General features: G+C 72.8%; 40 protein-coding genes (1 of these 40 cut by a window edge). 18 read left to right on the forward strand and 22 right to left on the reverse strand.

What is annotated here, in order from left to right; translation table 11 throughout:
- Together BLS99_RS12020 and BLS99_RS12025 are read left to right on the forward strand one after the other, a co-directional pair.
- Positions 1-660 carry the 3' portion of a GH1 family beta-glucosidase gene (locus BLS99_RS12020; RefSeq protein ID WP_091049290.1) on the forward strand. It extends 765 nt beyond the left edge of the window, so only the last 660 of its 1425 coding nucleotides appear in the window; the start codon falls outside the window, past its left edge; it ends in the stop codon at positions 658-660.
- 31 nt (positions 661-691) lie between these two features.
- Complete coding sequence (locus tag BLS99_RS12025; RefSeq protein ID WP_091049292.1) at positions 692-1765, forward strand: LacI family DNA-binding transcriptional regulator; 1074 nt, start codon at positions 692-694, stop codon at positions 1763-1765.
- A 52-nt stretch (positions 1766-1817) separates the two neighbouring features.
- Here BLS99_RS12025 and BLS99_RS12030 read toward each other — a convergent pair whose 3' ends face one another.
- Positions 1818-5429, reverse strand: a complete 3612-nt coding sequence (locus BLS99_RS12030) for an FG-GAP repeat domain-containing protein (protein WP_091049295.1) — start codon at positions 5427-5429, stop codon at positions 1818-1820.
- 318 nt (positions 5430-5747) lie between these two features.
- On the opposite strand from BLS99_RS12030, the gene BLS99_RS12035 reads away from it, so the two are divergent.
- A complete protein-coding gene (locus BLS99_RS12035; RefSeq protein ID WP_091049299.1) occupies positions 5748-7919 on the forward strand; it encodes a (Fe-S)-binding protein in 2172 nt (723 codons plus the stop codon).
- A 320-nt stretch (positions 7920-8239) separates the two neighbouring features.
- On the opposite strand, the gene BLS99_RS12040 is transcribed toward BLS99_RS12035, so the two are convergent.
- The 6 genes from BLS99_RS12040 to BLS99_RS12070 form a co-directional block, all read right to left on the reverse strand.
- The gene (locus BLS99_RS12040) at positions 8240-8785 is read right to left on the reverse strand and encodes a nucleoside deaminase (RefSeq protein WP_091049302.1); all 546 of its coding nucleotides are present in this window, start codon (positions 8783-8785) and stop codon (positions 8240-8242) included.
- Positions 8786-8790: 5 nt separating this feature from the next.
- The gene (locus BLS99_RS12045) at positions 8791-9297 is read right to left on the reverse strand and encodes a tRNA adenosine deaminase-associated protein (RefSeq protein WP_091049306.1); all 507 of its coding nucleotides are present in this window, start codon (positions 9295-9297) and stop codon (positions 8791-8793) included.
- A gap of 468 nt (positions 9298-9765) precedes the next feature.
- Entirely contained in the window at positions 9766-11139 is a 1374-nt protein-coding gene (locus BLS99_RS12055) for a PrsW family intramembrane metalloprotease (protein WP_091049315.1), read from the reverse strand.
- On the reverse strand, positions 11136-11507 hold the full coding sequence (locus tag BLS99_RS12060) for an STAS domain-containing protein (RefSeq protein ID WP_091049318.1): 372 nt from the start codon (positions 11505-11507) through the stop codon (positions 11136-11138). Before BLS99_RS12060 ends, BLS99_RS12055 begins: the two co-directional genes overlap by 4 nt.
- 422 nt (positions 11508-11929) lie before the next feature.
- Positions 11930-12484, reverse strand: a complete 555-nt coding sequence (locus tag BLS99_RS12065; protein WP_091049321.1) for a response regulator — start codon at positions 12482-12484, stop codon at positions 11930-11932.
- Entirely contained in the window at positions 12481-16908 is a 4428-nt protein-coding gene (locus tag BLS99_RS12070; protein WP_091049326.1) for a HAMP domain-containing protein, read from the reverse strand. The genes BLS99_RS12065 and BLS99_RS12070 overlap by 4 nt, the downstream gene beginning before the upstream one ends.
- Before the next feature lie 249 nt (positions 16909-17157).
- Between BLS99_RS12070 and BLS99_RS12075 the strand changes: the two genes are divergently transcribed.
- Both BLS99_RS12075 and BLS99_RS12080 read left to right on the forward strand, forming a co-directional pair.
- Positions 17158-18129, forward strand: a complete 972-nt coding sequence (locus tag BLS99_RS12075) for an LPXTG cell wall anchor domain-containing protein (RefSeq protein ID WP_091049330.1) — start codon at positions 17158-17160, stop codon at positions 18127-18129.
- A 157-nt stretch (positions 18130-18286) separates the two neighbouring features.
- Positions 18287-20314 (forward strand): SpoIIE family protein phosphatase, encoded by a 2028-nt coding sequence (locus BLS99_RS12080; protein ID WP_091049333.1) that lies wholly within the window; start codon positions 18287-18289, stop codon positions 20312-20314.
- Positions 20315-20375: 61 nt separating this feature from the next.
- Here the strand turns inward: BLS99_RS12080 and BLS99_RS25655 are convergent, their stop codons facing one another.
- Positions 20376-21335, reverse strand: a complete 960-nt coding sequence (locus tag BLS99_RS25655) for a C40 family peptidase (RefSeq protein WP_176953326.1) — start codon at positions 21333-21335, stop codon at positions 20376-20378.
- Between the two features lie 343 nt (positions 21336-21678).
- On the opposite strand from BLS99_RS25655, the gene BLS99_RS12090 reads away from it, so the two are divergent.
- Positions 21679-22251, forward strand: a complete 573-nt coding sequence (locus BLS99_RS12090) for a cysteine dioxygenase (RefSeq protein WP_091049337.1) — start codon at positions 21679-21681, stop codon at positions 22249-22251.
- A 254-nt stretch (positions 22252-22505) separates the two neighbouring features.
- On the opposite strand, the gene BLS99_RS12095 is transcribed toward BLS99_RS12090, so the two are convergent.
- The 3 genes from BLS99_RS12095 to BLS99_RS12105 form a co-directional block, all read right to left on the reverse strand.
- Complete coding sequence (locus tag BLS99_RS12095; RefSeq protein WP_091049341.1) at positions 22506-23966, reverse strand: NAD(P)H-hydrate dehydratase; 1461 nt, start codon at positions 23964-23966, stop codon at positions 22506-22508.
- Between the two features lie 29 nt (positions 23967-23995).
- Positions 23996-24367 carry a holo-ACP synthase gene (locus tag BLS99_RS12100; RefSeq protein ID WP_091049345.1) on the reverse strand — a complete coding sequence of 124 codons (372 nt, stop codon included), beginning with the start codon at positions 24365-24367 and terminating at the stop codon, positions 23996-23998.
- Between the two features lie 131 nt (positions 24368-24498).
- Positions 24499-25095, reverse strand: coding sequence for a TetR/AcrR family transcriptional regulator (locus BLS99_RS12105; protein WP_091049349.1), 597 nt, complete (start codon positions 25093-25095; stop codon positions 24499-24501).
- 81 nt (positions 25096-25176) lie between these two features.
- Between BLS99_RS12105 and BLS99_RS12110 the strand changes: the two genes are divergently transcribed.
- Positions 25177-26352, forward strand: a complete 1176-nt coding sequence (locus tag BLS99_RS12110; protein ID WP_091049352.1) for a DUF418 domain-containing protein — start codon at positions 25177-25179, stop codon at positions 26350-26352.
- Between the two features lie 60 nt (positions 26353-26412).
- On the opposite strand, the gene dacB is transcribed toward BLS99_RS12110, so the two are convergent.
- From dacB to sepH, 6 genes are all read right to left on the reverse strand, one after another.
- The gene (gene dacB / locus BLS99_RS12115) at positions 26413-27981 is read right to left on the reverse strand and encodes a D-alanyl-D-alanine carboxypeptidase/D-alanyl-D-alanine endopeptidase (protein ID WP_091049353.1); all 1569 of its coding nucleotides are present in this window, start codon (positions 27979-27981) and stop codon (positions 26413-26415) included.
- Between the two features lie 253 nt (positions 27982-28234).
- Positions 28235-30088, reverse strand: coding sequence for a glutamine--fructose-6-phosphate transaminase (isomerizing) (gene glmS, locus BLS99_RS12120; RefSeq protein ID WP_091049356.1), 1854 nt, complete (start codon positions 30086-30088; stop codon positions 28235-28237).
- Between the two features lie 259 nt (positions 30089-30347).
- Positions 30348-32267 (reverse strand): outer membrane protein assembly factor BamB family protein, encoded by a 1920-nt coding sequence (locus BLS99_RS12125; RefSeq protein WP_091049360.1) that lies wholly within the window; start codon positions 32265-32267, stop codon positions 30348-30350.
- 359 nt (positions 32268-32626) lie between these two features.
- Positions 32627-33289 (reverse strand): RNA 2',3'-cyclic phosphodiesterase, encoded by a 663-nt coding sequence (gene thpR / locus BLS99_RS12130; protein WP_176953327.1) that lies wholly within the window; start codon positions 33287-33289, stop codon positions 32627-32629.
- Between the two features lie 445 nt (positions 33290-33734).
- Positions 33735-34997, reverse strand: coding sequence for an MFS transporter (locus tag BLS99_RS12135; protein ID WP_091049367.1), 1263 nt, complete (start codon positions 34995-34997; stop codon positions 33735-33737).
- A gap of 451 nt (positions 34998-35448) precedes the next feature.
- Entirely contained in the window at positions 35449-36468 is a 1020-nt protein-coding gene (sepH, locus tag BLS99_RS12140) for a septation protein SepH (protein ID WP_091049684.1), read from the reverse strand.
- A gap of 209 nt (positions 36469-36677) precedes the next feature.
- Between sepH and BLS99_RS12145 the strand changes: the two genes are divergently transcribed.
- Entirely contained in the window at positions 36678-37007 is a 330-nt protein-coding gene (locus BLS99_RS12145; RefSeq protein WP_091049370.1) for a DUF2530 domain-containing protein, read from the forward strand.
- A 201-nt stretch (positions 37008-37208) separates the two neighbouring features.
- Here the strand turns inward: BLS99_RS12145 and BLS99_RS12150 are convergent, their stop codons facing one another.
- Positions 37209-37988, reverse strand: coding sequence for a DUF3027 domain-containing protein (locus BLS99_RS12150; RefSeq protein ID WP_218126434.1), 780 nt, complete (start codon positions 37986-37988; stop codon positions 37209-37211).
- 247 nt (positions 37989-38235) lie between these two features.
- Between BLS99_RS12150 and mqnB the strand changes: the two genes are divergently transcribed.
- The 8 genes from mqnB (at position 38236) to BLS99_RS12190 (ending at position 49944) form a co-directional block, all read left to right on the forward strand.
- Positions 38236-38850 carry a futalosine hydrolase gene (gene mqnB / locus BLS99_RS12155; RefSeq protein WP_091049375.1) on the forward strand — a complete coding sequence of 205 codons (615 nt, stop codon included), beginning with the start codon at positions 38236-38238 and terminating at the stop codon, positions 38848-38850.
- A gap of 3 nt (positions 38851-38853) precedes the next feature.
- On the forward strand, positions 38854-39762 hold the full coding sequence (locus tag BLS99_RS12160) for a 1,4-dihydroxy-6-naphtoate synthase (protein WP_091049376.1): 909 nt from the start codon (positions 38854-38856) through the stop codon (positions 39760-39762).
- A 128-nt stretch (positions 39763-39890) separates the two neighbouring features.
- Positions 39891-40289, forward strand: a complete 399-nt coding sequence (locus BLS99_RS27645; RefSeq protein WP_091049379.1) for a cold-shock protein — start codon at positions 39891-39893, stop codon at positions 40287-40289.
- Between the two features lie 290 nt (positions 40290-40579).
- On the forward strand, positions 40580-41446 hold the full coding sequence (larE, locus tag BLS99_RS12170) for an ATP-dependent sacrificial sulfur transferase LarE (RefSeq protein WP_245712234.1): 867 nt from the start codon (positions 40580-40582) through the stop codon (positions 41444-41446).
- A 580-nt stretch (positions 41447-42026) separates the two neighbouring features.
- Positions 42027-42473, forward strand: a complete 447-nt coding sequence (gene yidD / locus BLS99_RS12175; protein WP_218126435.1) for a membrane protein insertion efficiency factor YidD — start codon at positions 42027-42029, stop codon at positions 42471-42473.
- Between the two features lie 22 nt (positions 42474-42495).
- Positions 42496-42726: a hypothetical protein gene (locus BLS99_RS12180; protein ID WP_143034777.1), complete on the forward strand. Its 231-nt coding sequence runs from the start codon at positions 42496-42498 to the stop codon at positions 42724-42726.
- Between the two features lie 421 nt (positions 42727-43147).
- Positions 43148-48781, forward strand: a complete 5634-nt coding sequence (pulA, locus tag BLS99_RS12185; protein ID WP_143034778.1) for a pullulanase-type alpha-1,6-glucosidase — start codon at positions 43148-43150, stop codon at positions 48779-48781.
- A gap of 158 nt (positions 48782-48939) precedes the next feature.
- Positions 48940-49944: a flagellar basal body-associated FliL family protein gene (locus BLS99_RS12190; RefSeq protein WP_091049387.1), complete on the forward strand. Its 1005-nt coding sequence runs from the start codon at positions 48940-48942 to the stop codon at positions 49942-49944.
- 70 nt (positions 49945-50014) lie between these two features.
- Here BLS99_RS12190 and BLS99_RS12195 read toward each other — a convergent pair whose 3' ends face one another.
- Together BLS99_RS12195 and BLS99_RS12200 are read right to left on the reverse strand one after the other, a co-directional pair.
- Complete coding sequence (locus BLS99_RS12195) at positions 50015-52810, reverse strand: AfsR/SARP family transcriptional regulator (protein ID WP_176953328.1); 2796 nt, start codon at positions 52808-52810, stop codon at positions 50015-50017.
- A gap of 99 nt (positions 52811-52909) precedes the next feature.
- A complete protein-coding gene (locus BLS99_RS12200) occupies positions 52910-53281 on the reverse strand; it encodes a hypothetical protein (RefSeq protein ID WP_218126436.1) in 372 nt (123 codons plus the stop codon).
- A gap of 268 nt (positions 53282-53549) precedes the next feature.
- Between BLS99_RS12200 and BLS99_RS12205 the strand changes: the two genes are divergently transcribed.
- Positions 53550-54224, forward strand: coding sequence for a hypothetical protein (locus BLS99_RS12205; RefSeq protein WP_091049393.1), 675 nt, complete (start codon positions 53550-53552; stop codon positions 54222-54224).
- A gap of 253 nt (positions 54225-54477) precedes the next feature.
- On the opposite strand, the gene BLS99_RS12210 is transcribed toward BLS99_RS12205, so the two are convergent.
- Positions 54478-55632, reverse strand: coding sequence for a hypothetical protein (locus BLS99_RS12210; protein ID WP_091049396.1), 1155 nt, complete (start codon positions 55630-55632; stop codon positions 54478-54480).
- A gap of 9 nt (positions 55633-55641) precedes the next feature.
- Positions 55642-55965, reverse strand: coding sequence for a hypothetical protein (locus BLS99_RS12215; RefSeq protein WP_091049399.1), 324 nt, complete (start codon positions 55963-55965; stop codon positions 55642-55644).
- A 184-nt stretch (positions 55966-56149) separates the two neighbouring features.
- On the opposite strand from BLS99_RS12215, the gene BLS99_RS26200 reads away from it, so the two are divergent.
- Positions 56150-57661, forward strand: coding sequence for a hypothetical protein (locus tag BLS99_RS26200; RefSeq protein WP_176953329.1), 1512 nt, complete (start codon positions 56150-56152; stop codon positions 57659-57661).
- Positions 57662-57671 lie beyond the last annotated feature (10 nt).

Genomic DNA, 57671 nt, shown 5'->3' on the forward strand with positions numbered 1-57671 from the left:
AACCGCTGGTTCACCGACGCCGCCCTGCGCGGGGCCTACCCCGAGGACGTCGTCGAGGACTTCAAGGCCATCACCGACTTCGACTTCATCCGCGACGGCGACCTGGAGACCATCCACGCGCCCGTCGACGTCCTGTCGGTGAACTACTACAGCCGCTTCACGGTGACCGGTAACGGGGGCTCCACCTCGGCCTCCGCGGCCCCCACCGGCGCCGGCTCCGCGTGGCCGGCGAACGAGCACATCGGCTTCGTCCCGGCCGGGCTCCCCGTCACCGACATGGGCTGGGAGATCGAGCCCGCGGGGCTCACGGAGGTCCTCACCCGCCTCCACCGCACGTACCCCGAGGTCGGGCTCGCGGTGACCGAGAACGGCGCCGCGTTTCCCGACAAGCTCGACGAGGGCCGCGTGCGCGACCCCGAGCGCCTCGACTACGTCCAGCAGCACCTGGGCGCCTGCGCCGACGCGATCGACGCCGGCGTCCCGCTCGTGGGGTATTTCGCCTGGTCGCTCGCCGACAACTTCGAGTGGGCGTGGGGCTACACCAAGCGGTTCGGCCTCGTGTACGTCGACTTCGAGACCGGCGAGCGCACCGTGAAGGACTCCGGACGCTGGTACGGCGACCTGGTGCGACGCGCGCGTTCGAATCGTGAGGCAGAATAGTTCCACGCGACAGAGCCCGAGGTGATGCACGATGACCGAGACCCGACTAGCTCCGGGTGAACCGCCCGCCGAGCGCACCGGCCGCAGGCGCAGCGGCGGCCGGCCCACGCTCGACACGGTCGCGCGCCATGCCGGCGTCGGCCGGGGCACGGTCTCCCGCGTCATCAACGGCTCCCCGAAGGTCGCCGAGGACACGCGCGCGGCGGTCCTGGCCGCGATCAAGGAGCTGGGGTACGTCCCCAACCAGGCGGCCAGGACCCTCGTGACCCAGCGGACGGACACCGTCGCGCTCGTGGTCACCGAGTCCCAGGAGTGGCTGTGGTCCGAGCCGTTCTTCGCGGGGGTGCTGCGCGGGATCACCGAGCAGCTCGCCGAGGAGAACATGCGGCTCATGCTCACCTTCGCGCCGCGCGACGGCAACCGCACCGACCTCGAGTCCTACCTCATGGGCCAGCACGTCGACGGCGTCATGATGGTCTCCAGCCACTCCGGCGACCCGCTGCCGGAGCGCCTGGAGGACGCGGGCATCCCGATCGTCCTCTGCGGCACCCCGGTGGGCTTCCGGCCCGTCGCGTACGTCGACTGCGACAACCGCTCCGGCGCCCGCCAGGCGGTCGAGTTCCTCGCCGAACGCGGCCACCAGCGCATCGGCATCATCGCCGGCCCCCAGGACATGGCCGTCGGCGTCGACCGCCTCAACGGCTACCGCGACGGCCTGCGCGGCCACCGCCTCCCCGTCGAGGAGGGGCTCGTGTCGGTCGCCGAGGGCTTCGACGAGGCCAGCGGCATCAAGGCGGCCCGGCACCTCTTCGACACCGCCGGGCACCTCGACGCGGTCTTCGCCAACTCCGACCCCCTCGCCATCGCGACCCTCCGGGTCGCCCGCGAGCGCGGCATCCGCGTCCCCGAGGACCTGGCCCTGGTCGGCTTCGACGACTCCCCCCTCGCCGAGGTCGCCGACCCGCCCCTCACCACCGTCCACCAGCCGACCGAGACCATGGGCCGCGAGATGGCCCGCCTCCTGTGCGGCCGCATCCGCGGCGAGGAGGCCGGCCCCCTCGTCACCATCCTCGGCACCCGGATCGTCATCCGCGAATCCGCTTAGCGCACAAGGAAAGGGCCCGGCTCCATTCGGAGCCGGGCCCTATCCTCATGCCTTAGGCGATGGCGTTCGCCCAGGTCCAGCCGGTCACGAGGGTGATCCGGGTGGTGAAGCCGCCGGTCCCGGTGCCCTGGTACAGGTAGACGCGCCCGTCGGCCACGCGGCGGGCGATCCAGTCGCCGTGCCCGTCGCCGTCGAAGTCCCCGACGGCGGCGACCTGGTCGTACCCGGTCCAGTTGCAGCTGACCTGCACGCCGGCCTTGAGCGTGCCGTCGCCCTTGCCGCCGTAGAAGTACATGCAGTCGTTCGACGAGCGGATCCCGATCACGTCGGCGTGGCCGTCGTGGTCGAGGTCGCCGGGCGAGGTGATCTCCCGCATGCCGTTCCATCCGGTGCTGAACTGCACCTTCGCGCCGATCGTGCCGTCGCCCCGGCCCGGGTAGAGCCAGAGGTAGCCGGTGGCCTGGTCGCGCCCGACGATGTCCGCGAAGCCGTCGCTGTCGAAGTCCTGACCGGACACGACGGCGCTCATCCCGTTCCACCCGGACCCGATCCGCAGGCGCCGCGCGGGGTCGTACCCGCCGGTCCCGTCCCCGCGGTACAGGTACAGGATCCCGCCGGAGTCGCGGCCGAGCAGGTCCGCGAACCCGTCGCCGTCGAAGTCCCCGGCGGTCTCCAGCAGCGTCAGGCCCTTGAGATCGATGCCCCAGGTCCCGATCGGACCGAACCCGGTCGACCCGTTCCCGTTGTACACGTACAACTTCCCGTCCGAGCCCCGCCGCGCCAGCACGTCGGAGTTCCCGTCGCCGGTGTAGTCGTAGGTGCGGTCGTCCGCGGCGGACGCGAGGCGGCTGCCGCCCCACCCGGTCGCGACGGTCTCGCCCTCGTGGAGCGCGGTCCCGTCGCCGCGGAGCGAGTGCAGTTCCAGCTCCCCGGTGCGGGAGTCGATCGCGACCAGGTCCTCGGCGTTGTCGCCGTCGACGTCGCCGACGGGGGTCACCTGGCGGTAGCGGTCGGTCCCGGTGCCGTCGAGGCCCGCCGGGACGGCGACCCGGTCGCCGAATCCGCTGCCGTTCCCGAAGTACAGGTAGTGGCCGCCGGTCCGGGCGTCGCGGGCGAGGAGGTCGTCGTAGCCGTCCTCGTCGAGGTCGCCCGCGGCGGTGACCGCGTCGAAGCCGCCCCAGCCGCTGGCGATGGCGGTGCCGGTCCCGAAGGTGCCGTCGCCCTTGCCCGGGTAGGAGTAGAGCCTGCCGTCGGACTGCTTGACGGCGAGCAGGTCGGCCCTGCCGTCCCGGTTCACGTCGGCACCGGAGGTGAAGGCGCCCGTGGTGTTCCAGCCAGCGCTGATCAGCACGCGGGTGCTCCAGCCGCCCGCACCGTTCCCCGGGTACAGGTAGAGGCTCCCGGTGCGAGTGTCCCTGCCGAGGAGGTCGGCCCTGCCGTCGCCGTTCAGGTCGCCCGCCATCGCGGCGTCGACGCCGCCCCAGCCCGCGCCCTTGGAGACACCGGCGTCGAAGGTCCCGTCGCCGTTCCCGGCGTGGAACAGCATGTGCCCGTCGGCCTCGCGGACGGCCATGAGGTCCTGGTGTCCGTCGCCGTCGAAGTCGTTGCGCGAGTACGTCGCCGGAACGGAGACCGAGGCGAGGTCCTGGTTGTTCGCCTTGTCGTACAGCGAGACCGGCAGCTCGAGGCCCGTCGACTCCAGGGTGACCGGGAACGTCGCGGTGGACTCGTCGGTGAACCGCACGGTGAGGGTCTCGGAGCTGCCTTCGATCTCGCAGCCGGAGTAGAGGCAGTGGAGGGTCAGGTACCGCCAGTCGGCCGGGAAGCCGTCGTCGGCGACCTCGACGGTCACCTCGAACTCCTCGCCCACGTATCGCTGCCGATCGTCGACGTCGAGCACGACCACCTCGGGAGCGGCCGTGTCGACGGCGATGCTGCACGGCATCGGCGTGTGGGTGAAGGCGCCGTCGGCGGAGGTGAAGGTGTAGGTCACCTCGTAGCGGCCGTCGGGCAGCGGCGCCTCGGGGCTGTAGAACGGGGTGGTCGTGCCGAGCACCAGGTCGCGCGGGGCCGTGGCGAGCGCGGTGGCACCCGTGTCGTCGCGGAACGTCGCGGTCCAGGAGAGGTCGAGCGCCGCCGTCAGACCGTCCCAGTCGTCGACCTTGAACCCGCCGTACTGGGGTGTCGCATCGTTCGAGTACGCGGTCAAGGCGGTGCCGGTGCTGCAGACCCGCTGGGCCGCCCCCTTGAAGTCGAGGCCGCGGATGTCGCGGACGACCTCGAGGCGGGCCGAACCGCCGTCGAAGCGCGCGGTCTCCTCGCTGCCGAGCATCGCCAGGTTGAACGAGGAGGGGTCGGGGATCGGACCGGTGATGTCGTAGACGGCGGTGCCGTCGATGCACTCGCCGCTGGCGGCGGGACTACCCTCGGTGTCGCGGTACTTCCAGACGTGGCCGGCGTGGTAGCCGTCGACCGACGTCGCGGACAGGTCCGGTGCGACGCATTCGGCGCCCGCTGCGGCGTCGATGCTGAAGGTCGCCGACACCAGCGGATAGTTGAGCCACGCGGCGCCGGCAGGGTTCAGCGTGGTCCTGCCCGGCACCTCGAAGTCCCAGTAGCCGGCGGCCTCGTGCACCTCGGTGCATTCGGGGTCGGCGAGCAGGTCGCAGTACGGGCCGACCACCAGGTCGCCGGCCTCGCCCGCCGCGGTGAAGTACGGTTCGTCGAGACCGGCCCCGCCCCGGTAGATCGGGAGCGTCTGCGCGGCGGAGGTGACGGCGCCCCACTCGTTGACCTGCCGGTTGACCGAGATCCATTCGGTGGTCACCGCCAGCGGGAACGCGAGGTCCGCGATCGGCTGCGTCGGGGGCCACAGGACGACGGTCTCGGAACCGTTGGAAGTCTGGTGGACCCGAACCGTGAGGCCGGTGCCATCGGCATCCCGGATCTTGAACGGAGTGAGAGCGCCGATGTGGGGATGGGTTCCGAAGTCGCCGTATGTGAGGACCGAGAAGAGCCCGGGGAAGCGGCTGAAGGTGCCGATGTCGCTGCTGACCGTCAGCCCCGACGCGAGCGCGTCCCATGCTTCGGGGCCGTCGACGGTGAAGCGGAGCTGGGTGGTGGAGACCCCGGCCTCCACGGTGAGGTCCAGGCCCGGAGTGAGTTCGCCGTAGGTCGCGGTGGTGCCGGAGTACTCGGGCACGGGCTGCTCGCCGACCCAGTCCAGCGCGGCCGCCCCGTCGGTGAGCAGTGGACCGTCGGTGTCGGTGCGGCTCAAGCCGACGGGCCACGGAGTGCCGTCCACGACCAGTGCATCCCCCGACTCCACGAGCACGGGGTCCGCCGTCTCTCCGGCGCTGTCGCCCTGCACCGGGCCGGCGGTGCCGACGTAGCGGAGCTGCCACTGCGGGGTGACGTACGTGGTCGCGTACGGCGAGGACTCCGCTTCGAGGCGCACTTCGACGTCGCAGGCGGTCGCGATGCGGAGCGCGGCGGCGAGGCCGTCGGCGGAGGGGAGACTGCCCAGGGCCGAGCAGTCGACGGCGTCCTGCGCCGAGGCGGTGCCGGGAGCGGCGAGGAGGGCCGCGGCGGCCACTGCCGTGGCGGTCGCCGCGGCGGCTCTGCCGAGGCCGCGCCTGCGCTTCAGGGGAGGGGTTTCGCTCATTCAGATGTCCTATGGGGTTGTCGGGGGTCGCGGGCCGGGGTGCGGCTTCCTTTACACGCGGTGCGGTTGGAACCGGTTGCACGCGAAGGGGTCGCCTGTTCGCGGGGCGGTTCGGGGAGTGTGCTCGGCGATGCGGTCCGGCGGACCGGCCGTCGGCGCTTTCGGCGCGGCGTGCGGGCTCGGCAGTGCCCCGCGCGGTGCGGTCGGGCCGGGTGCAGTCGCGTTCGACATGGTGGCTACCGACCAGTAACATGTATCGTGATCGGCAGCACCACTGTCGTCTGACAACACGTGTGACAGCACCGTCGAGAGGTCGCCATGGGAGTCGTCCAGATCGTCACGGCCGTGATCGCGTTCGCGTACACCGCGCTCGCCATCTGGCTGTTCGTCCGCGCCGGGCTGGGGATGCTCGCGCTCGTCAGGCTCGGCGCGCCCGACCTGACCCGGAAGGGCGACCGCGGCACGCGGGTGAAGACGATGCTGCGCGAGTCCCTGGGCCACACCAGGATGCTCCAGTGGCACTGGGTCGGCCTGGCGCACTGGGCCGTGTTCTTCGGGTTCTTCCTGCTGTTCCCGGCCCTCCTCCAGTCGTACTTCGAGGTCCTCAACCCGCACTGGGCGCTGCCGGTCGTCGGGCACTGGAGCCTGTGGCTCCTGGGCTCGGAGATCCTGACGGTGCTCACCGGCGTGGCGATCCTCGGCCTGTTCCTGGTCCGGATCTTCCGGCTGCCGCGCGCGAACAAGGTGCCCCCGCAGGGCACCGCCTCGGACGCCGGGCAGCGGCGCTCGTCGTCCCGGTTCGAGGGCTCCCGGCAGTGGATGGCCTTCTACATCGAGGCCACGATCTTCACGATCGTCCTGTCGCACATGACGATCCGCACGTTCAAGGTCGCCCTGGGGGACATCGAGCACGAGTGGACCTCGCCGGTGTCCTCGCTCGTCGCGGGGATCTGGGACGGCGCCTCCGAGGACTCGCTGCTGACGGCGATCACGCTGGTTGCGCTGCTCGACATCCTCGTCTCGTGGACGTTCTTCCTCATGCTGGCTCTGCACCCGTCGATGGGCATCGGCTGGCACCGGGTGACCGCGTTCTTCAACATCTACTTCAAGCGGAACGCCGACGGCGCGGTCTCGCTGGGCGCCGCGAAGCCGATGCTCGTCAAGGGCGAGCCGGCCGATTTCGAGACGGCCGACCCGGAGACGGACCCGTTCGGCGTCAGCGTGATCACCGACTTCTCGTGGAAGGGCCTGCTGGACTTCTCCACGTGCACCGAGTGCGGCCGCTGCCAGTCGCAGTGCCCCGCATGGAACACCGGGAAGCCGCTGTCGCCGAAGAAGCTCATCACGGACCTGCGCGACCACCTGTACGAGCAGGCGCCGTACCTCAAGGCCGCGGCGATCGCGAAGGAGCGCGGCGGCACGGCGCTCGCGAAGGACGGCATGGAGATCGAGCCGATCTCGATCATCGGGTCGGTCATCGACCCGGACGTGCTGTGGTCGTGCACGACCTGCGGCGCGTGCGTCGAGCAGTGCCCGGTCGACATCGAGCACGTCGACCACATCCTGGACCTGCGCCGGAACATGGTCATGATGGAGTCGGACTTCCCGGCCGAGGCCCAGACGATGCTGCGGAACCTCGAGAACAAGGGCAACCCGTGGGGCGAGAACCCCTCGCAGCGCCTCAAGTGGGCCGAGCCGCTCGACTTCGAGGTGCCGATCGCCGAGGCGGGCGGCGATTGGGAGTACCTGTACTGGGTCGGGTGCGCCGGCGCGTACGACCCCAAGGCGCAGAAGACCTCCCGCGCGGTGGCGACGCTGCTGCACGACGCGGGCGTCAAGTTCGCGGTGCTCGGCGAGGCCGAGACCTGCACGGGCGACTCGGCGCGGCGCATCGGGCACGAGTTCATGTACCAGATGCTCGCCGAGCAGAACGTGGAGACGCTGAACGGGGTCGGCGCGGTGAAGATCGTCGCGACCTGCCCGCACTGCCTGAACACCATCGGGAACGAGTACGAGGACCTCGGCGGCAACTACGAGGTCGTGCACCACACCGAGCTGCTGGGCGACCTGGTGCAGGCCGGGAAGATCACGCCGGTCGAGCAGCACGAGGGCACGCTGACCTACCACGACCCGTGCTACTTGGGCCGCCACAACCGGATCTTCACGCCGCCGCGCGAGCTGCTGGGCTCGTTCTCGGAGGTCACGGAGATGCCGCGCAACGCCGAGAAGTCGTTCTGCTGCGGCGCGGGCGGCGCCCGCATGTGGCTGGAGGAGCCGATCGGAAAGCGCGTCAACCGCGAGCGGGCCGACGAGGCGGTGGCGACGGGCGCGAACACGGTGGCCGTGGGCTGCCCGTTCTGCTCCACGATGCTCCGCGACGGCGTCGCCGACGCGGGCCGCGAGGACGTCGAGGTCATCGACATCGCCCAGCTCCTCGCCAGGAGCCGCGAGGTGAAGGCCGAGAAGGCGGGCACCGCCGCCACCGAGTAGCCGGGCGGTTCGGGCGAGCTGTCCGGGCGGACCGTTCGGACGGGCGGTTCGAGCAGGCGGTCCGGGCTGGCCGGGACAGCGGGCCCGCCCGGCGGATGACCAGGCGAATCGAACAGAAGCACCGAAGCATGTCGGACCCCCGTGCCACCCTTGGCATCGGGGGTCCTTCGTCTGTCCGTTTTGAAGGCTGACGCCTGGAAACGCCGTCGAGGCACCGCGGTGGTCCACTGGACCGCCGCTCCGGCCCAGCCCACCCCGCCGACGCGCGTGGCGCCCTGGCAGCAGGCCAAGGACGAGGCCGTCCGGGTCGCCCACCCCGCCTACGCGCGTGGCGCCCTGCCGAAGTGCTCCCGCAGCAGGGCCGCGGACTCGGCTTCGAGGATGCCGGCGTAGACGTCGGGGTTGTGGTTGAGGCGGGGGTCGCGGACGACGTCCCACAGGGACCCCACCGCGCCGGTCTTCGGTTCCCAAGCGCCGAAGACGATTTCACCCACCCGGGCGAGCACCGCAGCGCCGGCGCACATCGTGCACGGCTCCAGGGTCACCACGAGCGTGCAGCCCTCCAGCCGCCAGCCGTCGCCGTGGACGGCGGCGGCGGCGCGCAGGGCGAGGATCTCGGCGTGCGCGGTCGGATCGCCCAGCGCCTCGCGGGCGTTGGCGGCGACGGCGAGTTCGCGCCCGTCGGGTCCGACGACGACGGCGCCCACAGGGAGGTCGGGCCGCGGGGGGACCGGGTCGGGATCGGCCTGGCGTGCCGGGCTGCCTGGCCGTCCTCGATCCTCCCGGCCCGCCGAGAGGCCGGTGCCGCGCGCCGCGTCGAGGGCGCGCCGCATCCAGTGCTCGTGGACCTCGCGGCGGGACTGCATGGGGGCTAGGCGCCGGTGGCGTCTTCCAGGGCCTCGGCGAAGCCGATCGACTTGGCGACCTCGGAGACGACGTCGGAGGGCATCATGCCCTCCTTGGCGCACAGGGCCAGCAGGGTCGAGCCGGGCACGCCCAGGTCGCCCAGGAGGTCCGCCTCGCCGACGGGCTCGGCGTCGAGCTCGGTCGGGCGGGCCGCGATGGACTCCTCGTCCTCGGAGTCGATCTCCTCGGTGTCCTCGGGTTCGAGGTCGCCCAGCAGGGCCTCGCCCAGGCGCGACTGCGACGCGTATTCGGCGTCGGAGCCGAAGGTGCGCAGGTCGTCGCCGTTGTCGAGGCGCATCACCGTCAGGTACTCGTCGTCGGCGTCGACGAAGAGCAGCGTCAGGTCGGCGTCAGGGAAAGCCTCACGCATGGCCTCGGCCGCGTCCTCGACGTCGGCAACAGCGTCGAGGTCGACCTCAGCGGCCTCCCAATCGTCTCCCTCGCGGCCCACAGCCACAGCGAAATACGACACGATCCGTCCCCGTCTTCTCACTCAATGGAACCAGCGGCCTGCGGCAGCTGTCCGAACGACCTACTGAAGGATGTGGCGGCCCGCGGTCGATGTAACCACAGGATCCAATCGCCGGTCAGCAAAAGATACAGCTCGCACGAGAGGCCGGTGACCCCAGCGGCCGTCCCTGCGACTGCGGCAACGCCGACCGCCGCCCCGCGGTCACCGTAGCGCGCCAGCGAAGCTGCGGCGACAGCCCCGATCGTACTCGCGGCCAAAGTCACCCAGGCGAAGCCCGCCCCCGTCAGGGCGCCGCCGTCCGCGCCCTTGGCATAGGCCAAGAGCCACAACAGCACCCACAGGCCGGACAGGGCGGCGCCGGCGGCCACCGGGCCGACCCGGACGGGGTGGGGCTCCCTCCAGCGGGGGCGCCCGGTGCGCGGCGGGGGCGCTTCGGGCCCGGTCCAGGAGGTGGGCCCTATGGGTCCCTCATGCATACGTGACAGGGTACGCAGGTGGAGGCGGCGGCGGGGCGAGCGGCAGCGGCATGACCGGCTGCGCGGGGGGCTCGATCGCGCGCATCTGGCCGTCGGGGAAGGCGACGTGGTAGCGGTGCCCGTCCCACAGCGCGGGCGGGGTGCGCGGGTCGCGGCCGACGTAGCCGGTGCGGGCGGTGTTCATGCGCTGCACGCCTTCGTGGACCTCGCGTTCGCTCCATGGCGCGCCGATGCTCGCGAGGTCGTACTGCTCGGCGACGTCGGAGGCGGCCCTTTGAAAGTCCTTCATGGCGGCCTCGCCGGGCTTCCCGGCCCAGCGGAGGGCCCAGTCGCGGGCGGCGGAGCGGCGGGAGAACGTGGCGAGGGACGCGAGCTCGGGCGGGGAGATCTGGGCGGCCGCCACGAGCGGGGCGAGGGCGGTCTGGGTGCGGCGGGCGTCGGCGGCGCGCAGCCACAGGGCGGCGCCGACCATGGTGAAGAACAGGGGCGCCAGGAACGCCGGGTAGAGGGCGAACCAGAGCGCGGGCATGTCGAGGGCGACGCCGAGGAGGCTCGAGCCGTTCCAGAGGGCGTGGAGTCCCATGCCGCACAGGAGCATGCCGATGATCCAGACCGCCTGGCGGCCCTTGCGTCCGGGGAGGCGGGCGGCGCGGCCGAGGCCGATCGCGGAGAGTCCGGTCATGAGCGGGTGGGCGAACATGGTGGCGAGGCCGCGGACGACGACGAGGATGGTGACCTGGGCGATGCCGGCGGCGTCGTCGAGGGAGGCGCCGAGGACGTAGGTGCCCGAGGCGTAGAGGACGTTCTCGGAGACGGCGAAGCCGGCCCCGGCGAGTCCGCAGTAGACGATGGCGTCGAGGGTGCCGGTGAGGTGGCGGCGGGCCGTCCAGTAGACCAGGAGGGGGCCGAGGAGCTTGGCGATCTCCTCGATGACGGGCGCGGAGACGACGGCGGCGAGGCCCTGGTCGAAGCCGTTGCGGTCGAGGAGGACGGCGATGCCGGTGTTGACGCCGAGGGCGATCGCGGTGGCGACGCAGGCGCCCCAGCCGAAGCAGAACGCGAGGACGAGCCAGGGGCGGCGGCGGTAGCGGCCGAGCCACAGGAACGTGCCGACGAGGATCGGGGCGGGCAGGAGCGCGGCGATGAGGCCGACGGTGGCGGCGCGGACGCCGGTGCCGTCGACGATGGCCCAGCCGAGGACGAGGAGGCCGCCCGCGAAGAGCGCGACGGCGCCGGTGACGGTGAGGGCCCGGTTCTTGCCCGCGACGCCGGCCCAGCCGAGGGCGATGCCGACGATCGCGAGGCCGCCGGCGACGGCGAGGACGGTCAGGAGTGTCACTGCCGCTTCGGAGAGGGCGGAGGTCATCGGGCGGGCTCCTGGTCGGGGGCGGCGTCCGGTCCGGGTTCCTCGGGGTCTTCGCGGATGACGAAGTGGTCGCCGATCCCGGAGACGGCGAGGAGCCGTTTGAGGAAGTCGCCGAGGTTCGCGAGGACGAGGACGGCGCGCGAGCGAGCGGCGGCGCGGGCGAGGATGACGAGGGTGCCCAGGCCGCGCGAGTCGCAGAAGGTCACGCCGCGCATGTCGAGGACGACCCGGACGGGGTCCTCCGCGAGCGCGGCGTCGACGGCGCCGGTGAGACGCGGGGCGGTGTGCAGGTCGATTTCGCCGGTCAGCGCCACGATCGTCTCGTTCGACTCGCGGTATACCGAGATGTCGAGCTTCTGGTGCACCACGGCACAACCCTAGCCGGTTTTCCGCCGCGACAGGAGACCCGGCCGCATCACGAACACGAATCGTTGTCGCGGTTGCGATTCGAACACGGACGGTCAGCGGTTGTCGGACCCGCGACGGAGGATTGACTGCGCCCATGGACGGCTCGCAAGCGTCGCCGTCGGCGGGGGAACTCGCACCCCCACCAACTGGGGTGCGCGCGATTCGGCTCCGGCCCAACGGTTCGAACACCAGGCGCGACCTGGGGATGTCGGTCCCGAGAGGGAGGATTGAGTATCGGGGGGACTCGCGTCCCCCTCCAGCTGGGGTGCCCGCTTTCGCGGGAGGGGTGCCGTCCGGCATCCGGACTCCCGCCTTGGATGGCCCCGGCCTCGAAGCGTGCCGGGATCCGCTGAAAACCTGATGGCGAGCGCCCGGTCCGTCGCTAGACGGCGCCCGCCTCCAAGAGCGCGAGGATCCTCTGGATCTCCGGGTCGTCGTCGCGGCCCTCGTGCCAGGCGGCGAGGGCGTCGCGGGCCTGGTCGAGGCGCTTGGTGAGGAGTCCTTCGCGTTCGCGGAGGTCCTTGGTGCGCTCGGAGGTCTGGCGGAGGGCCTGGCCCTGCGCCCACAGGTCGATGAAGACCTTGACCTTGGTGCGGAGCATCCACGGGTCGAACGGCTTCGTGATGTAGTCCACGGCGCCCACCGAGTAGCCGCGCATCGCCAGGTGCGCGTCGCGGTCTGCGGCGGTCAGGAAGATGATCGGCGTGTGGCGGGTCTTCTCGCGCTGCTTGATGTGCCGCGCGGTCTCGAACCCGTCCATGCCGGGCATCTGCGCGTCGAGCAGGATCGCCGCGTAGTCCTCCGAGAGCAGCCGCTTGAGCGCCTCCTCCCCCGAGGTCACCGCGATGGTGTTCACCGGCAGCCCTTGGAGGATCGCCTCGAGGGCGAGGAGGTTCTCGGATCGGTCGTCCACGAGCAGGACGCGGGCGGTGCTCATGCGGTGCCTCCAGAGGTCGGTTCGCCATTGTCCCGCCCGGACCCGGCGCGGCGGCCGGAGGGTGCCGCGCCGTGTGCGCCGCCGCTCCCGTTCGCGCCGATCCAGTGCGACATCGTGTCCAGCAGCAGGTCGAGGTCGACCGGTTTCGTCAGGTACGCGCTCGCGCCCGCCTCCACCGACTGCTCCCGCTGCTCGGCGAGCGCCTGCGCGGTGAGGAACACGATCGGCAGGTCCGCGAACTGCGGCATCCGCCGGATGACGCGCGTCGTCTCGTTCCCGTCCATGCCCGGCATCATCGAGTCCATGAGGACGATGTCGATCCCGGGGTGGCGCTGGAGCGCGTCGATGCCGTCCGCGCCGTTCTCGGCGTAGTGCACGTCGATGCCGTGCAGCTCCAGGGCCGCGGTGAGCGCGAAGACGTTGCGGATGTCGTCGTCGACGATGAGGACCGTCATCCCCTCCAGGTGCTGCGCGGCCGCCGACGAGGACGGCGTCTCCGGGGCGCCGGTGAGGATCCCGGGCTCCTCGATCGGGATCGGCAGCTCGGCAGGGATGAGCGGCAGGTCGCCGTCGGCGTCGATCTCCACGGGCACCACGAACGTGAACTTGGAGCCGTGGTCGCCGGTGTGCTCGATGAACACGTCGCCGCCGAGCGCGTTCGACAGCGACTTCGAGATCGACAGGCCCAGCCCGGTGCCGCCGAAGTTGCGGCGGGTCGTGCCGTCGGCCTGCTGGAACGGCTCGAAGATGATCGACTTCTTGGCCTCGGCGACCCCGATGCCGGTGTCGATGACGCTCAAGGCGATCCGCTCGGCCGCCGCGTTCAGGTGCGGGGCGTCGAAGCGCAGGTCCGCGGGGACGCGGCGCACCGCGAGGGTGACCGAGCCGACCCGCGTGAACTTCACCGCGTTCGACAGGAGGTTCCGCAGGACCTGCTGAAACTTCTGCCCGTCGGTCTGCATGAGCTGCGGCACCCCGGTGCCGACGTCCACGTTGAACTCCAGGCCCTTGTCCTCGGCCTGGGGCCGGAACGCGGCCTCGATGTCGCCCAGGACCTCCGCGAGGTCCACCGGGTGCACCGACACGACCATCCGCCCGGCCTCGATCTTCGACAGGTCGAGGATGTCGTCGATGAGCGTGAGCAGGTCGGTGCCGGCGTTGTAGATCGTGCGCGCGAACTCGACCTGGCGCTCGGAGAGGTTCCCGTCGGTGTTCTCCGACAGGAGCCGCGCGAGCAGCAGCAGCGAGTTCAGGGGCGTGCGCAGCTCGTGCGAGACGTTCGCGAGGAACTCCGACTTGTACTTCGACGCCTGCGCGAGCTGGTCGGCCTTCTCCTCGATGTCCTTGCGGGCGGTCTCGACCTCTTCGTTCTTCAGCTCGATGGCCTTGTTCTGCGCCGACAGCAGCTGCGCCTTCTCCTCCAGCTCGACGTTGGTCTCCTGGAGCCGGTTCGACTGGGCCCGCAGCTCCTGCGCCATCCGCTGGGACTCGCGCAGCAGCACCTCGGTGCGGGCGTTGCCCTCGATCGTGGCGAGCGTGACCCCGACGTTCGGCGCCAGCGCGTCCAGGAACCGCTTGTGCAGCCCGGAGTAGGTGTTGAACGAGGCGAACTCGATGACGCCGCGGACCTTGTCGCCGAACTGGACCGGCAGGATGATGAGGTCGGTCGGCGTGGCCTGGCCAAGCCCGGAGGAGATCTCCAGGTAGCCCTCGGGGATGTCGTGCAGGTGGATGGTCCGCTTCGAGGCGGCGGCCTGGCCGACCATGCCCTCGTTGTCCTCGATGAGCTTCTTCTCGCCGGGGTTGGGGTGGCCGTAGACGGCGTTGAGGCGGTAGGTGACGTGCCCGGCGACGTCCTCGTGGCGGACGTAGAACGTGGAGGTCTGCGCGTCGATGAGCGGCGTGACCTCGTCGAGGACCATGCGGGTGACCTCCTCGACGCCCCGGCGGCCCTGGAGGAGCGAGGAGATGCGGGCGAGGTTCGAGTTGAGCCAGTCCGCGTCGGTGTTCTGGCGGGTCTTGTCCCTGAGCGCGGTGATCATCTGGTTGATGGACTCGGTGAGGTCGGCGATCTCGCCGGCGGCCTCGAAGTCGACGGACTGGGTGAGGTCGCCGCGGGCCACGGCGTGGGCGACGTTCGCGATGGCGCGGAGCTGGAGGGTGAGGGTCGCGGCGAGCGAGTTCACGTTGCGGGTGAGGGCGAGCCAGGTCCCGGAGACCCCGGCGACCTCGGCCTGGCCGCCGAGGTTGCCCTCGACGCCGACCTCGCGGGCGACGCGGGTGACCTCGGTGGCGAAGCTGGAGAGCTGGTCGACCATGGTGTTGACGGTGGTCTTCAGCTCCAGGATCTCGCCTTGGGCGTCGACGGTGATCTTCTGGTTCAGGTCGCCCTTGGCGACGGCGGTGGTGACCTTCGCGATGTCGCGGACCTGGCTGGTGAGGTTGGAGGCCATCGAGTTGACGTTGTCGGTGAGGTCCTTCCAGGTGCCCGAGACGCCCGGCACGTTCGCCTGCCCGCCGAGCTGCCCCTCGGTGCCGACCTCGCGGGCGACGCGGGTGACCTCGTCGGCGAAGGACGAGAGCCGGTCGACCATGGCGTTCATCGTGGACTTGAGTTCGAGCATCTCCCCTTGCGCATCCACGGTGATCTGCCGGTTGAGGTCGCCGGCGGCGACCGCGCTTGCGACGGAGGAGATGTTCCGCACCTGGCTGGTGAGGTTGGAGGCCATGGAGTTCACGTTGTCGGTGAGCGCCTCCCAGATGCCGGAGACGCCCTGGACGTTCGCCTGCCCGCCGAGCTTGCCGTCGGTGCCGACCTCGCGGGCCACGCGCGTGACCTCGTCGGCGAACTGGGAGAGCTGCGCGACCATCGAGTTCAGGGTCGACTTCAGCTCCAGCATCTCGCCCTGGGCGTCGACGGTGATCTGGCGGTTGAGGTCGCCGTTGGCGACCGCGCTCGCCACCGAGGAGATGTTCCGCACCTGCGCGGTGAGGTTCGCGGCCATGAGGTTGACGTTCTCGGTGAGGTCCTTCCAGGTGCCGGAGACGCCGGGCACGTCGGCCTGGCCGCCCAGGCGCCCCTGCGAGCCCACTTCGCGGGCCACGCGGGTGACCTCGTCGGCGAAGCGCGAGAGCTGGTCGACCATGGTGTTGACGGTGCTCTTGACCTCCGCGACCTCGCCCTGGGCGTCGACGGTGATCTTCTGGTTCAGGTCGCCCTTGGCGACGGCGGTGGTGACCTTCGCGATGTTGCGGACCTGCTCGGTGAGGTTCGCGGCGAGCTGGTTCACGTTCTGCGTCAGGTCGCGCCAGGTGCCGGAGACCCCGAACACCTGGGCCTGGCCGCCCAGGCGCCCCTCGGTGCCGACCTCACGCGCCACGCGGGTGACCTCGTCGGCGAAGTTGGAGAGCTGGTCGACCATCGTGTTGACGGTGGTCTTGAGTTCGAGGATCTCGCCCTGCGCGGGCACGGCGATCTTCTGGTTCAGGTCGCCGCGGGCCACCGCGCCGGTGACCTTGGCGATGTCGCGGACCTGGTCGGTGAGGCTGGAGGCCATGTCGTTCACCGACTCGGTGAGGTCCTTCCAGGTGCCGGAGACGCCCGGCACGTCGGCCTGGCCGCCCAGGCGCCCCTCGGTGCCGACCTCGCGGGCGACACGCGTGACCTCGCCCGCGAAGACCTGGAGGGTCTCGGTGAGGGAGTTGATGGTGTCGGCGAGCTCGGCGACCTCGCCGGACGCCTTGACGGTGATCTTCTGGTTCAGGTCGCCCGAGGCGATGGCCTGCGTCACCGTCGAGATCGAGCGGACCTGCTCGGTCAGGTTCGAGGCCATGGTGTTCACGGCGTCGGTGAGCGAGCGCCAGGTCCCCGACACGCCCTGGACGTCGGCCTGCCCGCCCAGCGCGCCCTCGGTGCCGACCTCGCGCGCCACACGCGTGACCTCGCCCGCGAAGGAGCGCAGCAGCCCGACCATGCGGTTGACGGTCTCGCCGAGGCGGCGGAACTCGCCGCGCAGCTGCGTGCCGTCGATCTCCAGGGCCGCCTCCTGCGAGAGGTCGCCCGCGGCGACCGCCTCCAGCACCCGCCCCAGTTCCGTGGTGGGCCGGACCAGGTCCTCGACCAGGCGGTTGACGCTCGCGGCGCCCTCGGACCAGCCACCGTCCAGGTGCTCGATGACGAGCCGGTGGTTCCAGGACCCCTCCTGGCCCACCGCGCGGGCGATGAGCGCAAGGTCGCGGGTCTGGCGGTCGGCCTGCTCGACGACGGCGTTGAACCGGTCGACGACCTCGCCGGCCAGGCCCTCCCCGCGGGGCAGCCGCACCGAGAAGTCGCCACGCTCGACGGCGCCCAGCGCGTCGGCCAGGCTTCTGAGCAGGTCGGACTCATCGGTCGGGTTCGCTGTACGGGAAACGGTGTCCGTCATGGCGTGGTTCCTCAGCTGCGGAGACAGGCGGTCCTTCCAGGTTGTCACATCCTGGGGGCAAACGTGAAGGCAGGTTACTCAGGGGGTGGTATCCGGTCACGACAAGTCACGGAAAGAAAAGCGACGGTTACACGCAACCGTCGTCCACTGAGGCGCGTTTATACCTGTGCAGCGATCCCGCGGACCCGCGAATACCCCAGCGGAAGAGCAGGACGCCGCACCCCCCAATGAGAATCGCATAGGAGACGTATGTCCACCCTCAACAAGACCGGTGTGCGGCTCGCCGCCGCCGGAGCCGCGGCGGCCCTCGCGCTCGCGGCCGGCGCCCCTGCGTTCGCGCAGGAGGAGACCCCCTCCGACGACGCCACCACCCCCACCGAGACGGCGCCCGCGGGCACCGAGGAGGAAGCCGGCACCGAAGAGGAGCACACCGAGGCCGGGGAGCAGAAGGACCCCGAGGACCTCGAAGAGGTCCCCGAGGCCGAGGTCCCGGCAGGGGAGCTGCCCGCCGAAGAGGACGAGGGCGAGGAGGAGGGCTGGGAGCACGTCTGGTCCTACCAGTACCTCGACCAGCTCCTCCAGGGCGCGAACGAGGGCGAGTCCGTCCTCGCGCAGCCCGAGTTCTACGTCGAGGAGGCGGCCGCGAACCCCGAGCTGACCGCCGCGACGATCCTCGTGTTCACCGACACGATGAGCCTCGAGGACCTCATCACGGACGGCTCGTGGAACCTCACCTACCACGCGTACGCCGCCCCGTACTACGACAACTGCACCATCTGGGAGTGGGGCGCGACCTGCATCGTGACCGGCTTCGAGGCCGAGGCCGGGAAGACCTACACCCCGTCCGAGGCGACCCCGCTGTACTACGACATCGTCGGCGAGGTCGACGCTGACGACGCCGCCGCGTACTACGCGGTCGACGTCGACGCCGCGGGCCTGGAGGACGCCCTCAGCGAGGGCTTCTACGACCTCGAGTCGGACAACCAGTTCGCGCTGGTCGAGACCGGCGGCTCCGAGGGCGACTGGTTCTACGAGTTCGGCCTGTTCTACTTCGAGGCCGACCTGGTCCTCCCCAACCTCCCCACCGCCGAGGAGCCGGGCCTGCCGGTGACCGGCGGCTCGTCGATCGTGATGATCTCCACCGCCGCCGCCGCGCTGCTCGCGGGCGCCGTGGTGTTCACGGTCCTGCGCCGCCGCAGGGCCGCCGAGAACTGGGAGTAGTCCCCTAGCGCCGCAAGGCGTGCGGTATTCGAGGTGAGTGGAGGCCGCCCCGGTCGGTTGCCGGCCGGGGCGGCCTTCGCCGTTGCGTGCGCAGCGGCAGGTAGACCGGCCCGAGCGGGTGCGGCGGGCCGGGGCGGGCCGGGCATAGACTGGCCCCGTGACGTACCCCGAGAGGGCAGCCCGTCGGCTGCGGCTGCCGGCCGACGACCGCTCCCCCGCCGCAGCCCGCGCCGCCGTCCGCGCGGTCCTCGCCGAGGCCGGACTCACCGAGCTGCTCGACGAGACCCTGCTGCTCACCACCGAACTGGCGACCAACGGCGTCGTCCACGCCGGCACCGACATCAACCTGACGGTGGCCGCCGACCCGATCGGCGTGCGCGTCACCGTCACCGACTACCGCTCCGGCGGCATCGACCCGCTCGAGGCGGCCATGCCGGAGGTCACCGCCGAGGGCGGGCGCGGCCTGCTGCTGGTGGACCGGTTCGCGTCCTCGTGGGGGACCACGCACGACGCGACCGGCAAGTCCATCTGGTTCCGCATCGACCGCGACCCCGACAAGCCCCCGGCCCCGCGCCCCCTCCCGGACCTCAGCGGCGCCGAGTCCGAGCCCGACCTCGCCCAGCTCGCCGCGCTCCTCACGGTCGCCCCCGCGCTCCAGTCGCGGCTGCCGGTCGACCAGATCGTCACCGAGCTCCTCGCCCGCTGCCACGACGCGACCGGCGCCGACGGCGGGGCCATCGAGTACGACGGGGGCGACGGCACCGGCACCCAGGTCATCGCCAAGTTCGGGGACGTCGCGGCCACGGCGGTCGCGGTCGCGCTGCCGCTCACGGCCCCCGCGAACGGCCGGCTCCTCCTGGCCGGGGAGCCCAAGCCCTCCTGGCGCCCGCTCGCCGAACTCGTCGCCGAGCGGGTCGCGCTCGCGGTCCAGATCGACCGGATGCGCACCGACGAGCAGCGCCGCTCCGGCTGGCTCACCTACCTCGCCGAGGCCGGGGAGCTCCTCGCGCACTCCCTCGAAGAGCACCTCACGGTCGCGCTCATCCCGCAGCTCATCGTCCCGCAGCTGGGCCGCTGGGCCGCCGTCCACCTCACCGGGGACGGCGCGGGCCTGCGCCTCGCCGCCCTCACCCACGTCGAAGAGGGCGAGCTGGAGCACCTGCGGGCGCGCCTGGAGGGCGCCGCGCCGCCGCTCGCGGCCGCGCTCACCTCCGACGGGTGGACGGGCATGGAGCTGCCGGTCCCGCGCGGCCTCGACGGCATCGCCGTCCCGCTGTCGGCGCGCGGCGCCACGATCGGGGTCCTCACCGTCGGCCGCCACGCCGATCGCCACCACTCCTCCGAGGAGCGCGCGGTCGTCGCCGACCTCGCGAAGCGCTCGGCGCTCGCGCTCGACAACGCCCGCATCCACGCCGAGCGCCAGGCCGTCGCCCACGAGCTCCAGGCCGCGCTCATGCCCGGGTCGCTCCCGGACGTCACCGGCGTGTCCTTCGCCGCCGAGTACCTGCCCGCCACCGCGCGGCGCCTGCCCGGGTCCGGGCCGGGCCCGGTCGCGGGCACCGAGGTCGGCGGCGACTTCTACGACGCGACCGAGCTGCCCGACCACCGCCTGTGGGTCGCCATCGGCGACGTGTGCGGCAAGGGCGCGCAGGCCGCGGCCGTCACCGGCGTCGTCCGGGACGTCCTGCGGGTCATGGCCCGCGACGGCCGCCCGCTCCCGCGCGCCCTCGAACTGCTCAACGCGACGCTCCTGGAGCAGCCCGGCGACCTGCGGTACGCCACGATCGCCTCGGCCCTGCTCGACCGCGGGCCGTCAGGCGCCGTCAACGCGACCCTGTGCCTGTCCGGGCACGAGCGCCCGCTCCTGCTGCGCGCGGCGGGCGGCGTCGAGTGGGTCGGGCGCGAGGGCACCGCCGTGGGCCTGTTCCCCGACGTCAAGGTCAACCCCGAGGAGGTCCGCCTCGACGTCGGCGACGCCCTCGTGTTCTTCACCGACGGCGTCACCGAGCGCCGCGACGGCAGCGCCATGTTCGGCCACGAGCGCATCGAGCGGGCCGTGCGCGGCGCGGCGGGCAAGAGCGCCCGCCAGATCGCCACCGGGCTCCTGGAGGCGGTCGAGGCGTTCTCCCCCGAGTCGCCTCGCGACGACATCGCGATCCTCGTCGTCCGCTGCGACCCCGTCTAGCGCAGGCGCGCACGCGAAAGGCCCCGCAAGGTCGCTCGCGGGGCCCTTGCGGTGTCTGCGGCTAGTGCAGGATCGTGGTCGCGCCGTAGTACGAGTTGCCGTGGTCGAGCGAGACGACCTTCACGTACGTGGAGGAGTTCGGGGCGTGCACGACCAGGCCGTTGCCGATGTACATGCCCACGTGCGCCAGGTTGTTGTAGAACACCAGGTCGCCCGGTTCCAGCTCGTCGCGGCTGATGCTCGCGGTCTGGCTGTACTGGGCGGCGGCGTTGTGCGGCAGGTCGATGCCGATCTCGGCGTAGGCGCCGAGGATGAGGCCCGAGCAGTCCCAGTTGTCGGGTCCGGCCGCGCCCCACACGTACCAGTCGCCGCGCTGCGCGAGCGCGAAGTTGACCACCGCGAGCTGGTCGTCGGTCATGTGCGGCAGGTCGAACTCGTTGACGGCGTCGCCGGCGACGGTCTGCCACTCCTCGTTGAGCTCGTCGATCCGCTCGGTCAGCTCGTCGGCCTTGGTCTCGAGGGCGTCCTTGTCGGTCGCCATGTCGGCCTGGAGGTCGGTGAGCAGTTCGAGCTGGGTCGTGTACTCGTCGGAGGCCGCGCGCAGCTCCTCCATCAGCTCGAAGTTGTACAGGTTCGCGGAGTTGAGCCGGTCGAGGCGCTCCACGAACGCGTCGGGGGAGCCCGAGTCGAGCAGCATCGCCGCGTCGCCGATCCCCTGGTCCACATAGGTGGACTGGATGTACGCGGAGAGCTGGTCGCGCAGCGCGTTCAGGTTGACCTCGGCGTCCTCCAGGTAGACCTGGGTCTCCTCGATGAGGTGCTCGTTGTCCTCGATCTCCTGCGAGAGCTGGTTGTACTCGTCGACGGCGGCCGCGAGGTCCTCGTCGGTGGCCTCGATCTCGTCGTTGACGTCGCCGGTGTCGCGCTGGGCCCAGGCGGGGGCGGACGCGGCGGACGAGATGAGGAGGCCGCCGATCACGGCGGCTGAGGTCCACTTGCGGCGGACGGACGACTGCTTCACGAGGAGGGTGCTCCTTCGGGATTCGGGAGGTCGGGATGGGTACCGGGGCTGCTCCGAGGGCGGGCCCGCTCCGGCGCGATACGACGTCGCCGCGAGGCCGAACATGAGCCTAGCGCGCGCGTTTCCGCTCCGGTAGGCCCCGGTCGTGACAAATTCGCAGCGTAGCGACGCTTCCACCGTTGGTGTGTCGCTCCTGTGAGTTGCCTGGGAGTTGGTAGGATGACCGCCATGACCTTCCCGTCGCGTTCCTGTCGCCGCTGTCACCAGCGCTGACCCGCCACCGGCGGTTCGGCGCGCCCAGCCACCGACAACCGTTCCGACGCACCGAAGGTCATCCGCATCCATGCGCACGTCAGCCGTGATCCCCGCCGCACCCGCCCGCCGCGAAGCCGCGCGCCCCGACTCGGGCCGTCTCGACTCGGCTCGCCTCGACGCCGCCCGTCTCGGCTCGGCCCGTCTCAGCACCGGCCGCCTCGAAGCGCTCGCGGGCTTCTACGCCGCGAACCTCACCCTCCGCCCGCGCTTCACCAAGGGCAGCCGCTGGGCCCGCCTGGTCCTCGCCGGACCCGACCACGAGGCGTGGCTCCTCGCTTGGCTCCCCGGCCAGGGCACCGAACTCCACGACCACGGCGGCGTCGCCCGCCCCGCCGCGGCCGCCGTCGCGGTCGTCTCCGGGCGCCTCACCGAGTTCACCGTCACCCCCGGCGACTTCCCCGGCCTGCACCGCAAGGCGCTCGCCGCCGGGGACGTCTCGGCGGTCGACGACCGCACCGTCCACGGCATGCGCAACGACTCCGGCGCCCCCGCCGTCAGCCTCCACGTCTACTCGCCCGGCCTGGAGGCGATGCGCACCTACCTGCTCGACGAGACCGGCCTGGCCCCGTCCCGGATCAAGCGCGCCGGCGAGGACTGGTAACGCCCGGACGACCCCCCGGCGAGGATCGGCAACGCCAGGACGACGCTCCGGGCGAGGACCGGCGGCGCCTGCACAGCACACCGGCGCAGGGCACACCCCATGGAGGGGGACGCGAGTCCCCCCGATACTCAAGCCTCCCTCGCGGGACCGACATCCTCGCGGCCGCTAACGATTCCCCCGCGCGGGCTTACACCCCAGAAAGCCTCCGGTTCGAGGACCGCGTCAACCTGCGCCGCGCGGGCTTACGCCCCGGCTCACTCGGGGGCGGCGCCCAGTGCCGCGCCGACCGCTTCGGGCAGCGCCCGTGCGACGTCGGAGGCGGTCACGGTCCGGTGCTCCCGCGCGGCGATCCCGCCGGCGCGGCCGTGGAGGAAGGCCGCCGCGACCGCGGCCCGCACGGCGTCCATCCCGGACGCCAGGAGCGAGGCCATGAACCCCGCGAGGACGTCGCCCGAGCCCGCGGTCGCGAGCTGCGGCCGCCCGGTCGGGTTCGCCCACACCGCCCCGTCGCTCCCGGCGACGACCGTGTGGTGGCCTTTCAGGAGCACGGTGCAGTTGAGCCGCTTGGCGAGCGCCGCCGCGGCCGCGCCGCGGTCCTCGCTCGGCGGCGACCCGTACAGCCGCTCGTACTCGCGGTCGTGCGGTGTCAGGACCACCGGCGCCTCGCGCTGCGAGAGCACCGACGGGAACTCGCCGATGAGCGTCAGGGCGTCGGCGTCGAGGACGACCGGCGCGGGGGAGACCAGGGCCGCCCGCAGCTCCCCGAGCGCGGCCTCGTCGGTCCCGAACCCGGGCCCGGCGAGCCACGCCTGGACGCGCCCGGCCTCCTTCACCGTCGGGGTGCACACCACCTCGGGGTGGGCGCGGCGCACGTAGTCGGCGGCGGTGCCCGCGTACCGCACGTACCCGGCGGGCCCGGCGAGGGCGCCGCTCGTGGCGAGCACGGCCGCCCCGGGGTACCGCTCGGAGCCGGCGGCGACGCCGACGACGCCGCGCGTGTACTTGTCGTCGTCGGGGCCGGGCCGGTGCCACCACGCGGCGAGGTCCGCTTCGGCGGCGACGCGCACGGCCGGGTGCGGGTCGAGGTGCGGTCCGAGGCCGATGTCGACGAGCACGAGCCGGCCGGTGAGGAGGGCGGCGCGCCCGAGGACGTGGCAGGGCTTGCGGGAGCCGAACGCGACGGTGACGTCGGCGGTGACGGCGCTCGCCGGGACGGCCCCGGTGTCGACGTCGACTCCGGACGGCACGTCGACGGCCACGATCGTGTCGGCGTCGATCCACGCGAGCTGGTCGATGGCGCGGCCGGGGAGCCCGGGGCGCCCGCCGATGCCGAGGACGCCGTCGAGGAGCAGGTCGCAGTGCTTCGGGGGCCGGGCGACGAGGCGCCCGCCCGCGCGGGTGAGGGCCGCGGCGGCGACGGGGTGGACCCGGTCGCCCATGACGGGGACGGCGAAGACGCGGGCGCCGCGCTGTGCGAGGCGGGCGGCGGCGAAGAGCGCGTCGCCGCCGTTGTCGCCGGGTCCGGCCAGGACGGTCACCGCGGCGCCGTAGACCCCGGCGCGGTCGGTGCGCGTCGCCCTGCGCGCCTTGAGGATCGAGGCGCACTCGGCGGCGAGGCCGGCCGCGGCGCGCTGCATGAGGGTCCCCGGCGGGAGCGTCGCCATGAGCTGGGCTTCCGCGCGGCGGACCGCCGCTGCTGACCATGCACCGTCCATGGCTGTTCCTCTCCGGAACCTCGTCGGCCTCAGGCCGTCTCCGCGATCACCACCGCTGTCGCGATACCGCCATCATGCGACAGCGAGACGTGCCAGCGCGAGACGCCACGCTGGGCGGCGGCGGCCGCCACGGATCCGGTGATCTCCAGGGACGGGCGCCCGTCCGGTTCGGAGAGCACTTGGCAGTCGGCCCAGCGCATCCCGCCGGGGGCGCCGAGGGCCTTGGCCACGGCCTCCTTGGCGGCGAAGCGGGCGGCGAGGGACTCGGTGCGGCGTCGGCGCCCGTCGGGGGCGCTGCGCTCGGCCTCGGTGAAGAGCTTGTCGGCGACGTGCGGGGTCCGTTCGAGTACGCGCTCGAACCGGTCCACGGCCACGACGTCTATGCCCACGGCGACGATCACCCGTCAAGAGTGCCACGGGATCGGGCGTCCCGCCCCTGTTCGGGCGGGTTCATCCGCGAGCGTGGTGTTCTGCCCGCCGGCCGGTCAGTGCCGGGTGTGGACGGTGCGTGATGGGATGGGGCCGTTCGGTGTCAGCGATCCCGGTGCGGCAGTGCGAGGGCGGGGAGGATGGCCTGGTCCACGACGGCGGCGAGGTAGTCGTCGTCGGGCGCCTCGCCGGTGTCGAGGATGCGCTTGGCGACCATGGCCTCGCCGATGTCGAGGACGACGGGGGTGAGGCGGTCGGGGTCGACGATCCCGTTGGCGGCGTAGTGGCGCAGGACGGTCTGGGTGAAGGTGCCGCCGCGGCGGTCGAAGACGCGCTCCCAGAGCGCTTCGACGACGGCGGGGTCGCGGGCGGGGTCGGCGAGGAGGGCCATGACGGCGCGGCCGGCGGGGCTGAAGCCCCAGTCGACCATGAGGCGCAGGGAGGCGATGAGGTCGCCGCGGAGGTCGTCGGCGCCGGGGGCGGGCTGCTCGACGGGGTGGAGGGCGGCGAGGGCGTCGAGGAGGAGGTCGACGGGGTCGGACCAGCGGCGGTAGAGGGTGGTGCGGGCGGTGGCGGCGCGCTTGGCGATGGCGTCCATGGTGAGCCGTCCGGGGCCGGAGGCGGCGGCCTCCTCGACGGCGGCGGTGTGGATGGCGTCGAGCAGGTCCTTGCCGCGCCGTCGTGTCCGGCCTTCGGCCATGCGCCACCCCCATGCGTTAGCTACAGTCTTGTATCTTATCGTTTTAGATACACCCTTGTACCTAAAACTCGTGGAGCCGCGATGTCACTCTCCCCGCCCGCCATTATGAGCACCCCCGTCGCCGAGCGCTCGCTCGCACCCGACCTGGCCAGGGGCGCGATGCTCCTCTTCATCGCCCTCGCCCACGCCCACATGTTCCTCGCGCACGAGACCACCGGCTTCCGCGGCTACGCCGTCGACGGCACCGCCCTCGACCGCGTCGCCGCCGGCCTCCAGGTCCTGTTCGTAGACGGCCGGGCCCTGCCCATGTTCGCCGGCCTGTTCGGCTACGGCCTCGCCCGCCTCGTCGACCGCCGCATGCGCTCCGGCGCCGACTGGCCCCGGGCCCGGCGCCTCGTGCGCCGCCGCTCGTGGTGGCTGATCGCCTTCGGGTTCGCGCACGCCGCCCTCCTGTTCTTCGGCGACATCCTCGCCGCCTACGGGTTCATCGGCCTCGTCTTCACCGGACTCCTCGCCGCGAAGGACCGGACCCTGCTGCGCACCACCGGGATCGTGCTCGCCTTCCACGTGCTCGTCGTCATCGCCGCCGGATTCTCGGCCGAGGCCGCCGGGCACGAGAACGCCTCCCCGACCCTCGTCGCCGACCCGGTCGAGGCCGCCGCCGCGCGCCTCCTCGTCTGGTCGGCCCTGACCCCCACGTTCTACGTCGTCGACGTCGTGCCCGCCTTCGCGATCGGCATCTGGGCCGCGCGCCGCCGCATCCTCGACGAGCCCTCCCGGCACCTGCCGCTGCTGCGGCGCACCGCCCTGTGGGGCATCGCGGCCGGCGTTGCCGGCGGCCTGCCGCTCATGCTCGCCGACACGCGGCTGTGGCACGCGGAAGGACCGGTCGCCATCGCGGCGTACGTCCTCCACTCGCTCACCGGCCTCGGCACCGGGCTCGGCCTCGCCGCGCTCGTGGCCCTCGTCGCCGCCCGCAACGCGCATGGACACCGGGCCGCGGGGCCCCTGACGCGGGCCCTCGCGGCGTGCGGGCAGCGGTCGCTCACCTGCTACCTGCTCCAGTCGGTCGCGTTCACCGCACTCTTCGTCCCCTACGCGGGGAACCTCGGCGCGACCCTCGGCGACGCGGCGGCTTCCGGCATCGCGGTCCTGGTGTGGGCCGCGACGGTGGCGCTGGCGGCGTGGATGGCCCGCGCCGGGGTGCGGGGCCCGTTCGAGGTGCTGCTGCGCCGCCTCACGTACGGCCGCGCGTAGGAAGCGGGACGGGCCCGGCCGCTGCTGCGGCCGGGCCCGTTCACGTTGCGGTGCAATGTGTTAGCAGATGCTCGGCTCGTACCAGGAGCACTCCCAGTCCGCGGGGAGCTCCTCGGCGGGCTCGGCGATCTCCTCGGCCTCGGCCGCGAACGTCGCGAACTCCGACTCGGTGGTGTCGGCGCTGTAGGAGGCGAGGACGACCGCGATCTGGTCCTCCAGGCCCTTGATGTTGCTGGTCAGGAAGTCGTTGAACATGACGCTGAACACCAGTTCGCGCCCGTCCGCGTCGGTGACGAAGCCAGAGAGCGCCGAGACGGAGGTGAGCGAACCGGTCTTGGCCCGGACGTTCCCCGCCGCCTCCGTGCCGCACATGCGGCTGAGGAGGGTCCCGTCGACGCAGGCGACCGGGAGCGAGTCGTGGTAGGTGTCGAACCAGGGGGCGTCCTGGGCGCCGATGAGCAGGTCGGTGAGCATGTCGGGGGTCAGCTCGTCCCAGCGGGACATGCCGGAGCCGTCGACCTGGCGGATCGGACCGGTGTTGACGCCGTACTCCTCGATCCCGCTGTAGATCGCGGCCTTGCCGGACGCGAAGGTCCCCAGCCCGGTCTGCGCGAGCCCCGCGGCCTTGAAGAACGCTTCGGCGTACAAGTTGTTCGAGGGCTTCATGAGGTCGTCGGTCAGGTCGGCGAGCGTGGCGGACGAGTGCGAGGCGAGGGACTCCCCGCCCTGCGGGGTCTCCTCGTGCAGGCGCACGTCGCCGAGGAGGTCGATGCCCGCGGCGTCGAGCGCGTCGGCAAAGACGTCGGCGGCGAGCCCGGTCGGGTCGATGACCGCGCGGGTGCCGTAGGTGCCGGAGGACCCGGCGGCGACGGTCCCGCTGACGCGGATCGTGTTGGCGTGCTCGTCACGGCTGAACTGCACGTTCGTGGAAGTGCCCGTGGTGGCGGTGGACTCGACCGTCACATAGTCGGTCTCGGGGACGGTCTCGATCACCGCGGGGCTCCCGGCGGTCGCGCCGGGCCGCACGTACACGCGGACGGTCCCGGCCAGATGGTCGCTGCCGGAGCCGATGGTGAGGGCGCTGATCTCGGCGCCGGCCGAGCTCATGACGTCGCTCCAGGACCACACGTCGCCGTGGCGGGCCGCGTCGAACGCGGTGTCGTCCGCGACCAGGTCGCCGTCCACAGTGGTGACACCGGCTTCGACGAGCTGGTCGGCGAGCGAGCGGTAGTCGGCCGCCAGCATCGACGGGTCGCCGCTGCCGCGCAGGTACAGGTCGCCGGAGACGGTCCCGTCGACGGGCGCGTCGGCGACGACGTCGGTGGTGAAGGTGAAGTCCTCGCCGAGGACCTCGAGGGCTCCCGCGACGGTGGACAGCTTGTTGTTCGAGGCGGGGATCGCCCGCTGGTTGCCGTGGTGGTCGTACACGACCTCTCCGGTGGCGGCGTCCTTGACGATGATGCTCGCCTGGGAGTCGGTGACCTTGGGGTCCTGGAGGATCGCGTCGATCGCGGCGGCGAGCGCCTCGTTCCCGGTCTCCTCTGCTTGCGCGACGGTGGTGGCCGCGATGATCATGGCGCCGGCGGCGGTGACGGCCGCCGCGCCCGAAATGAGGGTGCGTCGTTTCACAGGCGTGAGTCTAGCGACTGCACGGCTTTTGCAGGGTTCTGCGCAAGGTGCCGGATATCGCCCTGTTGCGAGGCAACCGAATCGGGCATGAGAAGCGTAGGTACTCGTGCGGTGCCCGGCCCGCCCGGGAACGGAACCGGCCCGGGGCGCCCGCAGGCGGCCCCGGACCGGAAGGTCCCTATTCGACTCTGCTCTTTCGTCCGTGCGCTCTTTCGACCGTGCCTTATTCGACCGTGCCTTATTCGACCGTGCCCTATTCGACCGTGACCGACTTCGCGAGGTTCCGCGGCTGGTCGATGTCGCGGCCCAGGGCCGTCGCCAGCTCGGCCGCGAACTCCTGGAGCGGGACGGCAGTCAGCAGCGGCGCCAGCAGGGTCGGCGACGCGGGCGTCTCGATCACGAAGTCCGCGTGGACGGCCGTGATCTTGTCGCCCTCCTCGCACACCGCGATCACCTTCGCGCCGCGCGCCTTCACCTCCTGGATGTTGGAGATGATCTTGTCGTGCAGGAGCGAGCGCCCGCGCGGGCTCGGCACGATCGCGACGACCGGCGTGCCCGCCTCGATCAGGGAGATCGGGCCGTGCTTCAGCTCGCCCGCCGCGAAGCCCTCCGCGTGCAGGTACGCGAGCTCCTTCAGCTTCAGCGCGCCTTCGAGCGCCACCGGGTAGCCGACGTGGCGGCCGATGAACAGCACGCGCTCGCCGCTCGCCGCGCACTCGCGCGCCATCTCGCGGACCGGGTCGAGGTTCTCGATGACCTTCGCGATCTTCCCGGGCGCCGCCACGAGCTCGTCGAGGATCGCCGACACCTCGTCGGCGTACTTGATGCCGCGCACCTGCGCGAGGTGCAGGCCCACCAGGTAGCAGGCCGCGAGCTGCGTCAGGAACGCCTTCGTCGACGCCACCGCGACCTCGATCCCGGCGCGCGTGTACAGCACCGCGTCGGACTCGCGCGGGATCGTCGAGCCGACCGTGTTGGAGATCGAGAGCACCCGGGCCTTCTGGTCCTTCGCGTGCCGCACCGCCATGAGCGTGTCCATGGTCTCGCCCGACTGCGAGATCGCCACGACCAGCGTGGACCGGTCGAGGACCGGGTCGCGGTAGCGGAACTCGCTCGCGAGCTCGACCTCGCACGGGATGCGCGTCCAGTGCTCGATCGCGTACTTCGTGACCAGCCCCGCGTGGTACGAGGTGCCGCACGCGACGATGAAGACCTTGTCGATGTCGCGGAAGTCCTGGTCGGACATGCGCACCTCGTCGAGGACGATCTGCCCCTGCTCGTCGATGCGCCCGCGCAGCGTGTCGGCGACCGCCTGCGGCTGCTCGTGGATCTCCTTGGCCATGAACGTGTCGAAGCCGCCCTTCTCGGCGGCCGCGATGTCCCAGTCGACGCTGAACGGCTTGCCCTCGGAGGGGGCGCCGTCGAAGCCGCTCACCGCGACCCCGTCGCGGTTGATGGTCACGATCTGGTCCTGGCCCAGCTCGATCGCCTCGGTCGTGTAGGCGATGAACGCCGCCACGTCGGAGCCCAGGAAGTACTCGCCCTCGCCCAGGCCGACCACGAGCGGGGAGTTGCGGCGGGCGCCCACGACCGTGTCCGGGTCGTCGGCGGCGACCGCGAGGAGCGTGAACGCGCCTTCGAGGCGGCGGCACACGCGCGCCATGGCGGCGGTGAGGTCGCCGTCTGCGCCGTACTCGCGGCCGAGGAGGTGGGCCGCGACCTCGGTGTCGGTGTCGGAGAGGAACTCGATCCCGTCCGCTTCGAGCTCGGCGCGGAGCTGCCCGAAGTTCTCGATGATGCCGTTGTGGATCAGGGAGACCCGGCCGTCGGCCGAGCGGTGGGGGTGCGCGTTGCGGTCGGAGGGGACGCCGTGGGTCGCCCAGCGGGTGTGCCCGATGCCGCAGGTGGACTCGGGGAGCGGGTGGTCGGCGAGGGCCGCTTCGAGGTTCGCGAGCTTGCCGGCGCGCTTGTCGACCTCGATGCGGCCGTCGGCCGACACCAGCGCGATGCCCGCGGAGTCGTAGCCGCGGTATTCGAGACGGCGCAGGCCGTCGAGCACGACGTCGACGGCGCTGCGGCGGCCGACGTATCCAACGATTCCACACATGCGAGAAACACTACCGCAGTTTCGCGCATCACTCATGCGCGGATCAGCGTGAATCGATCACACCGTTTGATCATTGGCCGGGTTCGCCCGGCGTTCACCGCACGGTCACGCACCGTTGGGGCCGCGGCCCCGCGAGTTCACCGCACCGGTCACGGGGCTGTGCCTACGAACCACGGCTACGAAGCACGGCTCCGGGACCACTGCTCCGGGATGACGGCTACCGGACTGCGGCTACGGGACCGCGACTTCGGACCTGCGGCTACGGAACCACGGCGATGCCGCGCGCCCCGTCCGCGTTCACGTAACTCACCGCACCACCGGTACCGGCCGCGCTGAGCTGCGCGTCGTGGCACCAGTTCGCGGGCACCACCGGCGACTCGCCGTCCACGGGGACCGTGCCCGGGAGCTCGATCTGCCGCACGTCGCCCGCCGACACCTCGTAGAGGCGGCAGTCCGGCGCGGTCGGGTCCAGCGACTGGTCCGCGGCGAGCAGCGCCCGGTTGTCCGGCAGGACCGTCCCCCAGCCGCGCGCGACCTCCGGGTCCAGCGGCGTGTACCCCAGGCGCACCTGCGCCCGGTACAGCTTGTCGCCCGAGTCCGCGTCGTACGACTTCACGCCCAGCCAGGAGCCCTCGCGGTCCTTCGCCGTGTAGCACTCGATGATCTGCACGGTCCGCCGCTCGGCCACCGGCACGTCGGCGCGCGAGTCGCCCCCGGCCGCGATCCCCGCCGCGGGCGCGCCGGTCGGCTGCGACAGGTGCAGGGTCCCGCCGCACGCCGAGGAGTTCGTGGAGCCGAACGACTGGCCCGACATGCGCCAGCTGATGTCCCCGTCCGCCACGGCGTACGCGAGGAGCTTGTGCTCGAAGCGGCGGGCCGAGAACGGCCCGTCCGTGACCCGGTCCTCCACACGGCTGTCGATGAGGACCGTGTCGCCGGAGACGAGGAACGAGTCGGGCACGACCTCCGCGTCGGTGTCGACCTCCCGCTCCCACGCGGCGGCGCCGTCGTCGAGGTCGAAGGCGAGCACGTAGTCGCGGGCGACGGACCGGTCCGGGGCGGGCACGCAGTCGGCGAGGAGCACGACGCGCTCGCCGGCGACCTGGGCGGCGGTGCCCTCGCAGCCGGGGGGCATCTCGGCGTCCCAGAGCAGGTCGCCGCCGAAGTCGTAGACGTGGAAGACCTCGCTGCCGTCCTCGGCGTAGAGGAGGCGGTCGTCGGCGAGGGCGAGGAGGGTCCCGGGCGTGCCGTCGAAGCTCGCGGTGGCGACCTCCTCGCCGTCGCGGGAGCGCAGGACGCGGGTCTGGAAGTCGTCGCGGTCGTCGGCGCGGGGGCCGGTGAGGGCGACGAGGTCCTGGGCGTGGGAAAGGACGGGGGACTGGGAGGCGAGCCAGTTCCAGCGGCGGTGGTACCAGACGGCGGCGCCGGTGGCGGGGTCGAGCATGGTGACGGCCTGCGGGGTCGGGGCGGTGGGGTGGTCGGTGCGCAGGAGTCCGAAGGGGGTGTCGGTGAAGCGCTCGACGCCTGAGAGGGCGGCGAGGCCGTCGAGGCCGGTCTCCTCGGCGGCGGCCGCGTCGCCGACGCGCACGTCCTGGTTGGCGAGCTCCGCCCAGCGCTGCATGGCGGGGGCGAGCGCGGCGGCGAGGAGGACGACGACGGCCACGGCGAACACGCCGACCTTGCGGCGCATCGACCTCGGGGGCCGGGTGCGCCCGCCCGCGTAGCCTTCGACGACGAACTCGGAGAGGGCGAGGAGCCCGCCGCCGAGGACGCCGAAGCCGTAGGCGAGGGCGGCGACGCCGGCGCGGTGGGTGATGAACTGGCCGGGGCCGGCCTCAGGCATGGAGGTGTAGACGGCCCAGCCGGCGGCCGCGGCGAAGACGGCGGTGGCGAGCGCGGCGATGATGATGCGCAGTCCGGTGTGGGCGGCGGCGGTGGCGATGACCGCAGCGGCGATGAGCACGGAGGCGACGGTGCCGATGATCATGTAGACGCCGGAGGACCCGGTCCCGGCGCCGGTCCCGAACGACGCCCAGACGATGAGGACGGCCCAGCAGGCGAGGGCGGTGATCCCGGCGGCGCGGAGGAAGACGCGGGCGAGCGGGCGCCCGGCCTTGGCCGCGCGGGGCGGGGCCGCGTCGGTGCGGTGGCGGCCGGTGCCGGAAGCGTTGTGGGACATGCCCTCTTTCTACCGGTCACCGGCCCTGCGATCCGGGCTTTCGCACAGATCGCGAGCGGGTTTCCGTGTCGAGGGCAGCAGCTATGGCGATCGGTGCCGCGGGCCCCCGGTCAAAACCCTGACACGGGGGTACGACAGTCCGGGCTGGACGCGGGGATCGGTGGAGCGGGCCGCGGGTGAGTGTGCCTCACGTACAGGGGTGCGGCGGTTCCCCCGGTGAGGATGTCCCAGGTAAGGAAGTGCGGAAGCCCGGACCGGACGCGACGGTCAGCGCGCCGGGTGGCCGGTGAGGGCGTCTCGCGTACAGGGGTGCGGCAGCCCGGGCCGTGGGAGGGGCCGCGGGCTGCCGCAGGCCGGTGTCAGCCGCCGAGGGGCGCGGAGGCGACGGGGGTGTACTTGGGCTGGGCGCCGACGGGGCCCTTCCCAAAGTCGGACCGGTAGAGGACGAGCTCGTTCGCGGTCCAGCTCGGGCCGTAGTAGCGGCGGAGGGTGAGCAGGTCCTGCGCGGCCTGCTGGTTGGTGACGCGGTCGCCGGGGCGGGCGAGGGTCACGTGGGGGCGGTACTGCTTCTGGTCGACGGGCAGGTTCCCGGCGAGGAGGCCGGCGCGGATGCTGTGGACCAGGTCGACGAGGGCGGCGACGTCGCCGTCGAGCCCCGCGTAGACCACCGAGTAGCGGCCGCGTCCGAAGCGCCCGCCGCCCGAGACGCACAGCCGCATCGGTGCGGCCTCGCGGGCGGCGGCGGCGATGACCTCGGCGGTCTCGGCGCAGCGCGATTCGGGGACGTCGCCGAGGAAGGCGAGCGTGAGGTGCCAGTTCTCCGAGCGGACCAGGCGGCCGGTAGCGGGCCTGCGGCCCGTGGCGCCGGGGCGGCTGGGGGCGCCGCGCCGCGCGATGTTGAGGTCGGAGACGACTTCGGCGAGATCGGCGACGGCGTTGTCGGGAAGCGGGAGCGCGGCGAAGAGCCGCTCGGTCCGTACCTGGGTTGCGACCGGTGGGGTCGCGGTGGCGGAGGCACTCACTGGATTCCCTCCAGGGGCTCTACTCGGGATCGGTGACCCGCGCCTGCGCCGAAAGGTGTGTCGACGCGACGTGGTCGAGGGCTGTCACGATGTGCCTATCCTCGCAGCAACCGCCGACGTTCATTCAGTGAAATCCCATTGGACGGGACAGTAATTTCGTGGAAGTAACGCGCCTGTGCACTCCTGGGACCCCAGAGCCGCAGGAGGTTCGGGGCGATTGCGGAGAAGTCGGGCAGCACAAGGGAATCCGCGTGCGAGCGCGGTTCATTCCTTGGGAATAACGGATATACGCCGAGGGCGCCCTTGTGGAGGCTCCGCACCCCACCATAGGGCACGGGTGCGACAGGGACCGCCGGCGCGACTCGCGCCTCCGGTACCAACGGGACCTCGGCCGAGGGATCGGCCCCGGCCCCGGCCCCGGCCCCGGCCCCGGCCCCGGATCAAGCTAGGGCATGGCCTTGCCGGTGATGACCGTCGTGCGGCGGCGCATCTGCGAGCGCTTGGCGAGCATGACGGCGACCGGCGTGACGATGGCGACGATGCCGCCGAGCCACAGGCCCGAGCGGGCGCCGAACTCCTCCATGACCCAGCCGACCACCGGGGCGAACACGGCCGTGGAGCCGAGGAAGACGAGCATGTACAGGCTGAGCACGCGGCCCCGGTAGTCGGGGCGCACGCCCATCTGGACGCGCTGGTTCGCGGCCTGGGCGTAGTAGACCATCGCGAAGCCGGTGGGCGCGAGCAGCAGCATCGACGCCCACAGGGTCGGGGCGAAGCCGACGAGGAGGGTGCCGACGCCGAGCAGGCCCGAGGACAGCAGCATCGTGTTCAGGGTGGGCCGCCCGGAGCGGCGGCCGGAGGCGAGGGACCCGGCGAGCGCGCCGACCGCGAGCGCGGTCAGGAGCAGGCCGTAGGAGTCGGCGCCGGTCTCGAACTCGGTGCGGGCGAGCATGGAGAGGGTGAGCGCGAAGTTGAACGTGAAGCCCGAGACCAGGAGCGAGACGACGAGGACCGCGATGATGTCGGGGCGGGCGGCGGCGTAGCGCAGGGCCTCGCGGATGCCGCCGGCGTCCTCGCGGCGGCGCACGGGGTTGGAGAGGCTGCGGCGCAGCAGGACCGCGCAGGCGACGGCCGGGCCGAGCGCGAGCACGGCGCACGTGATGATGACGGTGCCGGTGGAGGTCACGGCGATGAGGACCCCGGCGAGGGCGGGGCCGGCGATGCGGCTGGTGTTGAAGATGGCACTGCCGAGGCCGACGGCGTTGGGGAGCGCTTCGAGATCGACGATCTCGGAGTAGAACGCCTGGCGGGCGGGGCCTTCGATGACGGAGACGGAGCCGAAGGCGGCCATGCCGACGTAGACCATCCACAGTTCGATGTGTCCGGTGAGGACGACGGCGCCGAGGCAGGCGGTGACCGTGGCGGAGCCGAGGGAGCACAGGAGGAGGACGCGGCGCTTGTCGAAGCTGTCGGCGATCTTGCCGCCGTGGAGGCCGAAGAGGAGGTAGGGGCCGAACTGGAGGGCGAGGGTCCAGCCGAGGGCGGTCCCGGAGTTGCCGGAGAGTTCGAGGACGAGCCAGGAGACGGCGGTGGTCTGGAGCCAGAACGCGAGGGTGCCGACGAGCTGCCCGGAGGCGTACACCCGGAAGGCGGGGTAGGCGAGGGCTCTGAACGTGTGGCGCAGCTGGCCGAGGAGGACCGGAGACATCGCATTCCATGATATTTACTTACCGGTCGGCAAGCCAGTAACTGAGACCGACTTCTCTCCACCGTCCCGCGAACACCCTCGATCCGTCCCGCATCTCGGGATCCCGCCTCGCCGCCATGAAAAGCATCACCGAAAGAACTCCGCCCGACGGGCGATCGACCGCGCCCGGAACCGCGACCCCAACGCTTCGAACACCCCGCCCCGGCCCGAACCGTCACACCCCCGTGCCAGGGTTTTGACCGGGGGCCCAGCGACTCCCGCGCCATGAGGGCTGCCCGGAAACCCCCGCCCAACACCGAAGCGGGACGGACCCGAAGGCGCGCCCCGCCTCGAAAGCAGTGATCGCGGATATCGAACAGGCCCAGTCACACCCGCCGGATACGGTCAGGAGTGGGGTCGTCTTGAGGGACATATCCGGAATTCCGGATACGCCTGATCCGACCCGCGAGGGCTAGTCCTTGCCGGCGGTCCCGAAGAGCACGTCGTCCCAGCCCGGGAGCTGGTTGCGCGGCTTCGACCCGGCGGCGGCCAGCGGCAGCGCGTTCAGGTCGTCGTCGGACACGGTGCGCTTGTTCGGGCGCAGCACGGCGAGCGAGGGCACCTCGGGGGTCTCCCGCTGCTCCGGCGCGGTCGTGCCCGGCAGCCCGAGCTGCGAGGTCCGCTTCCCGCGCCCCTGGACGTCGTCGAGCGGACGCTCCAGGACCTCGCGGAGTCGGTCGCGGCGCAGCGGGTCGGGGCGGCCGTCGTCGTCGCCGTCGCGCAGCCCGTGCATCGGGTCGCGCGAGGGCCGCACCGGGTCGCCGGGGCGGATCCCCAGGTCGCTCGGCACGTCCTTCGGCCCGGAGACCTGCTGCGGCAGCGGCGTCGAGAGGAACTGCGCCATCTCGTCGTCGGGCGTCACGGTCTGGCGGGCCCGGTCGAGCTTCCAACGCGCGCGGGCGGTCGTCTTCCCGGAGGACCACGACGCCTGGACGAGCCACGAGCCGTCCTCGGTGCGCCACGCGTCCCACGACACGGCCTCGGGGTCGACCCCGTGCGTGCCGAGCTTCACATCGACCACGTTGGACATGCGCTCGCCGCGCTCGGAGGTCGCCAGCCGCGAGCGGCGGGCGGCCTGGGCGAGCATGGCGCGCTCCTGGAGGACCGGCCCGGCGTAGCGGAGCACCCGGTCGACGGCGACCTGCGCGGAGGCGGCGATGTCCTCGGCGCTCTCGCCGGCGCGGATGCGGGTCTGGATGTCGCGGGGGGAGAGGTTGACGGCGGCGGGGCGCTGCGGCACCGGGCGCTTCGCGGCCGACGGCTTGATCGGCGGCGCGTCCGTCTTGGCGCGCAGGGCGTTCCCGGCTTCGGGGACGTCGACCACGGCGGCGACCCGCTCGTCGAGCGGGAGGGCCAGCAGGCGGCCGAGTTCGTCGGCGAGCACGAGCGCATGACCGTCCTCAGAGAGGGCTACGAACCGTACCGGCCTCATGCCTTCCACCCCTCGTGTCTTCGTCAGCGCCGCATTGCCAGCTCATCCGAGCGTACGCCCAACCCTACCGGCGGACCACAACCGGCGGGGTGCCTATACGCGATCGCGGCGGCGCGGGCCCCGGCGGTGTCCCGTCCGCGCCAACGTGATGCCGACTCGCGTCGGCGTGACCGATTGTCGCGGGGACTGTCGCAGCGTACATTGGCAGCGTGTCCACCGACGGAAACTCCCAGCCCCCGGCCGCGTCCGGCTCGTCGGCGAACCCTCGCGCCGCCTACCAGCGCGTGAAGAAGACGCCCGAGCTGCCGGCCGCCGACGCGGTGCGCCTGCGGATGACGCCGATCGCCGCCATCGGGACTCTGGTGTGGACGGTCGCCCTCGTGCTCACCCAGTTCTTCCGCGACGACCTCGCGGCCTCGGGCCGCGAATGGTGGAGCGCATGCGCCCTCACCGGCGTCATCGTGGGCCTCCTCGGCACCGCCGCGATGGCGGTCGCCGACAAGCGCCACTTCGGCAAGGCCCCGCGCGCCCGCGACTGACGACCAACTGCCGTGGCCGACGGCCACCGTGCACCCGCGGAGTCGGCTCAGCGCGTACGGCGATTCGGGGCGAAGCGGGGACGAGGCCGATCGGCGGGCAGCCCGCCGTTCACCTCTGGGTGAGGAGCCCCGGTCTCAAACGTCCCTCGGGGGTACGACAGTTCTCGGGCCCTGAGGCCGGAGTGTCCCCTGATCGGGGGACTACAGGATCTCGGAGCCCTCGTCGTCGTAGACGATCTCGGACTTCTCGACGCCCTGCGGCGTCGTGTCCACGAACTCGCTGATCTGGGAGTGCGCGCCGCAGCCGTGGTCGGCGGAGACGACGCGGGCGTCCTCGGAGGAGTAGAGGTTCGCGCAGGCGCCGAAGGCGAGGCGCATCGAACCGGCCAGCGGCATGAAGAACCCGCAGGTCCCGCAGCGGGCCGGCGCGGGCGCGGCCTCGGCGATCGGGGCGGTGGGCCCGCGGTCGCCGTCGTACCAGCGCTGCGCGGTCTCGGCGCGGCCCTCGCGGTTCATGACCCGCTCGCGGCCCAGGCCCAGCTCGTAGGCGATGTCCTCGACGGCGTCGTCGTCGGACAGCTGGTAGGCGGGCATGAGCCGGTCGTCGTCGTCATCGGTGGGGAGGACCTCGCCGGTGCCGACCTCGCCGCCCTGGAGGCGGTCGGCCCACGGCACCCACGCGGGGGACCGGAGCGCGTCGGGGCCGGGCAGCAGCGCGGACTCGGAGACGGTGGCGGCGCGGGCGCGCGGGGCGCGGGTGAGCACGACGGCCCAGCGCCAGCCGCGGTAGCCCGGCAGGGTGCACTCGAAGTAGTGGGTGACGACCCGCTCGGACTCGGCCTCGACGCTCAGGTGCTCCCCGATCCCGTCACCGGCCTCTTCGGCGGCCTCGCGGGCCTGGTCGACGGCATCGGCGAGGGCCCGGTCCAGGCGCGGTTTGCGGGTCCGGGTCTTGGCGGCGGCGGTGGAGCTGTCAGGCACGCCTTCAAGCATAGGTCAGCTCGCGGCGGGGACCGGCGGTCGGTGCGGCCGGGTGAGAGGGGAATGCGCCACACCTGAGGCGCGCAGGGGCGGAAATGTCGTACCCCCGAGGGACGTTTGGAACCGGGGCTCCTCACCCAGAGGTGAACGGCGGGCTGCCCTGCGACCGGCCCGGCGGCCCGTCTGCGTCCGGCGCCACGTTCCCTGCGGAGGCCGCGGGGGCCCGCGGGCCGGTACCGTTTCACCCATGCGAATACTCGTCGTGTGCGCGGTCGCCGAGGAGGCGCAGGCCGTCGAGGCCGGCCGCTCCCTCCGCCACGAGCTGGACATCCTCGTCTGCGGCGTCGGCCCGGCCGCCGCCGCTGCCGCCACCGCGCGGACCATCGCCGAGAACAGCCACATGGGCCGCGCGTACGACGTCGTCGTCAACGCCGGCATCTGCGGCGCGTTCACCGGCCGCGCGAAGATCGGCGACGTGCTCATCGCCACCGACTCCGTCCACGCCGAGCTCGGCGTGGCCCTCCCCTGGCGGTTCCAGCCCATCGACGAGATCGGCTTCGGCACCAACCGGATCGGGTGCAACACCGTCCTCACCGTCGCCGTCGAGGGCGTGCGCGGCGAGATCCTCACCCTCGCCTCGATCACCGGCTCCGACGGGCAGGCCGCGAACCTCGCCCACCGGTACCCCGACGCGGTCGGCGAGGCCATGGAGGGCTTCGGCGTCGCCACGGCCGCCCAGCAGGCGGGCCTGCCGTTCGCCGAGATCCGGACCGTCTCCAACTTCGTCGGGGACCGCAACGTCGAAGGCTGGGACTGGGGCTCGGCCCTGAAGTCCCTCACCGCCGCCGTCAGGGAGCTGTAGGCAATGGTCGCACTGGGAATCCCGTTCGAAGGCGATGCGCGGCACGACGGCACGACGTCCAGCGCCACCGCGGTCGGCGCTTCGGAGGGCGGCGCGCTGCACCTCGCGCACTCGCCGTGCCCGAACGACACCTTCATCTACCACGCGTGGACCTCGGGCCTCATCGACGGCGCCCCCGCCACACGGCTGACGTTCGCCGACATCGACGTCACCAACTCCGCTTGCGCTCGAGGCGAGTTCGACGTCGCGAAGGTCTCCTACGCGGCCCTGCCGCACCTCGGCCCCGAATGGCGGCTGCTCCCCGCGGGCGGCGCGCTCGGGCGCGGGTGCGGGCCGCTGGTCCTCACCGGCCCCGGCGGGCTCGCGGACCTCGAAGGCCGCAAGATCGCCGTCCCCTCCGACCGCAGCACCGCGTTCCTCCTGTTCAACCTGTGGCTGCGCAACCTCGGGAGCCCCGAAGTGGTTGTCGAGGTCGTGCCCTTCGACCAGATCATGCCCGCGGTGCGCGAAGGCCGCTACGACGCCGGGCTCGTCATCCACGAGGCCCGGTTCACTTACGGCGAGTACGGCCTCCGCTCCATGGTCGACCTCGGCGAATGGTGGGAGGGCAGCACCGGCGCCCCGATCCCGCTGGGTGCGATCGTCGCCAAGTCCCACCTCGACACCGACGCGATCACCGCCGCGATCCGCGCCTCCCTCGACCACGCCTGGGCGCACCCCGAGGACAGCCGCGCGTACATCGCCGAGCACGCCCAGGAGATGTCCGAAGAGGTGTGCCGCAAGCACATCGAGCTGTACGTCAACGAGTTCTCCCGCGACCTGGGCGACGAGGGGCGCGCCGCGGTCCGGCGCCTCCTCGGCGGCGCCGCCGAACTCGGGCTCGTCCCCGAGCTGGGCATCGCGATCCCCTAGCGCCCGAGGACGGGTCGCGCTTCGTGGCCGCGCTGTCACCCGGACGGTCCGGACCGTTCGGTTCACGCCACGCTAGGCTTGACGGACGCAGCAGTAGCCGGCAAGAGAGAGAAGTTCGAGGTTCAGCGGTGCCCAGTGGTCGAGTGAAATGGTTCGACGCCGAGAAGGGATTCGGATTCGTCTCCCGCGACGACGGCGGCAAGGACGTCTTCGTGCATCGCGACGCGCTCCCCGAAGGCGTGGAGGAACTCGCCAAGGGGACGAAGGTCGAGTACAGCATCATCGACACGCGCCGGGGCGTCCAGGCCATGGGCCTGCACGTGCTGGCCGCCCCGCAGGCCGGCGCCACCGCGGTCCCCGAGTCGCCGAAGCGCTCGCCCGAGGAGCTCAACAGCCTCCTCCAGGACCTCATCGGCGTGCTCGAACAGCAGGTCATGCCGCCGCTCTCGCGCGGACGCCGCCCCGACCGCAAGACCGGCGCCAAGATCGCCGAACTCCTCCGCGCCGTCGCCACCGACCTCGAGTAGCCGGAGCCGCCAGTCCGGGCGAGGGCCCGGGACGGCGCCGACCGCGAGCGTCCGGTCCGCACGGTGCTCCTAGGCGGAGCGGATTTCGAGCCGCCGGTCCAGGCCAAGGTCCGGGACGGCGCGCAGCGCCGCACGGTCCGCCTATACCGGCCCGAATCCGTGGAGGACTCGCGACTCCCCGCTTGTCGGACCCTTGGGGCAGGGTTGTCGACCGGGGGCCCATTGGTAGGGACATTTCCGTTATATCCGTGGAAAACGGCACGACGCGTGTGCCGGGATAGGCTCGTGCGGTGACCTCTCAGGCGACTCCCCAAGCAGCCCTTGCCGCGTCCGGCGCGGTCGACGCGCTGCTCGCGCGACTCGCCGCGCTGCCCTCGCTCATGGTGGCGTTCTCGGGCGGCGCGGACTCGGCGTTCCTGCTCGCGGCCGCCGTCCGGGCCCTCGGTCCCGAGCGGGTCGAGGCCGCCACCGCCGTCTCGCCGTCGCTGCCGCTCGCCGAACTCGACCGGGCGCGCGCGTTCGCCGAAGGGCTCGGGGTCGCGCACCACGCGCCGGCGACGGACGAGCTGTCCCGGGAGGGCTACCGCGCCAACGCCGGGGACCGCTGCTTCTTCTGCAAGACCGAGCTGATGAGCGTCGTCGGCCCGCTCGCCGCGGCGCGCGGGATCGGCGCGGTCGCGACCGGGACCAACGCGGACGACCTCGCGGCCGGGTTCCGGCCGGGCATCCGCGCGGCCGCCGGGGCAGGGGCGATCACGCCGCTGGCCGACGCCGGGCTCACCAAGGCCGAGATCCGCGCCGCGTCGCGGGCGTGGGGACTGGCCACTTGGGACAAGCCCGCGGCGGCGTGCCTGGCGAGCCGTATCGCGTACGGGGTCGAGGTGACGGCCGAGGGGCTGCGCCGGGTCGCCGAGGCCGAGGAGGCCCTGCGCGGCGCGTTCGGCGAGGCGTCGATCCCGGTGCGCAACCTGCGGGTGCGCGATATGGGCGGCGGTGCCGCACGGGTGGAGATCGACGCCGAGCTGGTGGCCGAGGTGGCGGCGCGGCCGTCACTGCTGGAGGCCGTGACGGGCTTCGCGGAGGTGCGGCTGGACGCGCAGGGGTTCCGGTCGGGGGCGATGAACGAGCTGCTGCCGGATCCGGAGCGGTACCGCTAGCGCTGGGCGGGTGGATATTTCGGCATATTCCCGAAATGTTCCGAGTGATGGGCCCCCCGTTCAACAACCCTGACGTATGGGTGTGACAGGGGTTGAACTGCGGCGCAATGCGATTCAGACTCGGGTTGGGGTTGGGGTTGGGGTTGGGGTTGGGGTTGGGGTTGGGGTTGCGGTTGGGATTCGGGTCTGCGTTCAGGTCATGGAGCGGAGGCACCCGGTAGGGCCGGCGGCGATCGTCAGTGGAGGATGAGTCCGGAGGCCCCACCGGGTCCATAACCCCTCGGGAACCCCTCATTCCCCGAGGACTTCACCGTGGAGTACGAGACTGGGCGGGCCCTGTACCGAACCTGGCAATTCCCTGATACAGGGGTGTTCGACCCATAACGGGTGGTGCGGGTTGCACCGGCACGAGCCCGTCCCAACCCTCCCCAATCGACGATGCGGCGAGCGCGGGCGCGGGAGGGATCGGCGCGGGCCGGGCCCGCCCCGAGGTGGCACCGCAGCCGGTCGGACGGGGCCGCACCGGCGCAGACCCGCCGTGCCGCAAGCGGACGGGGTGCGGGGCGTGTAGAACTGTCGGGTGGAGATCTCCGGGTGCGTCAGCGTGTACCAGGCGGGCTGCGCCACCGGGTGCGGCGAGCCGCTGGCGGCCTCGTGCGATCCGGGCGGACCGTGCAACGCCTGCGCGGCCGCGTGCGGCGGGGCCACCGACCCCGGACCGTTCCACTCACTTCTCCTGGGGGCCTTCGGATTCGGACGGTTGACGCCGGAACGGCTGGAGCGCGCCCGCACCGGTCACCGCCCGGGCCCGCGGCGGTTCGGGCTCCGGGCCATCGCCTGGTACCGCCGGTTCCTCTCCCCGCGCGTGCAGGTCCAGTGCCGGTTCGTGCCGAGCTGCTCGGGCTACGGGTACCGGGCCGTCTCCCGGTACGGGCTGTCGGCGGGCGGACGCCTGGCCGCCGCGCGCGTCCTGCGGTGCCGGCCGGGCGTGACCCGAGGCACCCGTGATCCGGTTCCCGGCCGCTGAGGCGCCCGTTAAGATCCAGGTCATGAGTGACTCGAACCTGGTGGGCCGCGAGAGCGCCCCCGCCCAGAAGGCCGCCAAGACCCGCTCCCGTCCGGTCAAGCCCGGGCACCTGGAGATCGGTGAGTTCACCTCCGGCCACATCGGCGCCTCGTCGCCGTTCGGGACGTCCGCGTTCCCCGTGCCGGTGAGCACCGTCTACTACGAGCACTCCGGTCCGGTCCCGACCCGCCACCTTGAGGACGAGCGCCACTAGCTCCCTCCGCGCGCACCGAAGCCCTCCGCACCGCGGGGGGCTTCTCGCGTCCGCAGGGGCTTCTCGCGTCTCCGCCGGGTGTGGCGATCCGGACGGCGCGGTGAGCCGGACGGCGCGGCGAGCCAGAAGATGACGCGATGATCTTGACTCGGCGTGCACCGGTCGAGGGTCGTTGCTCGCCGACCACGCCGCTCGCCGCGAAGCGGCCATGCCGCCGTACTGCCGCGCTGCCGTACTGCCGTACTGCCGTGCCGCCGTGCCGCCGTGCCGCCGTGCCGCCGTGCCGCCGTGCCGCCGCAACGGATTATCAGGATCTTGTAAGGAAATTTCATAGATGGTATGTTCTTGCGCACACGGGGTGCGTCACCCGTCACTGGACGCCCCCCGAACCCCCCGATCGACCCCCGGAGGATGAAGCGCAATGCCGCGTACCGCCCGAACAGCGGCGGGAGTGCTGGGCGCCGCCCTGGTACTCACCGCCTGCACCGGCCCCGGCGACCCGCCCGACGACGGCTCCTGGACCGAGGAGCCCGCCGACGCGCAGCTCGCCGCCCTCGCCCAGGCCCCCTCGGACGAGGCCGAGCAGTTCTACTTCGTCATGACCGACCGCTTCGCGGACGGCGACCCTTCGAACAACACCGGCGCCCTCGACGGCGACGCCGCGACCACCGGCTACGACCCGACCAAGCGCATGTTCTACCAGGGCGGCGACCTCGCCGGGGTCGAGCAGCGGCTCGACTACATCGAGGGCCTCGGCACCACCGCGATCTGGCTGACCCCCGTGGTCGTCAACCAGCCCGTGCAGGTCTCCGAGACCTGGACCGGCGCCGGCTACCACGGCTACTGGGGCACCGACTTCACCGCCGTCGACCCGCACCTGGGCGACGACGCCGAACTCCAGAGCCTCATCGACGCCGCCCACGAGCGGGGCATCGAGATCTACCTCGACGTGGTCGTCAACCACACCGCCGACATCATCGAGCCCGCCGAGGACGCGACCGGGTACGTGTCCAAAGAGGATTCACCGTACACCGACGCCGAGGGCCGGGCCTTCGAGGACGCGAACTACGCCGGGTCCGACGAGTTCCCCGCCGTCACCGTCGAGGGATCCGCGTACACGCCCGTTCTCGAAGCAGGAGAAGAGGACGCGAAGTCCCCCGCGTGGCTCAACGACCCGACGATGTACCACAACCGCGGCGACTCGACCTACACCGGCGAGTCCTCCACGTACGGCGACTTCTCCGGCCTCGACGACCTGTGGACCGAGCGCCCCGAGGTCGTGGACGGCTGGATCGACGTCTACGCCGACTGGATCGCCGAGTCCGGTGTGGACGGCTTCCGGCTCGACACCGCCAAGCACGTGAACCTCGAGTTCTGGCCGCAGTTCATGGCCGGGATCAGGAACGCCGCCGAGGCCGAGGGGATCGACTTCTTCGCGTTCGGCGAGGTCTACTCCGGCGACCCGGTGCTCACCAGCACCTATGTGCGCCAAGGGGACCTGGACGCCGTGCTCGACTTCGGGTTCCACGGCGCCGCCACCGGTTTCGCCACCGGCGCCTCCGGGGCCGAGGGCCTGGCGACCGTGTACGAGTCCGACCCGCTGTTCAGCGCCGAGGGCACCGACGCGCTGTCGATGCCCACTTTCGTGTCGAACCACGACATCGGCCGCGTCGGCCGCACCATCGTCGAGGGCACCGACGAGGCGACCTGGACGCAGCGGGCGATCCTCGCCCAGCAGCTCATGTTCCTCACCCGCGGCCAGCCCGTCGTCTACTACGGCGACGAGCAGGGCTTCACCGGCTCGGGCGGCGACGACTACTCGCGCCAGACCATGTTCGCGTCCGAAGTGGACGAGTATCTGGACGACGAGCTCATCGGCACCGACGCCACCCACGCCGACGACCGCTACGACACCACTCACCCGATCTACCAGGCCATCAGCGAACTCGGGCAGCTCCGCCAGGACCACCCGGCCCTCGCGAACGGCACCCAGACCACCCGCGCCGCCGCGGACGGCGTGTTCGCGTTCTCGCGCATCGCCGACGCCGAGGGCGTCGAGTACCTGGTGGCCGTGTCGAACGCGACCGAGGCGCGGACCGTCGAGGTGGAGACCGACTCCGACACGTTCACCCCCGTCTACGGCGACGGCGCGATCGACGCCGCCGACGGCACCGCGCAGATCACGATCCCGCCGCTGTCGGCCGCGGTCTTCCGCGCCGACGACCCCGTCGCCTCCGGTGACGCGCCGGCCGTGACCCTCACCGTCGCCGCCGAGTCCGCGACCACCGCGCACGTCAGCGCCGAGGTCGCGGGCGACCCGCTCTCGCGCGTCGCGTTCGCCGCCTCCGTGGACGGCGGCGACTGGACCTACATCGGGACCTCCCCCGGCCCCGACCACCGCATCGCCTACGACCTCGCTGGGCTGCAAGGGGACCAGAGCGTCGAGTTCAAGGCCGTCGCGGTCGACCGGAGCGGGCGCACCGCGTCCGCGAAAGCGACCACCGCGGTCGCCACGCCCGCGCAGGCCGGCGGCTCGCTCACGTGGGCGAACGTGCACTACAACGGCGACCCCGAGCAGTGGGGCCTGTACGTGTGGGGCGACGTCGCCGAGGAGTCGAGCACCGTCTGGCCCGAGTCGAACCCGTTCAGCGGCACCGACTCCTACGGCTCCTTCGCACCGATCAAGCTCACCGAGGACGCGAACGAGGTCGGATTCCTCGTCATCGACGAGGACGGGGACAAGGACCACCCCGCCGACCGGTCGTTCGACCCGGGCGCGAATCCGGAGATCTGGCTCGATGCCGGGACCGGCGACATCGCGTACTCGCTCGCCGAGGCCAACGGGTACGTCACCGTCCACGCCCCGGACGACGGCACCGACTGGGGCCTGCACCTGTGGGGTGACGCCCTCGCCGACGGGGTCGCGACCGACTGGGACGCACCGCGTCCGCCCGACGGCACCGACGCGTGGGGCCGCTACTGGCACGTGCCTGTGGACGACCTCGACGCCGAGATGGGCCTCATCGTGCACGCCGGTGACACCAAGCTCTCCGACGCCGACGTGCTCCTGACGCCCTCGCGGCTCGGCGAGACCTGGGTGACCGCGACCGGCGCCCACGCCACGCAGGCCGCCGCCGACGGCAAGGCCGTCCTCCACTACCAGCGCCCGGACGGCGACCACGACGGCTGGACCCTCCACACCTGGGAGGGCGCCGCCGACCCCACCGACTGGAACGCAGGGCTCCAGCCGGCGCGCACCGACTCGTTCGGCGCCGTCTACGAAGTGGACCTCGCCGACGGCGCGGAGGCGCTCTCCTACATCCTCCACAACGGCGACGAGAAGGACCTCCCGACCGACCAGCGGCTCGTGTTCGCCGAGTACGGCCAGGAGGTGTGGCTCACCGCCGCCACCGAGGGCTACGTGCGGCCCGCAGGGGCCTCCACCGGCCGCGGCCAGGACCTCGACCTCGCCAAGGAGCAGGCGGTCTGGCTCGACGCCGACACCATCGCATTGGACACGGAGGCGACGGACGGGAAGGTCTTCGAACTCCTCGCCAGCGCCGACGGCTCCATCGCGGTCGAGGACGGCGCCCTCACCGGCGCGTTCGAGACGATCGCGCTCACCCCGAAGGGCGGCCTCACCGAGGCGCAGCGGCGGGCGTGGCCGGCGTACTGGGGCTACCGGGCGTTCGACGTGGACGCGGACGGCGACGCGGTCCGGGAGGCCCTGCGCGGGCAGCTCGTCGCGGTCGAGCGGGACCACACCGGGCTGGCCTGGTACGCGACGGGCGTGCAGGCGGCGGGTGCGATCGACGACGTGTACGCGGCGGCGCTGGACGCGGACCTGGGCGTGGTGTGGAAGGGGAAGAAGCCGCAGCTGTCGCTGTGGGCGCCCACGGCGCGGTCGGTGAGCGTGGAGCTGTTCGACTCCCCTGAGGACACTTCTCCAGAGGTGCACGAGATGTCGTTCTCGGAGCGGACGGGGGTGTGGACGGTGAAGGGCGCGAAGGGCTGGGACCGGAAGTACTACCGGTTCGCGGTCGAGGTGTGGCATCCGGCCTCGCAGCAGGTCGAGTCGTACTCGGTGACGGACCCGTATTCGCTGTCGCTGGCGGCGGACTCGACGCACAGCCAGATCGTGAACCTGGACGATTCGGACCTGAAGCCGCGCGGCTGGGACCGCGAGGATCCGCCCGCTGAGGTCGATCCGGCCGAGGCGCAGGTGTGGGAGGTGCACGTGCGGGACTTCTCGATCGCGGACGCGTCGGTGGACGAGGAGCTGCGCGGCACGTACGCGGCGTTCACGCAAGGCGACTCGGTGTCGGTGCGGCACCTGGCGGAGCTCGCCGACGCCGGGTTGAACTACGTGCACCTGCTGCCGACGTTCGACATCGCGTCGATCCCGGAGACGAATCAGGCCACTGTGGACTGCGATCTGGACCTGATGGCGGCGGACTCGACCGAGCAGCAGGCGTGCGTCGGGGCGGTCCGCGCCGACGACGCCTACAACTGGGGCTACGACCCGCTGCACTTCAACGCCCCGGAGGGCTCGTACGCGACCGATCCCGATGGTGTGCAGCGGATCCTGGAGTACCGGGAGATGGTGGCGGCCCTGCACGACCTGGGGCTGCGGGTGGTGAACGACGTGGTCTACAACCACACCGCCGCGTCGGGGACCGCCGCGAAGTCGGTGCTCGACCGGGTCGTGCCGGGCTACTACCACCGGCTCGACGCGGACGGCGAGGTGTACACGTCGACGTGCTGCGCGAACACCGCGACGGAGCGGCCGATGTTCGACCGCTTCATCGTGGACTCGACGGTGCTGTGGCAGGACGCGTACCACGTGGACGGGTTCCGCTTCGACCTCATGGGGCACCACCCGCGGTCGAACCTGCTCGCGGTGCAGGCCGCCCTGGACGACGACGTCCTGCTGTACGGGGAGGGCTGGGACTTCGGCGAGGTCGCCGGGGACGCCCTGTTCGAGCAGGCGACGCAGGCGAACATGGCGGGCACGGGGATCGGGACGTTCAACGACCGGATGCGCGACGCGGTGCGCGGCGGCGGCCCGTTCGACGCGGACCCGACGGTGCAGGGCTTCGGTTCGGGCGCCTGGACGGCCGACAACGACGGCGAGGCCACCGACGACGAGCTGGCGGCGCTGCTGCACGCCCAGGACCTGGTGAAGCTGGGCCTGGTCGGGAACCTCGCCGACTACGCGTTCACGGCCTCGGACGGGTCTGAGGTGACCGGCGCGGACCTCGACTACAACGGGGCGGGCGCGGGCTACACCGACGACCCGGGCGAGGCGGTGAACTACGTCGACGCGCACGACAACGAGATCCTGTTCGACGCCCTCGCGTACAAGCTGGGGCCGGACACGCCGGGGACCGACCGGGCGCGCATGCAGGTGCTGAGCCTGGCGACGGCGGTGCTCAGCCAGGGCACCGGGTTCGTGACGGCCGGGTCGGAGCTGCTGCGGTCGAAGTCGCTGGACCGGGACTCGTACGACTCGGGCGACTGGTTCAACGCGATCCGCTGGGACTGCACCGGGGCCGAGGGCTTCGGGTCGTCCTCGAACGGGTTCGGGTCGGGGCTGCCGCCGGCGTGGACGACGGAGGCGAAGTGGCCGTACGCGGAGGCCGCGGTGGCGGCGGTGGACGCGCCCTCGTGCGCGGACATCGCGCTGGCGGGCGACCGGTACGCGGAGCTGCTGCGGATCGCGTCCTCGACGGCGGCGTTCAGCCTGGGCACGGGCGAGGCGGTCGCCGACCGCGTGTCGTTCCCGCTGTCGGGGACGGCCGCGGAGGCGCCGGGGGTGATCACGATGCGGATCGACCTCGACGGCCTGGACGACGCGTTCGACGCGGTGACCGTGGTGTTCAACGCCTCCCCGGAGGCGGTGGACCAGACGGTGGCCGAGGCGGCCGGTTCGGGCGCGGGGCTCCACCCGGTCCTGGAGGACTCGGCGGACCCGGTGTTCGGGGAGGCGACGTTCGACGACGCGACCGGGACGTTCACGGTGCCGGCCCGGACGGTGGCCGTGTTCACGAGCTAACGATTTCGATATTGACAGGTCGGTGATACTGGGGATTAGTTTCGGATCCCTGAAACCGGGGCGGGTGCTCACCCGTCCCGGTTTAGCGTCCCCCGGCCTTCACTTTTCTCAGAAAACGCATGGAGACACCGGCGGTGCGGTCCGGATACGATCGGTCCATGACGTACCCCCCGCACGACCCCGGCGCGGTGCCCCCGGGCGCACCGGACCCCTACGGCCAGTCCCAGCCCGCCGCGCCCCCGGGGGGCTACGTGCCGGGCCAGGTCGGGCCCGACCCCGGCTACTCGCCCGGTCCGCCCACGACGCAGCTCCCGGGCGGCTCCCCGTACGACCCGAACGCGCAGTACTACCCGCAGCAGGGCTACGACCCGAACCAGCCCTACCACCCCTACCAGGGGTACGGGCCGCCGCCGGTGCAGGCGACGACGAAGGGCGGCGGCGGGACGGCACTGCTCGTCATCGGCGTGGTGCTGCTCATGGCGCTCGGCGCGTTCGGCGGGTACTGGTTCCTGGGCGACCGCGGCGACGAGGGCGAACTCGCCGGCGCCGAGGACTCGACGACCTCGCAGGAGTCCGCACCTGAGGACGAGGGCGGCGAGACCGGCGAGGAGGCCCCCGAGGAGGAGGCGCCCCTGCCGTCGGGCACGAGCCTGACGGTCACGTCGATCGGGTCGCTCACGCCGATCCCCGAGGGCGATTGGCAGCCGTACTACGGGCCGGGCTACAGCAGCGAGCCGCAGACCGACGCGGAGGCGTACGCGTTCTTCCACACCGAGGAGTGGATCTCCTTCTTCGGGGTGGGCCTGTTCTCGGGCGCGACCGCCCGGTACGACCCCGCCGACCTGAACGCGAGCGCGGCCGGCGCCGCCGAGGTGTGGCTGGACGGCGCGTTCGGCTCCGTGCAGGGCTACGAGATGACCGAGATCGCCTACCAGGACGTGGAGGTCGACGGGAAGCCCGGCGTGCTCGCGACCTGGCGGAACTCGTGGACGTCGACGACGGGCAGCACGGACACGTTCGAGGACACGGCGATCCTGGTGGTCGACGTGGACGGCGTGAACGGGTTCCTGGGGATCGCGAGCGTCGCCCAGTCGGGCACCGACTCGTACCAGTCGACGGTCGACGCGCTCCTGGCGACGGACTTCGACGCCGAGACCGCCTGAGGCACGACAGGTTCCGACAGGGCTCCGGCTTTCGACAGGGCTCCGGCCTCCGGCCGGGGCCCTGCGGCGTTCAGCGGGCGGCGCGGGCGAGGAGCTTGGCCCGGACCCGGTCGGCGTCGGCGGCGGCCGCGAACCGGACGTACACCTGCTCGGCCGCGCGCCACCGCTCGCGGGCGGCGGCACCGTCGCCGCGCGCGTCGAGGGCGTCGCCGACGTGCTCGGCCGACCAGGCGACGCTGCCGTCCATACCGAGCGCCGCGAACCCGGCCTCGGCGGCGCCGTAGTGGCGCAGGGCCTCGTCGAGGCGGTCCTCGCGCTGGGCGATGAGCCCGTACCCGAGGCTCGCGTACGCGGCGCCGGCGTCGCCGCCGGCCTCCTCGGCGGCGGCCCGGAGCCGGTCGAAGCAGGCGCGGGCCTCGTCGACGGCGCCGATGCGGGCGCTGTGCCAGCCGACGAGCGCGACCGCCCGGTACTCCCAGAACCGGTCCCCGGCCTCCCGGAAGTGCGCGAGGGCGCGGCGCCCGTATTCGAGGGCGTCGGCGTCGCGGTCGTCCTTGCCGGCGCGCACGGCGGGGCCGTAGCACGCGAAGCCCTTCGCCCACGCCTGCCCGGTCGCGTCGGCGACGGCGGTGGCGCGGGCGAGGCGCCGGTCGGCGGCGGCCTTGTCGCCGCGGAGCATGGCCGCGGCGGCCCGGTACCCGTGGGCGACGACCTGCCCGAAGGGGTCGCCGCGGCGTTCGGCGGCGGCGAGCGCGGCGGTCTGGGCGGCTTCGAGGTCGTCGCCGAGGCCGCGGCCGAGCATGTACTCGGCGAGGTGCCAGGCGAGGCGCCAGGTGCGGGCGTCGCCGCCGTCGCCGGCGAGGACGAGCCCGAGGAGGACGTCGTACTCCGCGTCGTACCAGGCGGCGGCCGCGGGGGCGGTGGCGACCGGTTCGAGGACGGCGCCGGGGTCGGGGCCGCCGGAGTCCGGGAAGCCGGGGTCGTGGAGGCCGCCGTGGAGGTTGAGGAGGGCGTCGGCGGCGGCGGTCGAGTACTGGAAGTGGTCGAGGAGCCGGTCGGCCGCGGCCGCGCGCCTTTCGGGCGCGACCTCCTCGTGCAGGCGCTCCTTCGCGTACGCGCGCAGCAGGTCGTGCATGGTGTAGCGGCCCTCGCGGGGCTGCTCGACGAGGTGGACGCCCGCGAGTTCGTTCAGGGCGGCCTCCGCGTCGGCCTGCGGCGCGCCCATGAGGCTCGCCATCGCGGCCGCGGTGAGGTCGGTGCCCGGGTGCAGGCCGAACAGCCGGAACGCCTGGGCCGCTTCCGATTCGAGAGCCTGGTAGGAGCAGGCGAACACCGAGCGCGGGTCGGAGCCGGGGTCGGCCGCGGCGAGGACCTTGAACACGTTCGTGGTCTGGTCGAGCCGGTCGGCGAGCGACGCGATCGCGAACGACGGGTGCTGGGCCGCCCACGCCCCGATGAGCGTGAGCGCGAGGGGGAGGCGCCCGCACGCGGCGACGATCCGGCGCACCGGGCCCTCCTCGGCCATCGCGCGGGTGAGGCCGATGCGGCGCACCAGGAGCGCCCACGCGTCGGCCTCGGACATGAGCCCGAGCGCGACCGTGTCGGCGCCCTCCCCCGCGTCGAGCGCCGCGAGCCGGTCGCGGCTGGTGACGAGGGTGAAGCTGCCGGGGGCGACGGGGAGCAGCGGGCGGACCTGGGCGGCGTCGCGGGCGTTGTCGAGGAGGATGAGGACGCGGCGGCGCGCGAGCACCGTGCGGTAGAGGCCGACGCGCTCGTCGAGGCCCGCCGGGACCTGGTGGGCGGGGACGCCGAGCGCCGCGAGCGCCTCGGCGAGGACCGCCGCGGCGTCGGTGCCGCCGCTGAGCGGGTCGAAGCCGCGCAGGTTGAAGTACAGCTGCCCGTCGGGGAACCGGTGCGCGACCCGGTGCGCCCACCGGACCGCGAGCGCGGTCTTCCCGACCCCGCCCATGCCGGTGACGACCGCGAGGCCGGCCTCCCCGTCGGCGGCGTCCAGCGCGTCGTCGAGGAGGCGGATCTCGCCGTCGCGGCCGGTGAACCGGGTGATGGCGCGCGGGAGCGTGGCGGGCACGAGCCGGGGCGGCGGGGCCGCGGCGGGACCGGTGCCGGGCTCGTCGCGGAGGATCGCGGCGTGCAGGTCCACGAGTTCGCGGTCGGGGTCGACGCCGAGCGCGTCGGCGAGGCGGGTCCGCAACGCGGCGAACGCGTCGGCGGCCTCGGCGATGCGACCGCACCCGTGGAGGGCGCGCATGAGGAGCGCGGTGAGGCGCTGCCTGGTGCCGTGGGCGGCGACGACCTGCCGGAGCTCGTCCACGACGTCGGCATGGCGGCCGAGCTCCAGGTCGAGGTCGAGGCGGCGTTCGAGGAGGGCGAGGCGGTGCTCGTCGTGGCGGCGGCGGATGGCCTCGACGGCGGTCCCGGACTGGTCGGCGAGCGCGGGGCCGCGCCATTCGGCGAGGGCCTCGCGCAGGGCCGCGGCGGCCTCCCCGGTGCGGCCCTCGCGGGCGAGGGTGCGGGCGCGGTCCTCGTTCGCCTTGCAGCGCAGGAGGTCGAGTTCGTCCTCGCCGATGCGGAGGCGGTAGGCGCGGCCGACGGTCTCGACGCGGTCGCGGGCGGGACCGAGCTTGACGCGGAGGACCCCGACGGCGTTCTGGATCTGCGTGTCGGGGTCGCGGGGGAGGTCGATCCCGTAGACGGCGCGGATGAGGCTGTCGAGGGGGACGACGCTGTTGGCGTCGTCGAGGAGGATCGCGAGGATCGTCGCGGTCTTGCCGCGGGGGACGGCGGCCGCGGCGCCGTCGACGCGGACCTCCAGGGGGCCGAGGAGGCGCACGTCGAGGGTTGGCATGTCACCGCTTTCGCTCGGCACCAGGGGATTCCAGTGTCCCATATGGGGCGGAACGCCGCTCGCCGCGAAGCGCGGGCGCTCCGCGGAGCGGCGGCGCCCTCAGGCGAGGCGCACGGGGAACAGGACCGTGGAGGCGACGGTCCGGTCGCGCTCCTCGGTGCGGGCGGTGCGGCGGGGGTCGGCCATGTAGGCGTCGATCGCGGCCTGCCCGGGGAAGCGGTAGGTGTGGACCTCGTGCGGCTGGCCGTCGGCGCCGTCGCCGATGGCACGGGAGACGATCTCGCCGCCGTGCTCGGCGATGAGCGGGAGGACGGCGTCCTCGTAGGCGGTCATGGCCGCCTCGGCGCCGGGGCGGGCGCGGAGCAGGCAGCACAGCTCGATCGCCGGTCCGCCGGTCGCCGCGGCGCCGTTCGCCGCGGGGTGCTCGATGGGGTCCTCAGCGGAGTGCACGATGGGGGACGGTTCGCTCATCGGCCCATCATGGCACCGGCCCGACCAGCCCCGAAACGGTTTCCCACCTGGTGCCCGGTCACCGGTCCTCCTGGAGCGCGCGGAGTTTCGCCCGCACCCGCATGGCCCCCGCTGCGCGGCGGGGGCCGCAGACCAGCCGCAGAACAGCGCGCCTTCACAGCCCACCTCCGCAGTCCGCCCCGTCACCACCCGAGATGACCGATCGGTGACCGATCGGTGGCCGGGGCGTCGATGGTCGTGGGCGTCAGCGCATGAGGAGGTACGCCCGATGAACCGGATCGAGATCCCCGAGGACTACGAGGACCGCCTGGAGGCCGCGCGCCGCGCCGCGAAGCGGCTGCCCGGCGGGCCCGCGCGCGAGTCGGTCGAGCGCGCCCTAGCCGCCGCCCCCGCGCGCGACCGGTACGAGCGGGCCGCCGACCTCGCCGAGCGCGCGCAGGCCCTCACCGAGGAGCTCGCGAACCGCACGTTCGACGGCACCGACCCCGGTCGCGTCGCCTGGGTCCGCCTCGACCACCTCGGCCGCCTGCGCACCCTCTCCCTGAGCCCCACGGTCGACCGCCTCAGCAACCCCGCCGTCGCCGCCGCGATCGAGGCCGCATGGGACGGCGCCGAGAAGACCCGCTCCGAGCACGTCCTCAACCTCGAACGCGCCCACCCGGACCTCCTCGCCGCCCGCGTCCCCGACCGCCGCGGGGACGAGCTGCGCGACCGCATCGCCGCCCGCGCCGCCGACCGGTTCGCGCACACCACCGACGACGACCTGTGCTCGGCCGAGGTGAACATCGAGGGCCGCCTCACCGGGTTCAAGTTCCTGGTCCCGAACGCCACCCTCGACACCGAGTGCGAGGAGCTGTCGGCCACCGCGACCGCCACCGTCCAAGCGGCCCAGTCGCAAGCGCACGAAGCGCTCGCGGCACTCCTCGCGCCGCCCCCGGCCTGACCGCAACCCCGGGCGCGGCCCTGGCCTGGCCTGGCCTGGCCGCAGTCTGCGACCCGGCCGCATCCCCGACACGACCCGACCACCAACCCCCGGCACGGCCTGACCACCGCCCCGGGCACGACCCAGCCTCGACCCGACTGCCGCCTGCGATCGGACTCGGCCCGACCGCCACCCCAGGCACGGCCTGACGGTCACTCCCAGAAACGGACGAGGCCCGGTCCCCCTGCCGGGACCGGGCCTTCGCCGACGACTCCTACTCGTACCGGTCGTCGGCGGCCTTCGCGATGCCCCAGACGTCCTCGTCCGGGTCCTCGAAAAGCTTCGATTCGCGCGCGGTCTCGTCGTCCGAGCCGCCGCCCGCACCGCGCGCCCCGCCGCCCGCCATGCCCGCGCCGCCGGAGCCCGTACCGGTCCCGGCGGCGACGGCCCCGCCGCCCGGGACGCCGGCAGCGGCGGCACCCACCGCCCCGCCCGCCCCGGCGCCGAGCGCACCCGTGGCGAGGCCGCCCGCGCCCGGGCCGGAGCCCGGACCAGCACCGCCGCCGAGGCCGCCGCCAGAGGCGAGGCCGCCGGAGAGGTCGTCGGGGTCGGCGAGTTCGGAGGCGTCCCAAGGGTTCTCGAGGTCGGGAACCTTCGGCTGGGCGAGGTCGTCCATGCCCGCGGGGGTCTCGGGTGTCGTCGGCTGCTGAGCCTCGGACTGCGGCGACTCCTGGCCTGGCTCCTCCTGCTCCGCTTCCTCCTCGGGCTCCTCGGGCTCCTCCTCCGATTCCTCTGCCGGCTCCTCCTCGGCGCCCTCCTCCCCGGGGTCCCCGCCCGCGGAGTGGTCCTCGGCCATGGCGTTCATGCTGCGGTCGTCGCCCGCGCCCGTCTTGTCCTCCAACGGCTTCAGGAGGTCGGCCGCCGCGGCGACCGCGGCACCGGCCGTCGCGTCGGCGGCGTTCACGAGCGTCGTCAGGGCCTGGAGCCCGAGCGTCCCGGCGAGCGCCTGCGCCTGGAGCGCGGCCTCGATGAGGCCCCCGAACGGCCCGGCCATCGCGATCGCCGTGCGCTGCAAGGCCCCGAGGGTCACCAGCGGCGCGGGCTGCACGTCGAACCCGAGCGCCTTCAGCCCGGTGTCGGCCGCCCGCAGCAGCGTGCACTCGGTGAGCATCTGCCCGCCGGCCGCGGCGAGGCTCCCGGCGGTCGCCGTGATCTCGCCGATCACCTGCGCCAGATGCGCGGTGACGTTGCCGACCTCGCCGTTGAAGGCGTCGTTGGCGGTGTCGCGCCAGTGCGCGTTGATGTCGGCCACCTTCCGGCCGTAGTCGGTCTGCTGGGTCGCGAGGTCCGCCGCGGCCGCGGCCATCTCGGCGGCGTAGGCGACGAACTCGGAGGGGTCCGCCGCGAGGGCGTCCTGGTACGTGGGCATCGTCCGCTCCTATCGCTGCGGGCCGGTCTGGATGCGGTTCCCGATGTCGCCGAAGCGGGTCCCGGTCGCCTGGTCGTTCGCCTCGGCGTCGTCGGCGCTGCCGACGACCTGGTCCCCCTGCCACGCGAGGCGCCGCTCGACCCCGGTGGTCACCGCCGCGAGCGAGGTCTGCCAGCGCCGTCCCGCCTCGCCGGTGGCGAAGCCGCGGTTGCGGTCCGCGGCGGTCGCCGCCGGGCGCTCCACCCGCCTGGACGCGGCCTGGCCGCCGGGGGCCAGGGCGCGCAGGCCGGTGCCGCCCGCTCGCACGTCGTCGACGTCCATGTGCACGGTCATGGGTTCCTCCTTCGCTTCCGCACTCCCGGGCGGGCGCCCGGCGGCGTTGGGTGCACTGTCGCCGCCGCGGCCACCGATCGGTCACCGCGCCCGGCGGGCGGCCCGATGACGGATGTGTGACGGTCGGGTCTTCCATGGGCCGCACGGAGACGAGGACCCCCGGGTCCACTCGGGAGGTGCTGTGATGACCGACGACCTGTTCGCGACCGGCGACAGCGGCCTGGAGCCGCCGTCGTTCGGGTTCACGATCGCGTTCGGCGCCCCGGCGTCCGGCGGCGGCCGGGCCGGGTGCTCGGCCGGGGCGTGCCCGCATCCGGTGGCGCACCCGGCGGAGGAGGACTGGGTGCAGCTCGCGTCGGCGGTGCCGGTCGAGGGCCAGTCGGGGCGGTTGCGGCCGCGCTGCGAGGGGATGGCGTATCCGACGGAGGCCGACTTCCGGGCCGCGGTGGCGGCGGTGCGGCCGGAGGACGCGGACGCGTTCTCACTGCAGCGCCTGCGGACCGGTTGGACGGCCGAGGTGGGCGAGCGGATCGCGGGCTGGCCGGAGCGGTTGCGGTCGAAGCTCGCGGTGCTCGCGGAGGGCTGGGCGGGGGACGACTTCGACGTGTTCGCGGAGCAGGCGGACCTGGCGCGGGCGCTCGTGGAGGGCGCACTCGACGACCTGGAGGGCGCCGCGGCGGAGCTGGAGCGCCGGGAGGCGGCGGTGTACACGCTCCAGGGCGGCGACTCGGGCGAGATCCCGTATCCGGCACCGCTGGTGGGGGTCGAGGGCGAGTGGTCGGACCTGGCGGCGCTGCACGTGCGGCCCGCGTGGTGGCACGGGGACTGCATCACCATGACGTGCGCGGAGGCGGAGCGGGCGCTGGAGCTGGCGGGGGCCGACCCGGGGCTGGCGTCTGAGGTGCGGGAGTTCGTGGAGGAGCGGGTCGGCGCGGGCCTGTCGGGGCTGGGCGCGCTGGTCGCGGACGTCAGGTCGCTGGCGGGCCAGGAGGCGAAGGAGGTCTTCGGGGCGCGGGTGGAGGCGGAGCTGGCGGCGTACGTGGAGCGGCAGCCGGCGATCGACGAGTCGATCACGGCGAAGCGGGACGGGCAGTCGGCGGAGTTCGCGGCCGTGGCGGTCACGGGCGAGGACCGGCCGTACCCCGCGAGCGCGGACGCGTCCTATATGGATCTCGTGGCGCCGGAGGCGGAGCGGCCGGCCGATCCGGTGGTGCCGCAGGCGGTGGAGGACCCGAGTCCGGTGCCGCCGGGCGGCGACGGTTCGGTCCGCGCGGAGGAGACCCCTTGGGAGCCTGCGGAGGACGATGACGACGAGGCCGTCTCGGGCGGCCTGGCGGGCGGCTCGGGCGGGTCGTTCGGGGCCGGCGGCGCGGCCAGTGCGGCGGGGGCGCTCGGGTCCGGTCCCGGGGGGCGCGGCGGCGCCGTCGCGGTGCCGGCGGGAGGCGTGCCGCAGGGGCTGTTCGGTCCGGCGGTGTCGCCGGGCGCGACGGCCGGCGGGACGGGCGCGGCCAAGGGCGGCGGGCTGTTCCACGGCCCGGGGCCTGCGGGGCAGCAGGTGCGGGCGGGCGGCGCGGAGGCCAAGGGCGGCAGGGCGAAGGCGGACGACGAGGACGAGGACGCGCCGCAGGACCTGGCCCGGCGCGAGACCGGGAACCCGTGGGGCTACGTGCGGCCCAACGAGGACCCCTACAACTGATCCGCGGAGC

This window comes from Glycomyces sambucus, assembly GCF_900102815.1.
Classification (GTDB): domain Bacteria; phylum Actinomycetota; class Actinomycetes; order Mycobacteriales; family Micromonosporaceae; genus Glycomyces; species Glycomyces sambucus.

Coding starts and splice junctions, on each gene's coding strand:
- BLS99_RS12025 (WP_091049292.1), top strand. CDS start 692: ATGACCGAGACCCGACTAGCTCCGGGTGAACCGCCCGCCGAGCGCACC.
- BLS99_RS12030 (WP_091049295.1), bottom strand. CDS start 5,429: ATGAGCGAAACCCCTCCCCTGAAGCGCAGGCGCGGCCTCGGCAGAGCC.
- BLS99_RS12035 (WP_091049299.1), top strand. CDS start 5,748: ATGGGAGTCGTCCAGATCGTCACGGCCGTGATCGCGTTCGCGTACACC.
- BLS99_RS12040 (WP_091049302.1), bottom strand. CDS start 8,785: ATGCAGTCCCGCCGCGAGGTCCACGAGCACTGGATGCGGCGCGCCCTC.
- BLS99_RS12055 (WP_091049315.1), bottom strand. CDS start 11,139: ATGACCTCCGCCCTCTCCGAAGCGGCAGTGACACTCCTGACCGTCCTC.
- BLS99_RS12065 (WP_091049321.1), bottom strand. CDS start 12,484: ATGAGCACCGCCCGCGTCCTGCTCGTGGACGACCGATCCGAGAACCTC.
- BLS99_RS12070 (WP_091049326.1), bottom strand. CDS start 16,908: ATGACGGACACCGTTTCCCGTACAGCGAACCCGACCGATGAGTCCGAC.
- BLS99_RS12075 (WP_091049330.1), top strand. CDS start 17,158: ATGTCCACCCTCAACAAGACCGGTGTGCGGCTCGCCGCCGCCGGAGCC.
- BLS99_RS12090 (WP_091049337.1), top strand. CDS start 21,679: ATGCGCACGTCAGCCGTGATCCCCGCCGCACCCGCCCGCCGCGAAGCC.
- BLS99_RS12095 (WP_091049341.1), bottom strand. CDS start 23,966: ATGGACGGTGCATGGTCAGCAGCGGCGGTCCGCCGCGCGGAAGCCCAG.
- BLS99_RS12105 (WP_091049349.1), bottom strand. CDS start 25,095: ATGGCCGAAGGCCGGACACGACGGCGCGGCAAGGACCTGCTCGACGCC.
- BLS99_RS12110 (WP_091049352.1), top strand. CDS start 25,177: ATGTCACTCTCCCCGCCCGCCATTATGAGCACCCCCGTCGCCGAGCGC.
- glmS (WP_091049356.1), bottom strand. CDS start 30,088: ATGTGTGGAATCGTTGGATACGTCGGCCGCCGCAGCGCCGTCGACGTC.
- BLS99_RS12125 (WP_091049360.1), bottom strand. CDS start 32,267: ATGTCCCACAACGCTTCCGGCACCGGCCGCCACCGCACCGACGCGGCC.
- BLS99_RS12135 (WP_091049367.1), bottom strand. CDS start 34,997: ATGTCTCCGGTCCTCCTCGGCCAGCTGCGCCACACGTTCAGAGCCCTC.
- sepH (WP_091049684.1), bottom strand. CDS start 36,468: ATGAGGCCGGTACGGTTCGTAGCCCTCTCTGAGGACGGTCATGCGCTC.
- mqnB (WP_091049375.1), top strand. CDS start 38,236: ATGCGAATACTCGTCGTGTGCGCGGTCGCCGAGGAGGCGCAGGCCGTC.
- BLS99_RS12160 (WP_091049376.1), top strand. CDS start 38,854: ATGGTCGCACTGGGAATCCCGTTCGAAGGCGATGCGCGGCACGACGGC.
- BLS99_RS12180 (WP_143034777.1), top strand. CDS start 42,496: ATGAGTGACTCGAACCTGGTGGGCCGCGAGAGCGCCCCCGCCCAGAAG.
- pulA (WP_143034778.1), top strand. CDS start 43,148: ATGCCGCGTACCGCCCGAACAGCGGCGGGAGTGCTGGGCGCCGCCCTG.
- BLS99_RS12190 (WP_091049387.1), top strand. CDS start 48,940: ATGACGTACCCCCCGCACGACCCCGGCGCGGTGCCCCCGGGCGCACCG.
- BLS99_RS12195 (WP_176953328.1), bottom strand. CDS start 52,810: ATGCCAACCCTCGACGTGCGCCTCCTCGGCCCCCTGGAGGTCCGCGTC.
- BLS99_RS12200 (WP_218126436.1), bottom strand. CDS start 53,281: ATGAGCGAACCGTCCCCCATCGTGCACTCCGCTGAGGACCCCATCGAG.
- BLS99_RS12205 (WP_091049393.1), top strand. CDS start 53,550: ATGAACCGGATCGAGATCCCCGAGGACTACGAGGACCGCCTGGAGGCC.
- BLS99_RS12210 (WP_091049396.1), bottom strand. CDS start 55,632: ATGCCCACGTACCAGGACGCCCTCGCGGCGGACCCCTCCGAGTTCGTC.
- BLS99_RS12215 (WP_091049399.1), bottom strand. CDS start 55,965: ATGACCGTGCACATGGACGTCGACGACGTGCGAGCGGGCGGCACCGGC.
- BLS99_RS26200 (WP_176953329.1), top strand. CDS start 56,150: ATGACCGACGACCTGTTCGCGACCGGCGACAGCGGCCTGGAGCCGCCG.